The sequence below is a fragment of the Mesorhizobium sp. Primo-A genome, assembly GCF_003997175.1.
Classification (GTDB): domain Bacteria; phylum Pseudomonadota; class Alphaproteobacteria; order Rhizobiales; family Rhizobiaceae; genus Mesorhizobium; species Mesorhizobium ciceri.
Map to the genome: position 1 here is coordinate 54,718 of NZ_RZTG01000016.1, position 54,844 is coordinate 109,561.

59 protein-coding genes and 1 pseudogene (1 of these 60 cut by a window edge) are annotated in these 54,844 nt (G+C 63.2%); 30 read left to right on the forward strand and 30 right to left on the reverse strand.

Annotation, left to right across the window (positions count from 1 at the left end; all coding sequences use genetic code 11):
- The 3 genes from EOC83_RS26890 to EOC83_RS26900 form a co-directional block, all read left to right on the forward strand.
- Positions 1 to 607, forward strand: the 3' portion of a protein-coding gene (locus tag EOC83_RS26890) for a Gfo/Idh/MocA family oxidoreductase (RefSeq protein ID WP_063169021.1). 536 nt of this gene lie to the left of the window's left edge; 607 of the gene's 1,143 nt are visible here — the last part of the coding sequence; the start codon falls outside the window, past its left edge; its stop codon occupies positions 605 to 607.
- 122 nt (positions 608 to 729) lie between these two features.
- Positions 730 to 1,776, forward strand: coding sequence for an L-glyceraldehyde 3-phosphate reductase (gene mgrA / locus EOC83_RS26895; RefSeq protein ID WP_013529545.1), 1,047 nt, complete (start codon positions 730 to 732; stop codon positions 1,774 to 1,776).
- A 194-nt stretch (positions 1,777 to 1,970) separates the two neighbouring features.
- Complete coding sequence (locus EOC83_RS26900) at positions 1,971 to 2,375, forward strand: Fur family transcriptional regulator (RefSeq protein ID WP_013529546.1); 405 nt, start codon at positions 1,971 to 1,973, stop codon at positions 2,373 to 2,375.
- A 152-nt stretch (positions 2,376 to 2,527) separates the two neighbouring features.
- On the opposite strand, the gene polA is transcribed toward EOC83_RS26900, so the two are convergent.
- Entirely contained in the window at positions 2,528 to 5,479 is a 2,952-nt protein-coding gene (gene polA / locus EOC83_RS26910; protein ID WP_063170336.1) for a DNA polymerase I, read from the reverse strand.
- Positions 5,480 to 5,895: 416 nt separating this feature from the next.
- Here polA and EOC83_RS26915 point away from each other — a divergent pair, with 416 nt between their 5' ends.
- The 7 genes and pseudogenes from EOC83_RS26915 to EOC83_RS26945 all read left to right on the forward strand — a co-directional run bounded on the left by EOC83_RS26915 (position 5,896) and on the right by EOC83_RS26945 (position 12,234).
- Positions 5,896 to 7,281 carry a M20/M25/M40 family metallo-hydrolase gene (locus EOC83_RS26915; RefSeq protein WP_063170335.1) on the forward strand — a complete coding sequence of 462 codons (1,386 nt, stop codon included), beginning with the start codon at positions 5,896 to 5,898 and terminating at the stop codon, positions 7,279 to 7,281.
- 124 nt (positions 7,282 to 7,405) lie between these two features.
- Positions 7,406 to 8,026 (forward strand): ribonuclease D, encoded by a 621-nt coding sequence (locus tag EOC83_RS26920; RefSeq protein WP_013529549.1) that lies wholly within the window; start codon positions 7,406 to 7,408, stop codon positions 8,024 to 8,026.
- Between the two features lie 100 nt (positions 8,027 to 8,126).
- Complete coding sequence (locus tag EOC83_RS26925) at positions 8,127 to 8,330, forward strand: hypothetical protein (protein WP_013529550.1); 204 nt, start codon at positions 8,127 to 8,129, stop codon at positions 8,328 to 8,330.
- 108 nt (positions 8,331 to 8,438) lie between these two features.
- Positions 8,439 to 8,692, forward strand: a pseudogene (locus EOC83_RS26930) (GlsB/YeaQ/YmgE family stress response membrane protein).
- 25 nt (positions 8,693 to 8,717) lie between these two features.
- A complete protein-coding gene (locus tag EOC83_RS26935; protein WP_013529552.1) occupies positions 8,718 to 8,864 on the forward strand; it encodes a hypothetical protein in 147 nt (48 codons plus the stop codon).
- An 18-nt stretch (positions 8,865 to 8,882) separates the two neighbouring features.
- Complete coding sequence (locus EOC83_RS26940) at positions 8,883 to 9,797, forward strand: hypothetical protein (RefSeq protein WP_063170334.1); 915 nt, start codon at positions 8,883 to 8,885, stop codon at positions 9,795 to 9,797.
- A gap of 169 nt (positions 9,798 to 9,966) precedes the next feature.
- Complete coding sequence (locus EOC83_RS26945) at positions 9,967 to 12,234, forward strand: transglycosylase domain-containing protein (RefSeq protein ID WP_063169020.1); 2,268 nt, start codon at positions 9,967 to 9,969, stop codon at positions 12,232 to 12,234.
- 9 nt (positions 12,235 to 12,243) lie between these two features.
- Here the strand turns inward: EOC83_RS26945 and EOC83_RS26950 are convergent, their stop codons facing one another.
- Positions 12,244 to 12,609, reverse strand: coding sequence for a nuclear transport factor 2 family protein (locus EOC83_RS26950; protein ID WP_027161316.1), 366 nt, complete (start codon positions 12,607 to 12,609; stop codon positions 12,244 to 12,246).
- A gap of 161 nt (positions 12,610 to 12,770) precedes the next feature.
- Between EOC83_RS26950 and EOC83_RS26955 the strand changes: the two genes are divergently transcribed.
- Positions 12,771 to 13,523, forward strand: coding sequence for an SDR family oxidoreductase (locus EOC83_RS26955; protein ID WP_013529556.1), 753 nt, complete (start codon positions 12,771 to 12,773; stop codon positions 13,521 to 13,523).
- Between the two features lie 13 nt (positions 13,524 to 13,536).
- On the opposite strand, the gene EOC83_RS26960 is transcribed toward EOC83_RS26955, so the two are convergent.
- A complete protein-coding gene (locus EOC83_RS26960) occupies positions 13,537 to 14,457 on the reverse strand; it encodes a zinc-binding dehydrogenase (RefSeq protein WP_013529557.1) in 921 nt (306 codons plus the stop codon).
- Between the two features lie 137 nt (positions 14,458 to 14,594).
- Between EOC83_RS26960 and EOC83_RS26965 the strand changes: the two genes are divergently transcribed.
- A complete protein-coding gene (locus EOC83_RS26965) occupies positions 14,595 to 15,404 on the forward strand; it encodes a helix-turn-helix transcriptional regulator (protein WP_063169019.1) in 810 nt (269 codons plus the stop codon).
- Positions 15,405 to 15,474: 70 nt separating this feature from the next.
- On the opposite strand, the gene ybaL is transcribed toward EOC83_RS26965, so the two are convergent.
- Both ybaL and EOC83_RS26975 read right to left on the reverse strand, forming a co-directional pair.
- A complete protein-coding gene (ybaL, locus tag EOC83_RS26970) occupies positions 15,475 to 17,271 on the reverse strand; it encodes a YbaL family putative K(+) efflux transporter (protein ID WP_063169018.1) in 1,797 nt (598 codons plus the stop codon).
- A gap of 219 nt (positions 17,272 to 17,490) precedes the next feature.
- Positions 17,491 to 17,940, reverse strand: coding sequence for a host attachment family protein (locus EOC83_RS26975; protein ID WP_013529560.1), 450 nt, complete (start codon positions 17,938 to 17,940; stop codon positions 17,491 to 17,493).
- A 421-nt stretch (positions 17,941 to 18,361) separates the two neighbouring features.
- Between EOC83_RS26975 and cysG the strand changes: the two genes are divergently transcribed.
- From cysG to EOC83_RS27005, 6 genes are all read left to right on the forward strand, one after another.
- On the forward strand, positions 18,362 to 19,813 hold the full coding sequence (gene cysG / locus EOC83_RS26980; protein WP_024502841.1) for a siroheme synthase CysG: 1,452 nt from the start codon (positions 18,362 to 18,364) through the stop codon (positions 19,811 to 19,813).
- Positions 19,810 to 20,103, forward strand: a complete 294-nt coding sequence (locus EOC83_RS26985) for a DUF2849 domain-containing protein (RefSeq protein ID WP_013529562.1) — start codon at positions 19,810 to 19,812, stop codon at positions 20,101 to 20,103. The genes cysG and EOC83_RS26985 overlap by 4 nt, the downstream gene beginning before the upstream one ends.
- A 43-nt stretch (positions 20,104 to 20,146) precedes the next feature.
- The gene (locus EOC83_RS26990; RefSeq protein ID WP_063169017.1) at positions 20,147 to 21,817 is read left to right on the forward strand and encodes a nitrite/sulfite reductase; all 1,671 of its coding nucleotides are present in this window, start codon (positions 20,147 to 20,149) and stop codon (positions 21,815 to 21,817) included.
- Positions 21,792 to 22,556 carry a phosphoadenylyl-sulfate reductase gene (locus EOC83_RS26995; RefSeq protein WP_024502838.1) on the forward strand — a complete coding sequence of 255 codons (765 nt, stop codon included), beginning with the start codon at positions 21,792 to 21,794 and terminating at the stop codon, positions 22,554 to 22,556. Before EOC83_RS26990 ends, EOC83_RS26995 begins: the two co-directional genes overlap by 26 nt.
- A 173-nt stretch (positions 22,557 to 22,729) precedes the next feature.
- Complete coding sequence (locus EOC83_RS27000) at positions 22,730 to 23,263, forward strand: DUF934 domain-containing protein (protein WP_063169016.1); 534 nt, start codon at positions 22,730 to 22,732, stop codon at positions 23,261 to 23,263.
- A gap of 96 nt (positions 23,264 to 23,359) precedes the next feature.
- Positions 23,360 to 24,967, forward strand: coding sequence for a GMC family oxidoreductase N-terminal domain-containing protein (locus EOC83_RS27005; protein ID WP_063169015.1), 1,608 nt, complete (start codon positions 23,360 to 23,362; stop codon positions 24,965 to 24,967).
- A 123-nt stretch (positions 24,968 to 25,090) separates the two neighbouring features.
- On the opposite strand, the gene EOC83_RS27010 is transcribed toward EOC83_RS27005, so the two are convergent.
- From EOC83_RS27010 to EOC83_RS27020, 3 genes are all read right to left on the reverse strand, one after another.
- A complete protein-coding gene (locus EOC83_RS27010; protein WP_063169014.1) occupies positions 25,091 to 26,113 on the reverse strand; it encodes a fatty acid desaturase in 1,023 nt (340 codons plus the stop codon).
- Positions 26,114 to 26,265: 152 nt separating this feature from the next.
- On the reverse strand, positions 26,266 to 26,769 hold the full coding sequence (locus tag EOC83_RS27015; protein WP_335916267.1) for a hypothetical protein: 504 nt from the start codon (positions 26,767 to 26,769) through the stop codon (positions 26,266 to 26,268).
- Positions 26,744 to 26,941, reverse strand: coding sequence for a hypothetical protein (locus EOC83_RS27020; RefSeq protein ID WP_024502834.1), 198 nt, complete (start codon positions 26,939 to 26,941; stop codon positions 26,744 to 26,746). Before EOC83_RS27020 ends, EOC83_RS27015 begins: the two co-directional genes overlap by 26 nt.
- Positions 26,942 to 27,183: 242 nt before the next feature.
- On the opposite strand from EOC83_RS27020, the gene grpE reads away from it, so the two are divergent.
- The gene (gene grpE / locus EOC83_RS27025; protein ID WP_027161324.1) at positions 27,184 to 27,819 is read left to right on the forward strand and encodes a nucleotide exchange factor GrpE; all 636 of its coding nucleotides are present in this window, start codon (positions 27,184 to 27,186) and stop codon (positions 27,817 to 27,819) included.
- A 112-nt stretch (positions 27,820 to 27,931) separates the two neighbouring features.
- Complete coding sequence (locus EOC83_RS27030) at positions 27,932 to 28,564, forward strand: trimeric intracellular cation channel family protein (protein WP_013529571.1); 633 nt, start codon at positions 27,932 to 27,934, stop codon at positions 28,562 to 28,564.
- Between the two features lie 64 nt (positions 28,565 to 28,628).
- Here EOC83_RS27030 and EOC83_RS27035 read toward each other — a convergent pair whose 3' ends face one another.
- From EOC83_RS27035 to EOC83_RS27060, 6 genes are all read right to left on the reverse strand, one after another.
- Positions 28,629 to 29,504 carry a GNAT family N-acetyltransferase gene (locus EOC83_RS27035; RefSeq protein WP_023812526.1) on the reverse strand — a complete coding sequence of 292 codons (876 nt, stop codon included), beginning with the start codon at positions 29,502 to 29,504 and terminating at the stop codon, positions 28,629 to 28,631.
- Positions 29,505 to 29,686: 182 nt separating this feature from the next.
- Positions 29,687 to 31,978 (reverse strand): PAS domain-containing hybrid sensor histidine kinase/response regulator, encoded by a 2,292-nt coding sequence (locus tag EOC83_RS27040; protein WP_027161326.1) that lies wholly within the window; start codon positions 31,976 to 31,978, stop codon positions 29,687 to 29,689.
- Between the two features lie 141 nt (positions 31,979 to 32,119).
- Positions 32,120 to 33,109: an MDR family oxidoreductase gene (locus tag EOC83_RS27045; RefSeq protein ID WP_024502831.1), complete on the reverse strand. Its 990-nt coding sequence runs from the start codon at positions 33,107 to 33,109 to the stop codon at positions 32,120 to 32,122.
- Positions 33,110 to 33,162: 53 nt separating this feature from the next.
- Entirely contained in the window at positions 33,163 to 33,651 is a 489-nt protein-coding gene (gene lspA, locus EOC83_RS27050; RefSeq protein WP_063169013.1) for a signal peptidase II, read from the reverse strand.
- 13 nt (positions 33,652 to 33,664) lie between these two features.
- Positions 33,665 to 34,522 (reverse strand): RNA methyltransferase, encoded by an 858-nt coding sequence (locus EOC83_RS27055; RefSeq protein WP_063169012.1) that lies wholly within the window; start codon positions 34,520 to 34,522, stop codon positions 33,665 to 33,667.
- Positions 34,519 to 35,613 carry a class I SAM-dependent rRNA methyltransferase gene (locus tag EOC83_RS27060; RefSeq protein ID WP_063169011.1) on the reverse strand — a complete coding sequence of 365 codons (1,095 nt, stop codon included), beginning with the start codon at positions 35,611 to 35,613 and terminating at the stop codon, positions 34,519 to 34,521. The genes EOC83_RS27055 and EOC83_RS27060 overlap by 4 nt, the downstream gene beginning before the upstream one ends.
- Positions 35,614 to 35,749: 136 nt before the next feature.
- Between EOC83_RS27060 and EOC83_RS27065 the strand changes: the two genes are divergently transcribed.
- The 3 genes from EOC83_RS27065 (at position 35,750) to EOC83_RS27075 (ending at position 37,343) form a co-directional block, all read left to right on the forward strand.
- Entirely contained in the window at positions 35,750 to 36,442 is a 693-nt protein-coding gene (locus EOC83_RS27065) for a YafY family protein (protein WP_063169010.1), read from the forward strand.
- A gap of 71 nt (positions 36,443 to 36,513) precedes the next feature.
- A complete protein-coding gene (locus EOC83_RS27070) occupies positions 36,514 to 36,909 on the forward strand; it encodes a VOC family protein (protein WP_013529579.1) in 396 nt (131 codons plus the stop codon).
- Positions 36,906 to 37,343, forward strand: coding sequence for an EVE domain-containing protein (locus tag EOC83_RS27075; RefSeq protein WP_063169009.1), 438 nt, complete (start codon positions 36,906 to 36,908; stop codon positions 37,341 to 37,343). The genes EOC83_RS27070 and EOC83_RS27075 overlap by 4 nt, the downstream gene beginning before the upstream one ends.
- Here EOC83_RS27075 and EOC83_RS27080 read toward each other — a convergent pair.
- From EOC83_RS27080 to sppA, 4 genes are all read right to left on the reverse strand, one after another.
- Positions 37,340 to 38,305 (reverse strand): ornithine cyclodeaminase family protein, encoded by a 966-nt coding sequence (locus EOC83_RS27080; protein ID WP_063169008.1) that lies wholly within the window; start codon positions 38,303 to 38,305, stop codon positions 37,340 to 37,342. The two genes, EOC83_RS27075 and EOC83_RS27080, sit on opposite strands and share 4 nt — an antisense overlap.
- 37 nt (positions 38,306 to 38,342) lie before the next feature.
- Positions 38,343 to 38,699, reverse strand: a complete 357-nt coding sequence (locus EOC83_RS27085; protein ID WP_024502826.1) for a DUF1049 domain-containing protein — start codon at positions 38,697 to 38,699, stop codon at positions 38,343 to 38,345.
- A 57-nt stretch (positions 38,700 to 38,756) separates the two neighbouring features.
- The gene (locus tag EOC83_RS27090) at positions 38,757 to 39,041 is read right to left on the reverse strand and encodes an integration host factor subunit beta (RefSeq protein WP_006200394.1); all 285 of its coding nucleotides are present in this window, start codon (positions 39,039 to 39,041) and stop codon (positions 38,757 to 38,759) included.
- An 82-nt stretch (positions 39,042 to 39,123) separates the two neighbouring features.
- The gene (gene sppA, locus EOC83_RS27095; RefSeq protein ID WP_027161328.1) at positions 39,124 to 40,080 is read right to left on the reverse strand and encodes a signal peptide peptidase SppA; all 957 of its coding nucleotides are present in this window, start codon (positions 40,078 to 40,080) and stop codon (positions 39,124 to 39,126) included.
- A 404-nt stretch (positions 40,081 to 40,484) separates the two neighbouring features.
- On the opposite strand from sppA, the gene lptC reads away from it, so the two are divergent.
- The 6 genes from lptC (at position 40,485) to ptsN (ending at position 45,746) form a co-directional block, all read left to right on the forward strand.
- Positions 40,485 to 41,198, forward strand: a complete 714-nt coding sequence (gene lptC / locus EOC83_RS27100; protein WP_013529584.1) for an LPS export ABC transporter periplasmic protein LptC — start codon at positions 40,485 to 40,487, stop codon at positions 41,196 to 41,198.
- Positions 41,185 to 41,766 carry an LptA/OstA family protein gene (locus EOC83_RS27105; protein WP_013529585.1) on the forward strand — a complete coding sequence of 194 codons (582 nt, stop codon included), beginning with the start codon at positions 41,185 to 41,187 and terminating at the stop codon, positions 41,764 to 41,766. Before lptC ends, EOC83_RS27105 begins: the two co-directional genes overlap by 14 nt.
- Positions 41,766 to 42,584: an LPS export ABC transporter ATP-binding protein gene (lptB, locus tag EOC83_RS27110; RefSeq protein ID WP_013529586.1), complete on the forward strand. Its 819-nt coding sequence runs from the start codon at positions 41,766 to 41,768 to the stop codon at positions 42,582 to 42,584. The genes EOC83_RS27105 and lptB overlap by 1 nt, the downstream gene beginning before the upstream one ends.
- A 199-nt stretch (positions 42,585 to 42,783) precedes the next feature.
- A complete protein-coding gene (rpoN, locus tag EOC83_RS27115; protein WP_063169007.1) occupies positions 42,784 to 44,310 on the forward strand; it encodes an RNA polymerase factor sigma-54 in 1,527 nt (508 codons plus the stop codon).
- Positions 44,311 to 44,575: 265 nt separating this feature from the next.
- Positions 44,576 to 45,160, forward strand: a complete 585-nt coding sequence (raiA, locus tag EOC83_RS27120; protein WP_013529588.1) for a ribosome-associated translation inhibitor RaiA — start codon at positions 44,576 to 44,578, stop codon at positions 45,158 to 45,160.
- A gap of 121 nt (positions 45,161 to 45,281) precedes the next feature.
- Positions 45,282 to 45,746, forward strand: coding sequence for a PTS IIA-like nitrogen regulatory protein PtsN (gene ptsN / locus EOC83_RS27125; protein WP_013529589.1), 465 nt, complete (start codon positions 45,282 to 45,284; stop codon positions 45,744 to 45,746).
- A 92-nt stretch (positions 45,747 to 45,838) separates the two neighbouring features.
- Here the strand turns inward: ptsN and EOC83_RS27130 are convergent, their stop codons facing one another.
- Together EOC83_RS27130 and EOC83_RS27135 are read right to left on the reverse strand one after the other, a co-directional pair.
- On the reverse strand, positions 45,839 to 46,093 hold the full coding sequence (locus tag EOC83_RS27130) for a DUF1150 family protein (protein WP_013529590.1): 255 nt from the start codon (positions 46,091 to 46,093) through the stop codon (positions 45,839 to 45,841).
- Positions 46,094 to 46,158: 65 nt separating this feature from the next.
- Positions 46,159 to 46,584, reverse strand: a complete 426-nt coding sequence (locus EOC83_RS27135) for an Hsp20 family protein (protein WP_013529591.1) — start codon at positions 46,582 to 46,584, stop codon at positions 46,159 to 46,161.
- A 315-nt stretch (positions 46,585 to 46,899) separates the two neighbouring features.
- Between EOC83_RS27135 and EOC83_RS27140 the strand changes: the two genes are divergently transcribed.
- Complete coding sequence (locus tag EOC83_RS27140; protein WP_063170333.1) at positions 46,900 to 47,844, forward strand: nucleoside hydrolase; 945 nt, start codon at positions 46,900 to 46,902, stop codon at positions 47,842 to 47,844.
- 36 nt (positions 47,845 to 47,880) lie between these two features.
- Here EOC83_RS27140 and EOC83_RS27145 read toward each other — a convergent pair whose 3' ends face one another.
- From EOC83_RS27145 to EOC83_RS27190, 10 genes are all read right to left on the reverse strand, one after another.
- Positions 47,881 to 48,258, reverse strand: coding sequence for a hypothetical protein (locus tag EOC83_RS27145; protein WP_063169006.1), 378 nt, complete (start codon positions 48,256 to 48,258; stop codon positions 47,881 to 47,883).
- A gap of 3 nt (positions 48,259 to 48,261) precedes the next feature.
- On the reverse strand, positions 48,262 to 48,582 hold the full coding sequence (locus tag EOC83_RS27150) for a hypothetical protein (RefSeq protein WP_013529594.1): 321 nt from the start codon (positions 48,580 to 48,582) through the stop codon (positions 48,262 to 48,264).
- A gap of 101 nt (positions 48,583 to 48,683) precedes the next feature.
- Positions 48,684 to 49,298, reverse strand: coding sequence for a LysE family translocator (locus tag EOC83_RS27155; RefSeq protein ID WP_013529595.1), 615 nt, complete (start codon positions 49,296 to 49,298; stop codon positions 48,684 to 48,686).
- A 112-nt stretch (positions 49,299 to 49,410) separates the two neighbouring features.
- On the reverse strand, positions 49,411 to 50,859 hold the full coding sequence (locus tag EOC83_RS27160; RefSeq protein WP_063169005.1) for an amidase: 1,449 nt from the start codon (positions 50,857 to 50,859) through the stop codon (positions 49,411 to 49,413).
- 1 nt (position 50,860) lies between these two features.
- Positions 50,861 to 51,766 (reverse strand): ribokinase, encoded by a 906-nt coding sequence (locus EOC83_RS27165; protein ID WP_063169004.1) that lies wholly within the window; start codon positions 51,764 to 51,766, stop codon positions 50,861 to 50,863.
- A 153-nt stretch (positions 51,767 to 51,919) separates the two neighbouring features.
- Complete coding sequence (locus tag EOC83_RS27170; protein ID WP_027161333.1) at positions 51,920 to 52,402, reverse strand: hypothetical protein; 483 nt, start codon at positions 52,400 to 52,402, stop codon at positions 51,920 to 51,922.
- Positions 52,377 to 52,889, reverse strand: a complete 513-nt coding sequence (locus tag EOC83_RS27175) for a hypothetical protein (RefSeq protein ID WP_027161334.1) — start codon at positions 52,887 to 52,889, stop codon at positions 52,377 to 52,379. Before EOC83_RS27175 ends, EOC83_RS27170 begins: the two co-directional genes overlap by 26 nt.
- The gene (locus EOC83_RS27180; protein WP_027161335.1) at positions 52,856 to 53,248 is read right to left on the reverse strand and encodes a hypothetical protein; all 393 of its coding nucleotides are present in this window, start codon (positions 53,246 to 53,248) and stop codon (positions 52,856 to 52,858) included. The genes EOC83_RS27175 and EOC83_RS27180 overlap by 34 nt, the downstream gene beginning before the upstream one ends.
- A gap of 19 nt (positions 53,249 to 53,267) precedes the next feature.
- Positions 53,268 to 53,738, reverse strand: coding sequence for a hypothetical protein (locus tag EOC83_RS27185; protein ID WP_027161336.1), 471 nt, complete (start codon positions 53,736 to 53,738; stop codon positions 53,268 to 53,270).
- Positions 53,739 to 53,959: 221 nt separating this feature from the next.
- Positions 53,960 to 54,835, reverse strand: coding sequence for a bifunctional helix-turn-helix domain-containing protein/methylated-DNA--[protein]-cysteine S-methyltransferase (locus tag EOC83_RS27190; protein ID WP_024502817.1), 876 nt, complete (start codon positions 54,833 to 54,835; stop codon positions 53,960 to 53,962).
- Between the last annotated feature and the right edge of the window lie 9 nt (positions 54,836 to 54,844).

Here is a 54,844-nt window from a genome sequence, read left to right on the forward strand (position 1 = left end):
ACCATATTACATCACCAATCTGATCCAGCTGATCGGGCCGGTGAAGCAGGTCGCGGCCTTCGCGACGACGCCGGCCAAGGAGCGCACGATCAGTTCAAAGCCGCGCGCGGGTGAAAAGATACCGGTCAACACGCCGACAACCATCCACGGGCTGCTGGAGTTCGAGAACGGCGCCGTTATCACGCTCAACACCAGCTGGGACGTCTGGGCCCACGGCCACGCGCCGATGGAGCTTTATGGCGAGGCGGGTACGGTGTTTGTGCCGGACCCGAACTTCTTCGGTGGTGACGTTCGCTTCACCGTCGCGGCCAAGCCGGTCAAGAAGCTGCCGAACTGGCCGCATCCGTTCGGCGTGCCCAACGAGATGCATTCGCAAGGCATGATGGCCAACTACCGCACGTCAGGCCTTGCCGATATGGCGGTGGCGATCGCGGAAGGTCGGCCGCACCGCTGTTCGATGGAGCTGGCGCTGCACGCCGTCGACGTGATGACCAGCCTGCTGCGTTCCGGCGAAACCGGCAAGTTCGTCGCCATGCAGACCACCTGCGAACGGCCGGCCGCACTTGGCGTCAAGGAAGCCAAGGCGCTTTTGGCGAAGAAGAAATAGGGCAGCACACCTCAACCCTCTCCCCGTTTCGACGGAGAGAGGGTAAGGGTGGGGGGCAGAGCCAACTCGCCGCGTTGTGACGAATGCAGCCGACCGGCTCGTTTCCATTCGAGGATTTTCCGATGCCCTACACGCCCGCCGAAAATCGTTACGAGAAAATGGTCTACAACCGCTGTGGCCGCTCCGGCCTGAAGCTGCCGGCGATCTCGCTGGGCCTGTGGCACAATTTCGGCAACGACACGCCGCACAAGACCAAGCAGGCGATCGCGCGCAAGGCCTTCGACCTCGGCATCACGCATTTCGACCTCGCCAACAATTACGGTCCGCCGCCCGGTTCTGCCGAAACCGCCTTCGGTGAGATCCTGCGCACCGACTTCGCTGCCTACCGCGACGAACTGATCATCTCGACCAAGGCCGGTTACCAGATGTGGGCCGGGCCCTACGGCGAATGGGGTGGGCGCAAATACATTCTGGCCAGCCTCGACCAGAGCCTCAAGCGGATGGGGCTCGACTATGTCGATATCTTCTATTCGCACCGTTTCGATCCCGACACGCCGCTGGAAGAAACGATGGGTGCGCTCGACCATGCCGTGCGCTCGGGCAAGGCGCTCTATGCCGGCATCTCGTCCTACAATTCGCAGCGCACGCGCGAGGCGGCCGATATCTTGAAGCAGCTTGGCACGCCTTGCGTCATCCACCAGCCGAGCTATTCGATGCTGAACCGCTGGGTGGAGGAAGACGGCTTGCTCGACACGCTCGAAGGGCTCGGCGTCGGCTCCATCGTGTTCTCGCCGCTGGCGCAAGGCATGCTGACGGACAAGTATCTCGGCGGCATTCCGGACGGCAGCCGTGCGTCGCAGGGCAAGTCGCTGAAGACAGCCTTCATCAACGACAAGACCATCGCCAACATCAAGGCGCTCGACGCCATCGCCGGCAGGCGCGGACAGACGCTGGCGCAGATGGCGCTGGCCTGGGTGCTGCGCAAGGGGAGGGTGACCTCGGCACTGATCGGCGCCAGCCGGCCGGAGCAGGTCGAGGACTGCGTCGGCGCGCTCAAGGCGCTCGACTTCAGCGATGCCGAACTCGCCGAGATCGACACATACGCGCGCGAATCCGACATCAATCTGTGGGCGGCTTCTGCCGAGCGCAAAGGCCCGCCGAGGAAATAGGTCCGCTCGATAAGCCGGCAAAGCGAAAAACGGCGGGCAACCTGCCTGTTGCCCCGCTCCGATCGATGTTCTCGGCGGCCTTGCGGGCAGAATGCTGGAAACAGTAGCAAAAATGCCTGTTCGTCGCTATCTGGATGGGACATGGATCGTTTGTGCGCGGCGCAAGCGACGCAAGGCGAGTTGGAAACAGGATCATGGCGGCAAGGGATGTGCTGACGAAAAACCAGCTGTGCGTGCTCGAGAAACTCGAGACCGCCAGCGGACCGCTCAGTGCCTACACCTTGCTCGACCAATTGCGCGAGCGCGGTTTTCGCGCACCGCTCCAGGTCTATCGCGCGCTCGACACGCTGGTGAAGTCAGGTTTCGTGCATCGGCTTGAAAGCATCAATTCCTTCGTCGCCTGCGCCGAGCCGCATGACCACAGCCATTCGATGACTGCCTTCGCCATTTGCGACACATGCGGGCAGGTCACCGAAATGTCAGACCACGATGTCGGCCACAGCTTGGACGAATGGGTGCGCTCCACCGGCTTCGCCGCCAAGAAGGCGGTGATCGAGTTTCGCGGGACATGTGCCAAGTGTTTGGCTGAGGCGGCTTGAGGTGAGTTGAGATTCAGATGATGCCGGCCTGCAAATGGCGGCTTCCTGCCGCTTCCGGTGCTCACGTACGAAAAGTACGCTCCGCTCCGGTTCTCGGAATCCACCATTTTCGGCTCGGCCTGATCTGAATCTCAACACAACTTGCGTTGGTGCTAATGCGCCTCGTCCCAGTTGTTGGCGGCTCGCGCGTCGACATGCAGCGGCACCGACATTGAGACCGCCGGCATCGCCGCGTTTTCCATGACATGACGCACGACCGGGATCGTCGCCTCGACTTCCGCCTCGACGGTCTCGAAGATCAGTTCGTCATGCACCTGCAGCAGCATGCGTGCCGAAAGGCCTGCTTTTTCCAGCGCCTCCTCCATGCGGATCATGGCACGGCGGATGATGTCGGCGGCGGTGCCTTGCAGGCGGGCATTGATCGAGGCGCGTTCGTTGAAGGCGCGGAGCGAGGGGTTGGACGATCTTATGTCGGGGTAATGGATGCGGCGGCCGAAGATCGTTTCGACAAAGCCGTGCTCGCGGGCATAGGCCTTGGTCTCCTCGATGTAATCGCGGATGCCGGGGAAGCGCTCGAAATATTTCTTGATGTAGTTGCCGGCTTCCTCGCGCGGGATCGACAGCTGGTTGGCGAGACCGAAGGCCGAAATGCCGTAGATGATGCCGAAATTGATCGCCTTGGCGCGGCGGCGAACCTCCGAGGGCATGCCTTCGACCGGCACGTTGAACATCTCCGACGCGGTGATGGCGTGGATGTCGGCGCCGTCGGCGAAAGCCTGCCGCAGTTGCGGGATCTCGGCGACATGGGCGAGCACCCGCAATTCGATCTGGCTGTAGTCGGCCGAGACCAGCCGATGGCTCTTGTCGGTGATGAAGGCGGTCCTGATCTTGCGGCCCTCGGCGGTGCGCACCGGGATGTTCTGCAGGTTCGGATCGGAGGATGACAGGCGTCCCGTCGTCGTAGCGGCCAACGCGTAGGAGGTGTGGACGCGCTTGGTGTCGGGGTGGATGAAGCCGGGCAGCGCATCGGTATAGGTCGATTTCAGCTTGGTCAGCTGGCGCCAGTCGACGATCTTGCGCGGCAGTTCGTGACCTTCGGCAGCGAGATCTTCGAGAAGCTGCGCCGAGGTCGACCACTGGCCGGTCTTGGTCTTCGAACCGCCGGGCAGGCCCATGCGCCCGAACAGGATGTCGCCGAGCTGCTTTGGCGAACCGATGTTGATGCGTTCGCCGATGAGCTGGTAGATTTCCTCTTCGAGGCGAGCGGCGCCCTGCGCCAATTCGCCGGAGAGCCGCGAGAGGATCTGCCTGTCGACCGAGATGCCGCGCTGTTCCATGCGCGCCAGCACCGGCACCAGCGGCCGCTCCAGCCGCTCATAGACCGACACCAGGCCCTTGGCGGCAAGCCGCGGTTTCAGCACCAGCCAGAGCCGCAGCGTCACATCGGCGTCTTCGGCGGCATGAGCCGTCGCCTTGTCGATGTCGACCTGATCGAAACCGACCGAGCTTTTGCCCGAGCCGGTCACGTCCTTGAGCTGAAGAGGAGTATGACCGAGCCACTTTTCGGCAAGCGCATCCATGCCGTGACCATGGGGCGTACCGGCATCGAGCACGTAGGAGATCAGCATGGTGTCGTCGAACGGTGCGACATCGATGCCGTAGCGGCTCATGATGACAAGATCGTATTTCAGGTTCTGCGCGATCTTGAGAACCGATCTGTCTTCGAGCAGCGGTTTCAGCACCGCCAGCGCCTCGCGCAGCGGAATCTGGTTTTCGAGCGCGCCACCACCGAGCAGGTCGCCATTGCCGCTCATGTGGGCGAAGGGAATGTAGGCGGCGCGTCCGGGAGCCGTGGCGATGGCCATGCCGATCAGTTCCGCCTGCATCGGATCGGCGGATGTCGCCCTGACGTCGAAGGCGGCGATGCCAGCCTCCCGTGCCTCGGCGACCCAGGCTTTCAGGGTCGAGATATCGCGGATGCAGTGATAGGCCGAAATGTCGATCTTGCCGGTGGCCGCGCGCTCCAGCCTTAGTGCCGCGAGCAGGGAGGGGGTATCGCCTTGTTTTGACGTCTCCGCCGTCCCGCCGGCTTCGTCCGGTTCAGTGCCAGGCGCGTTTCGGGCAACCGGCGGCAAACCGGCGCCAACGTCCGGGCCATGGGCATGATCGGCGCGTTCGACGGTGACCGCGACGGCCTGGACGTCGCCGGCCTCGGTGCTGGTCGCTTCCGCGACACGGCGGGTCAGCGAGGTGAATTCCATGGTCTTGAGGAAACCGATCAGCTTCGGGCCGTCGGGCGCGTGCAGGACGAAATCCTCCAGACCCTCGGTCACCGGTACGTCGTTCATCAGCGTCACCAGCTGACGAGAAATGCGCGCCTTGTCGGCGTTGGCGATGATCGATTCCCGGCGCTTGTCCTGCTTGATCTCGCCGGCCCGGGCCAGCAGCGTGTCGAGGTCACCGAACTGTTCGAGCAGTTGCGCCGCCGTCTTCGGCCCGATGCCGGGCACACCAGGCACATTGTCGACCGAATCGCCGGTCAGTGCCTGCAGGTCGACCATCTTCTCCGGCGGCACGCCCCATTTCTCGATGACCTCCGGAATTCCGATCTGGCGGTCCTTCATCGGGTCGTACATGGCGACCGTATCGCCAACCAGTTGCATCAAATCCTTATCGGAGGAGATGATGGTGGTATCGCCGCCGGCTTCGCAGGCGAGCCTCGCATAGGTGGCGATCAGATCGTCAGCCTCGTAGCCTTCGATCTCGACGCAGGGCAGGTTGAACGCCCTGGTCGCCTGGCGGATCAGGCCGAATTGCGGGATCAAATCTTCCGGCGGTGCCGAGCGGTTGGCCTTGTATTCGGGGTAGAGGTCGTTGCGGAAGGTTTTTGACGAATAGTCGAAAATGACGGCGAAATGCGTCGGCACGATGCCTACATCGGTATTGCGGGCGTCGAGCATCAGCTTCCACAGCATGTTGCAGAAGCCGGAAACGGCGCCGACCGGCAGGCCGTCGGATTTGCGGGTCAGCGGCGGCAGCGCGTGATAGGCACGGAAGATGTAGCCGGAGCCGTCGACAAGGAAGAGATGATCGCCTTTTTTCATGCCGGCAGGGATAGCGCGGCGCGGCGGCTTGGTCCATGCCAAAGGCAGCCTCGACTATCGGTTCCGGCAACACCCTGACAGATCGCCGTCACCCTGCTCACGCCCATGTTACAAAACTGTAATTTTCGTGCCCTTGAATCGCCACGTTCAGAGACCCAAATACACGTCATCGGCAGTTTTCGCCGAGTCCGGAGCAAGGCCCGTCCCCCGCCTATCCCGGACACCTGCGGCAGCCTATCCCCCCTCTCCGGGCTGCCGCATCGTTTCGAGTAGAAGGCCGCCGTGGTTCCCCCTCCACCACGGCGGTCTTTTTTTGCCTCGCAGAGACGTTTGCAGCCCGTGGTCCAATGATCGCGGGCTTTTCGTTTTCCCGTCATGCCTTTACGGTTCCGGTTCTGAATCGAAAGGCTTCACATATGTCCGCAGTTTCCCCCGTCCTCGACCGTCTCGACAAGAATCTCGACCAGAGCCTCGAGCGCCTGTTCGGCTTGCTCAGGATCAAGTCCATCTCCACCGATCCAGCCTATGCCGCCGACTGCCGCAAGGCGGCGGAATGGCTGGTGGCCGAACTCGAGCTGATCGGCTTCGACGCCAGCGTTCGCGACACGCCCGGCCACCCGATGGTGGTTGCGCACCATGACGGCCCGGCCGGTTCGCCGCATGTGCTGTTTTACGGCCATTATGACGTTCAGCCGGTCGACCCGATCGAATTGTGGGAAAGCGATCCGTTCGCGCCTGCTGTCAAGGAGGTCGGGCCGGACCACAAGGTGATCGTCGGTCGGGGGTCGGCCGACGACAAGGGCCAGTTGATGACCTTCGTCGAGGCTTGCCGCGCCTGGAAACAGGTGCATGGCAATCTGCCTTGCCGCATCACCATCCTGTTCGAGGGCGAGGAGGAATCCGGTTCGCCTTCGCTGAAGCCGTTCCTCGAGGCCAATGCCGGCGAACTCAAGGCCGATTTCGCGCTGGTCTGCGATACCGGCATGTGGGATCGCGACACGCCGTCGATCTGCGTCGGATTGCGCGGGCTGGTGGGTGAGGAGATCACGGTGAAGGCCGCCGACCGCGACCTGCATTCGGGCCTCTATGGTGGTGCCGCCGCCAACCCGATCCGCGTCCTGGCCAGGGTGCTGGCCGATGTCCACGACAAGGACGGCCACATCACCATTCCCGGCTTCTATGATGGCGTCGAGGAAACGCCGTCGCAGATCCTGAAATCATGGGAGACGCTCGGCGAGACTGCCGAGACGTTCCTGGGACCGGTCGGCCTGTCGATCCCGTCGGGCGAAAAGGGCCGCTCCGTGCTGGAATTGACCTGGGCGCGGCCGACGGCCGAGTTCAACGGCATCATCGGCGGCTATACCGGCAAGGGCTTCAAGACGGTGATCGCGGCCGAAGCCTCGGCGAAGGTCTCGTTTCGCCTTGTCCACAAGCAGGACCCGAAAAAAATCCGGGCCGCGTTCCAGAAGTTCGTCAAGGAGCGCATTCCGGCCGACTGTTCCGTCGAATTCCATCCGCATGGCGGCTCGCCGGCAATCCAGCTTTCCTACGACTCGCCCTTCCTGGCCAAGGCCAAGAATGCGCTGTCCGACGAATGGCCGAAGCCGGCGGTTACGACGGGCAGCGGTGGCTCCATTCCGGTTGTCGGCGATTTCCAGACCTATCTCGGCATGGAATCGCTGCTGGTCGGGTTCGGCCTCGACGACGACCGCATCCACTCGCCCAACGAGAAATACGAGCTCAGCTCCTTCCACAAGGGCCAGCGCTCCTGGGCGCGGATTCTCGATGCCTTGACGCGCTGAGCAGCGGAACCCCTGTTTTCCTGTTGATTTTTCAGCCGATCGCGGCGAGGACGGGCCACAAGATAAAGCGCTGCAGCATCCCCTGCGGGTCAGGGGGCACTGTAGGGCTCGACCGGAGAAGACAATGGCCGATATCCGTTTCCATAAAAACGACCTGCCCGACCTCTCGCACTACAATGTCGGGGCAGTGGCCATCGACACCGAAACGCTCGGGCTCAATCCGCATCGCGACCGGCTGTGCGTGGTGCAGATTTCGCCCGGCGACGGCAGCGCCGACGTCATCCAGATCGCGCCCGGCCAGAAGAAGGCGCCGAACCTCGTCAGCCTGCTGAGGAACCGTGGCGTAACCAAGCTGTTCCACTACGGCCGCTTCGATCTTGCCGTTCTCTACAATGCGTTCGGCGTCATGCCGGAGCCGGTGTTCTGCACCAAGATCGCCTCGCGGCTGACCCGCACCTATACCGACCGCCACGGGCTCAAGGACATCTGCTTCGAGCTTCTCGGCGTCGGGCTGTCCAAGGCGCAGCAATCGTCGGACTGGGCGGCCGAGACGCTGTCGCCCGAACAGCTCGAATATGCGGCTTCCGACGTGCTCTATCTGCACCGGTTGCGCGATGTACTGGCCGGACGGCTGGCGCGCGATGGGCGGACCAAGGAGGCCGATGCCTGCTTCCGCTTCCTGCCGACGCGTGCCAAGCTTGACCTGATGGGCTGGGACGAAGAGGATATCTTCGCCCATAGCTGAGGGCCGTTGGCGCGCTCCGCGGGCCGGTGACCGTTTGGAACCGGATACAGGCCGTCGCGTTCTGTCGGCTCAGTTTGTCGGTGCAATTGGGGATAATGACATGGCGGACAGAAAGCCGATTGCGACCGCGCCGACAGACGGCTCCAAGGTCTCCGTGACCTGGAAGGACAGCGACGGCGTCATCAACGAATCCATCGCGCAATATCGCGACGACGGCTGGTGGGTCTATATCGACAGTCACACGCAAAAGAAGGTCGAGCCGACCAGCTGGCGCCCTGCCGCAAGCGACGACGACGATCAATAAGCGCGCCGCTGGTGAGGCCGGCTGCTTTCGAATAGCCTAAGCTGTTGATGTCGAGGCCGATTCGGGCTTTCCGGTCCGCGGTCGCCCTCTTGCTCGGAGGAAATCGCTATGGGTGTCGAAAGCTTGCTCGTCTTCATCATCATCGGTGCCATCGCCGGCTGGCTCGCCGGTCTCATCGTTTCCGGCTTCGGCTTCGGCCTGATCGGCAACATCATCGTGGGCATCGTCGGTGCGTTCATGCCGGCTGGCTGTTTCCGCGGATCGGCTTTTCCATCGGCCGCGGCACTCTCGCCGCGATCATCCATGCCACGATCGGCGCCATCATCCTGCTGGTACTGGTCAAGGTTCTGAAACGAGCCTGAGGCTCGACAACGCAAAGAGCGCGCCATGAAACAGAATACGCTCTATCTCGTCATCGGCGCGCTCGTCGTCGTGGTCATCGCGCTCGGCATCTATGTCTATCGCGAGCAGACCAAACCCAAGGGCGTCGAGCTCAAGATCGACGACAAGGGCATTTCGATCCAGCAGAACTAAGCCATGCGGGGGCGCGACATGGTTGCTTCTGACGCCCCGGAAGACGTCGATCAGCCCCCGATCACCGTGGCGGAGTGGGAGAGGCTGAACCGGCCGCCAAGGCGCGAGGCGCTGCTGCGCTATCGTTGGCGGGTGTTTCGCTTTCTGAGGACATCCGCACCGGTCAGCGAATTGCAGGGGCAAGAGCAGGTATTCCGCGATGCGGTCGTCGCCACCGTGGCCTTCAACCGGCCCGAAATGATCGAATGGCAGATCCACCTGGTACGCCGATACCTGGCCGAGCACGAAAGCTACATCGTTTTCGACAACAGCAACAAGGGCGAGGCAAGGGAAGCAATCCGCGATCTCTGCCGTCGCCAGCATGTCCCCTATGTCGCATTGCCGAAGAACAGGCTGGTCGTCAGCAGATCGCACGGTCAAGCGCTCAACTGGATCGTGCGGAATTTCTTGCCCAGGTTCGGGCCGAAGCTGTTCGGCTTCATCGATCATGACATCTTTCCGACTGAACCGTTTTCGATCCGCGCCCGGATGGAGGGCAAAAGCCTCTACGGCAGCGTGCGGCGCGATACGCCGACGCCAGGCGGCTGGTTCCTGTGGCCCGGCTTCTGTTTTTTCGACGGAAGCCTTTTGCGGCGACGGCTGGATTTCGCCCCGAGCTACAAGTTTCATATGGATTCCGGCGGCGGCAACTGGCCTGTGCTCTACAGGTCGATCGATCCGGCGCTGGTTCGATTCGCTGAAAACAAATCGCTTCGCTTCGGCGCCGGACATGATCAATCCGAGGATTTTTTCATGATGGTCGAGGGCTGGCTGCACGTCACGAACGCCTCGAACTGGAGGCGACAGCCGGTCGACAGGGGCGAACACATTGTCGCGCTGTTGCGGCAAGCCGGCGGTCCCGACCAGCCGGATGTGAAGTTCGAGCCCATCTGAACGAGACAGCGAACAGCGTGGCGTCAGTAACCTGCAAAGAGCAGACGCTGGCGTTTTTGGCTGCCCAACCCCAAGGCCGGCATTCGAACACGACTTAACCCGCCCTTAAATCGCCGCATCTACTCTTCAACCCGAACGCCATAGGCATCGGGGACATCAAGCACAGCGCATGGCGAACCGCAGAGACAGTCGCATCGAACCCAGTTTCGAGGGGCCGCCGCAGGCGCGGTCCTCGGCGGGTCTTTCGGTGAACGAGGAGGATCGCGTCGTGCCGAGCAATCGCAAAGCCTCCGCAAAACGCAAGCCGGCCAAAGGGAAATCGTCGCGGGTCAAGCGCGGCAGAAGCCGGCGCGGCCTGTTCGGCGTGCTCGGCCGGCTGTTCTACTGGTGCTTCGTGCTCGCCATCTGGGGCGGCATCGCCGTGGCCGGCATCGTCATCTACTACGGCGCCAAGATGCCGGCGGCGACGACCTGGTCGATTCCCGACCGCGCCCCCAACATCAAGATCGTCTCGGCAGATGGCCAATTGCTCGCCAATCGCGGCATGAGCGGCGGCGAGGCGGTCGGCCTGCACGAAATGTCGCCCTATATCCCGGAAGCCGTCATCGCCATCGAAGATCGGCGCTTCTACTCGCATTTCGGCATCGACCCGATCGGGCTTTCCCGCGCCATGGTCACCAATGTGCTTGGCGGGCATTTCTCGCAGGGTGGCTCGACGCTGACCCAGCAATTGGCCAAGAACCTGTTCCTGACACCCGACCGCACGCTGGAGCGCAAGGTGCAGGAAGTGCTGCTGGCGCTATGGCTGGAGCACAAGCACACCAAGGACCAGATCCTCGAAATGTACCTGAACCGGGTGTATTTCGGCTCTGGCGCCTATGGCGTCGAAGCCGCCTCGCGCCGCTATTTCGGCAAGAGCGCGCGCGACGTCACCCTGTCGGAAGCCGCATTGCTTGCCGGCCTGCTGAAGGCGCCGTCGCGGCTGTCCCCGGCACGCGATCCGAAGGCCGCCGAGGAGCGCTCGCAGCTGGTGCTTGCCGCCATGCGCGACGAGGGCAAGATCAGCGCCAAGGAACTGACCTCGGCGATGAGCGCGCCGGCAACGCGTGCGCCGTCCTATTGGACCGGCTCGGAGAATTACGTCGCCGATACCATCATGGAGGAACTGCCCGACCTGATCGGCGACGTACGCGGCGATATCGTCATCGACAGCACCGTCGACCTAAACCTGCAGAAGCTCGCCGAGCAATCGATCCGCAGGCTGATCGACGACAGCGGCAAGAAACTCAACGTCAGCCAGGGCGCCCTGGTGTCGATCGACGATTCCGGTGCGGTGCGCGCCATGGTCGGCGGCTACGACTATTCGACCAGCCAGTTCGACCGTGCTTCGGAGGCACGTCGCCAGCCGGGTTCGGCATTCAAGCCGTTCGTCTATATGGCCGCTCTTGAAGCCGGCCGCACGCCCGACAGCATCCGCAACGATGCGCCGATCAAGATCGGCAACTGGACGCCCGACAATTACGGCGGCAAGTATTTCGGCAAGGTGACGCTGGCCACTGCGCTGGCCAAGTCTCTGAACTCGGTGGCAGCGCAGCTGACCATGGAGGTCGGGCCGAACGCGGTTGTCGAGGCGGCGCACCGCATGGGCATCCAGTCCGACCTGACAGCCAACACCTCGATCGCGCTCGGCACTTCGGAAGTGACGCCGCTGGAGTTGACATCGGCCTATGTCCCCTTTGCCAATGGCGGCTACAAGCCCGACATCCATTTCATCCGGCGCGTGACGACCACCGAGGGCAAAGTGCTTTACGACAGCGGCGGCGGCAGCGCGCCGCGCGTCGTCAAGCCTGAGATCGTCGGCATGATGAACTCGATGATGACGGGCACGGTTGAGATCGGCACTGCCCGGAAAGCGGCTTTCGCCTGGCCATCGGCCGGCAAGACCGGCACCAGTCAGAATTCGCGCGACGCCTGGTTCGTCGGCTACACCGCCAATCTCACCACCGGTGTGTGGTTCGGCAATGATGATGGCAGCCCGATGAAGAAGGTCACCGGCGGCGCACTGCCGGCGCAGGCCTGGCACGAGTTCATGGTTGCGGCCCACGAAGGTGTGCCGGTGCGGCCGCTGCCCGGCACCTGGAAATCGACGCCGGGCGACACAATCGTCCCCGACGAGATACCCTCGGCGAACAACACGGCGCCGGTTCCGTCCACGTCGGTCGGCCAGCAGGCACCAGCGCGGCCAGCAGCGCCGGTTGCCCAAGCGCCAGCGCCGGTCCGCGCGGCTCGTCCCGCCCAAACCGTCGATGCCGATGGCCTTTCCATGCCGGGGGATGACGGCGCCACCGCGTCGATCAAGCACCCGGTGCCGCCAGGCGACGTTGGCGGCCCGCGCAAGAAGCGGCAGACCTCGATCCTCGACCTCCTTGGCGGCTGAGTAGACCTGCTAATTCGCCTTTGGTTTGGCGCTGCCCAGCTTCTTGCTGTCAAAGGTCAGTTTGTCGCTGTGAATTTTGCCGTCGCTGATGGTGAGGTGCTTGGCGCAGGAAAGCGCGCCGGACGACTCTGTCATCAAGTCATACATTAGCAGCGCCTGGTGGTCGTCTCCGAAGGCCGCGATCATGCGCACACCGGTCACATCCTGTGAAAGTTTGGTCAGGCCCTCGAGGTAGGGGGCCTTGCCAGTCGACTGTTGCATCGGCCCATCAAAAACGACGTCGTCGGCGACATAGGATGCTGCCTTTTCGAGGTCGTGTCCTGTCCACGCTTTGGTGAAGGCGGTGGCGATGTCGAGGGGTGCTGTCTGTGTCATGACTTTGTCCTGATAGATTGATTCAGAACCCCGCACCCTTTCCGCATTCAAGGACCAACGGCGAGCCGGCTTCCCGGTTCCTCCTTTGAGGTGAATGGTGACATTTCGGCCTCTCGCCACCTCGGCGGCGTTCGGCTACATCTGCCGGCTGGAGACCTGAAATGACTGAGCTCGACACCCGAAAGACCATCGTGCTGACCGGCGCTAGCCGCGGCATCGGCCACGCCACCGTCAAGCGTTTTTCGCGCGAGGGCTGGCGCGTCATCACCTGCTCCAGGCAGGCTTTCGCCGAGGACTGCCCGTGGCCGGCCGGGCCGGAAGACCACATCAAGGTCGATCTCGCCGATCAGGAGGATGTCGGCATCGCCGTCTCCGAAATTCGCCACCGGCTGGAAGCGCATGGCGGCCAGTTGCATGCGCTGGTCAACAATGCCGGCATTTCGCCGAAGCTCAAGGACGGCAACAGCCGCATGAATTCGATCGACACGCCGATGCATGTCTGGCGCGACGTGTTCCAGGTCAATTTCTTCGCGCCGATCATGCTGGCGCGCGGGCTGTTCAAGGAACTGGCGGCGGCCAAGGGCTCGATCGTCAACGTAACCTCGATCGCCGGAACCCGCGTGCATCCTTTCGCCGGCACGGCCTACGCGACATCGAAGGCGGCACTCGGCTCGCTGACGCGCGAGATGGCGCATGATTTCGGTCCGCACGGCATCCGCGTCAACGCGATTGCGCCGGGCGAAATCGATACCGCGATCCTGTCGCCGGGCACGGACAAGATCGTCGAGACCATTCCTCTCAGGCGCCTTGGCACCACGGCCGAAGTCGCCGACATCATCTTTTTCCTGTGCTCGCAGCAGGCGTCGTATGTGACTGGCTCGGAAATCCACATCAATGGCGGCCAGCACGTGTGACAAAACAGGATGCTCATCCTGTTATGGTGAGAACAGCCTTGCCGCTGAAGCTGCGCTGTCGCAGTGCGTCCAGCGCTTGAGCGACGTCTGTCCACGGCGCCGTCAAGGCCACGCGCGTTTCGAGCCGGCCGGCTGCGACCAGAGCGAGCAGTGAGGCGATGTCCTCGCCGATGCCTGGACCAGACGTGTAGTACGCAAAAGTCTGAAGCCTTGCCCCTTCATGATCCGGAACGAACTGGCGGAATCCGACGGGCGTCAGCTCGCCGCTGCTCGAACCGAACATGACGATGGTCCCGCCAGGTGCGATACGTTCGATCGCGCGTGCGAGGCTTTGGCCGCCGACCGACTCGGTGATCAGCGAGAACGGCCCCTCGGCCAGATCGATCGCTTCGACAACCTGCCGGGCTCCGAGGCCGCGGAGATCGTCGGCGTGCCGGGCCGCGGCGATTGCCGTCACCGAGGCGCCTTGCTCGCGGGCGATCTGGATCTGAAAACGGCCGACCGCTCCGCTTGCACCGGTGATCAAGACCTGCTGGCCGGCGAGGTCGCCGCCATGGCGTAGAGTCCTTAGTGCCGTCGTACCGGCGACAGGAAGTGTGGCTGCGGAAACGAAACTGACGTCATCCGGCAGGACGGCGAGACGGTCGATTGGGACTGCGATGCGTTCGGCCCAACCGGCCTCGTCGACCAAAGCAACAACCCGGGCGCCGACGGCTGGCCCGGAACCATCGGCTGCTCTTCGTTCGACAATCCCCGCGATGTCCTGGCCGGGTATCCAGCCCTCGGGGCGTATGGCAAGCAGGCGCAGTTCGCCCCGGTTCAACGAAGTTGCGTGGACAGAGACAAGCGCTTCGTTCGAAGCCGGTTGAGGCTCGGCGATGTCGGCGAGCCTCAACCCGGTCGCGCTTTCGGGAGAGATGACCAGGGCGAGCATGGCGTACCTTGTTGCTGGCTTGTCGGTGCCAGCTTGCTGTGGAAAGCACGGCAAGCTGAGTACGAGCCGGAGCTTATCGACTTTCGCTGTTAAAGAATTTAGCTATCATGGCGTTTAATCGCTAATAACAGTCAACCATGAGACAACCCCTCAGCTACCCCTGGCTCGATCTCGATGTGGATGACCCTGCCGCGCCGGCGATTGCCGTGCGCGTCGACATCCCCGACACCAGAGCGGAAGTCCCCGCCCATCGGCACCGCAAAGGCCAACTCGTCTTCGCACTCGGCGGCGGCGTCACATGCCGCGTTCCAAGCGGTCTATGGATGGTGCCGCCGCATTGCGGGGTGTGGATCCCCGGCGGCATGGAGCACAGCAATGTCGCAACCGCCAACGCCCGGATTTTTTTCGTCTACATAGAGCCGGGAGCCGCCGATCTGCCGGAGCGGTGCTGCACGTTTTCAATCTCGCCCCTGCTGCGCGAATTGATCATCGAGCTTTCCGATCGGGTGGAGGGTGACGGGGCGAGGGGCGAACTCTTGACCAAGATGCTGCTCACCGAATTGCCACGCATGCCTGTCCAGCAATTGCACCTGCCGATCTCGTCCGAGCCACGCTTGAACAGGATCGCCGAAGCGTTGGCGCAAGACCCTGCCGACCGCAGCACACTGGCGGAATGGGCCAACCGCATCGCGCTCAGCGAGAGCAGCCTCGCCCGCCTTGTGGCAAAGGAGACGGGGCTGAGTTTCGGGCGCTGGCGCCAGCAATTGCACTTGATCGTTGCAATTCGGGAACTGGCTTCCGGCAAGAGTGTCCAGCAGGTCTCGGGCGATCTCGGCTATGGTTCCGTTACGGCCTTCATCACCATGTTCAAGAAGGCGCTTGGGAAGCCGCCGGCCAAATACCTCAGCGGTATCGCGCAAAATGGCGGCTCTGCATTCGTGGCGTGATGCTCGCTTGAAAGGGTGGTCGAGCCGATCACGTTGCCAGCGTGCGAGAGTGCAGCTTGGGCTTTGGGACTCAGGCCACCGACGGCTCGGCGGTTTCGCGCCTCAACTCCGGTTTGGAACCGAGAACTTCTTCCACAATCCCGCGCGCAATCTCGCGCTCGCCCATGATCACCGTATCGGCGCCCAAACCCTTGAGATGTTCGACCTCGGCATCGGAATGGGCACGGGCGATGACGTTGATAGCGGGATTGGCGGCGCGGGCGCGGAGCACGATCTGGCCGGCTTCGAAGGCATTGGGGATCGCAAGGATCAGCCGGCTGGCGCCCTCGGGGTTGGCGGCGGCGAACACTTCGGCATTGGCCGCATTGCCGGCGACGGTCTCGACGCTGTCCGCTTTCAGCTTCGCCAGCGTCTTGTCGGCGTCCTCGATGACCAGGAAGGGCATTGCCGCGCCTTTCAGGGCCGAGCCGACCAGGCCACCGACACGGCCGTAGCCGATCAGGATGGCATGGCCGGTGAGTGCCGTCTTTGGCGGCGGCCCGTCCTCCTTTTTCGCCGCTGCCGCGACAGAGGCCACCTGGCCCGGCTCCGTCGCCGGACCAACCGGTTTTGCCTCGACCGGTGGTGCCGTCCTGGCGGCGCGCCGTTCCAGCCACGGCTTCATCCAGTCGATGGCCAGGAACATCAGCGGGTTGAGGACAATCGACAGGATCGCACCGGCCAGAATGAGGTCGCGGCCCTGTTCCGGCAGCAGCTTCAGCCCGACGCCGAGTTCAGCCAGGATGAAGGAGAACTCGCCGATCTGGGCGAGGCTTGCCGAGATTATCAGCGCCGTGGCGATGGGATAGCCGAAGGCAACAACGATGGCGAACGCGGCCAGTGATTTGCCGATGACGATGATGGCGAGCGTCGCCAGGATTGGCCAACCATTGCTGATCAGGCTGAACGGGTCGAACAGCATGCCGACCGAGACGAAGAACAGCACGGAGAAGGCATCGCGCAGCGGCAGCGATTCTTCCGCCGCGCGGTGGCTGAGTTCGGATTCGCTCATGATCATGCCGGCGAAGAAGGCGCCCAGCGCCAGCGAGACACCGAACAGTTTGGCCGCACCGAAGGCGACGCCGAGCGCGATGGCCAGAACCGCCAGCCGGAACAGTTCGCGCGAGCCGGTATGGGCGACATAGTGCAGGATCCAGGGAATGACCCGGCGGCCGACCACCAGCATGACGATGACGAAGGCGGCGACCTTGGCCAGCGTGATGCCGACGACGCCCCAGATGCCGTAGCTGGCCGGCAGCGACAGCAGGCCGCTGGCATGGGCGTCGGCCTGCTCCTGGCCGCCGAGCACGCCAGCGAGCGCCGGCAGCAGCACCAGCGCCAGCACCATGGCCAGATCCTCGACGATCAGCCAGCCGACGGCGATGCGGCCGCGCTCGGTCTCGATCATCCGCCGTTCCTGCAGGGCACGCAGCAGCACCACGGTCGAGGCGACCGACAACGCCAGGCCGAACACCAGCCCCGCGCCCATCGACCAGCCGAGCATCCAGGCAAGACCAGCGCCAAGCGCGGTGGCAAAGCCGATCTGGACGATGGCGCCCGGCACGGCGATGGCACGCACCGACAGCAGATCCTTGAGCGAGAAGTGCAGCCCGACGCCGAACATCAGCAAGATGACGCCGATTTCGGCCAGTTCGTTGGCAAGCCCGGCATCGGCGACGAAGCCGGGCGTGTTCGGCCCGACCAGCACGCCGGCTATGAGATAACCGACCAGGGGCGGAATGCGGAAGCGGTTGGCGAGAGCCCCGAAGACGAAAGCCAGCCCCAGACCGGCGACGATGGTGGCGATAAGGGGCGTGTCATGCGGCATTGTCTATGGAGCGCCTTTCAAGTCAGCGATGTTGGATGAGCGCCGCCCAAGGCCGCCGCCTGTTTGCAATATGGTGGATGGTATGTCGGCGATGCAACCCGCAAAGCCGTGAAATCGACGGCGCTGCCGCGAAAATTTGACCGGCAGCTGAGAAAGCTGCCGGCCGGATCGGAATTTGTGCGGAGCTATTCGTCTCGATTCGTCAGGGCCGATCGATGATCAGGCTGCCCGCAGCAAGGCCTCGATTTCCGGTATGGCATGGTTGGTCAATGTCTTGGGAATTTCGGCGGTCACCTTGTCCCCGACCTCCTTGTGCAGCTTTTTGCGCATTGTCCCAAGCACCACCGGCGGCGCGACGAGCACGATCTCGCTGAACTCGCCGTCATGCGCGAGCTTGTAGAGCCGGGCGGCGATTTCATCGGCAAAACGCTCCTTGCCGATGCGGTGCCAGTCCGTATCCTCGACTGCGCTGCGGTGTACGGAGGGACCATCACTGTATCGGCCGGGGCTGTCACTGCCTTGCTCGCGGGTGGGCGGGTTGTCCTGCTGCATTTCCTGCACCACCTCGAGATTCGGATATTTGTTGTCACCGGCGTTCCTGAGGAAAAGCGCCTTCTCGCCATCGGCCACGATCACCCAGATACCGTGCTTGAGTATGATTGTGTTCATGATGACAGGGCTCCTTTTTAGCCGCGTGGCGACCTTTAGTTGGCATTCCGCAGCCGGATTTCGATCCGACATGACGGGCCTTTTGAGAACGCACCTCGAGCCGGTAATGTTCCAGTCGGCAGCCACGTCGGCGTTGGACATTCTGGCTATCCCGAGGTCGCGACTTTAATCTACTAACTTGGTAGAATTTAGAAAAAACAGTTTTGCGGCTTTTCTCGCCGGGCGCTAAAAGAGCCACAAATCAAGGCCTGCGACAGAAGCTTGAATCCGCTCTATCTGTAAATGAGAAATATTTTTCTCTTGGCCGGGATGCTTTCAGAAAAGCAATTGCATCCCGATAAGGGATGCGCGAGTGCGTTCCTTCTGGTTTCTCGCGCTCGCGCGTAGAACTGCAAGCTCATTGAGGATTCCGCTCGCGTCCATGTCGCACACTGCTCCCAAGCTCAACGCCTTCCCCGTGTTCATGCGGGTTGAGGGCGAAGCTGTGGCCATCGTCGGGGGCGGCGAAGAGGCGCTGGCCAAGGCGCGGCTGATCGGACAGTCGAGCGCGCTCCTGCGGATCGTCGCGGAACACGCCGAGCCCGACCTGCTCGCCTTCGTCGCCCAGGCCGGCGCGACTCATTTTGCCGCGGCTTACGAGGCGTCGCAGCTCGAAGGCGCGGTCATGGTGTTTGCCGCCAGCGGCGACGAGGAACTCGACCGCCGGGTGGCCGCGGATGCGCGCCGCCTAGGCATTCCGGTCAATGCCGTCGATCGGCCTGAGCTTTGCGATTTCTTCACCCCGGCGCTGGTCAACCGCGCGCCGGTGGCCATCGCCATCGGCACCGAGGGTGCAGGCCCGGTGCTTGCCCAAATGTTGCGCGGCCGCATCGACCGCATGCTGTCGCCGTCGCTCGGGCCGCTGGCAATTCTTGCGGCTTCGTTTCGCGGGGCTGCCGAGAAGCTGCTGCCGAGAGGCAATGCCCGCCGCCGCTTCTGGAATGATTTCTTCGCTGGCGCTCCTGCGCGCGCGGCTGAAGCCGGCCAGCTTTCGCAGGCGCATGACGCCGCCGTCGATCTTCTGCTGTCGAACACGCCCGCTTGCGGTCACATCGCGCTGGTTGGCGCCGGTCCGGGCGCCGAGGATCTATTGACCTTGCGAGCCCATCGTCTGCTGATGGAAGCCGATGTCATCGTCCATGACGCCCTTGTGCCCGAGGCGGTCGTTGCCATGGGTCGCCGCGATGCCGAGCGCCTGCCGGTCGGAAAGCGCAAGGGCTGCCACACCAAGAGCCAGGCTGAGATCAATGCGCTGCTGGTCGAGCTTGGCCGTGAAGGCAAGCGTGTCGTGCGGCTGAAGTCTGGCGATCCGCTGGTGTTCGGCCGGGCCGGCGAAGAGATGGCGGCACTTCGCGACGCCGGCATCGCCTATGAGGTGGTCCCGGGCGTCACCGCGGCCTTTGCCGCCGCCGCCGATTTCGAACTGCCGCTGACCTTGCGCGGTGTCTCCTCGTCGATGGTGTTCACCACCGGCCACGACCTCAAGGGCAATTCGCTGCCCGACTGGGCCAAGCTCGCGATTTCCGGCGCTACCGTCGCCGTCTATATGGGCCGCTCGGTGGCGGCCGAGGTTGCCGGACGGCTGATCGAGGCCGGCCTGTCGCCGGACACTGCGGTGGCCGTGGTCGAGAATGCCAGCCTCGCCAACCGGCGGCGCTTCCACGGCACGCTTGCCGACCTGCCGTCGCTGGAAGCGCGCGCCGATCTTTCCGGCCCAGTCATGACCATCATCGGCGATGCGGTCGCCGGCGCCAACTTTGAACGGTCCGAGCCGCTGGCGGCACACAGGCATGAAGGCGCGTCCAGTTCGGTCGCCGAAGGAGTTCAGCAATGAAGATACTGACCGCCAACCGCCTCACCGACGGCATCGCCGTCTGGTACGCCGATGGCGGCTGGGCCGAGACGGTGGATCATGCCGACCTCGCCCATGACAAGGCAGCCGATGACAGGCTCGAGGCGATCGGCGCCAAGGCCTATGCCGCCAACGAAGTGGTCGACGTCAATTTGATCGACGCCGAAGTCGTCAACGGCGTCGTCCAACCGGTGCGGCTGCGCGAGAAGATCCGCGCCGCCGGCCCGACCATCCGCAACGATCTCGGCAAGCAGGCTGCGCGGGCAGCATAACCAAGACACCAGGCATGGGCGGACGCGCCCTGAAAGACCAAGCATGTACCGTTACGATGAGTTCGACCACGATTTTGTCCAGGCCCGCGTCGCCGAGTTCAGCGACCAGGTGCAGCGCCGTCTTGCCGGCGAGATCACCGAGGACCAGTTCCGGCCATTGAGGCTGATGAACGGCGTCTATCTGCAGCTGCATGCCTACATGCTGCGCATCGCGGTGCCCTATGGCACGCTGAACGGCAAGCAGCTGCGCATGCTCGGCCACATCGCCCGCAAATACGACAAGGGCTACGGCCATTTCACCACGCGCCAGAACATCCAGTTCAACTGGCCGGCGCTGTCGGACATTCCGGCGATCCTGGCCGATCTCGCAAGCGTCGAGATGCACGCCATCCAGACCAGCGGCAATTGCATTCGCAACGTCACCGCCGACCACTTCGCCGGCGCTGCCGCCGACGAGGTCGCCGATCCGCGTCCCTACGCGGAAATCCTGCGCCAGTGGTCATCGGTGCATCCGGAATTCTCGTTCCTGCCGCGCAAATTCAAGATCGCGGTGACGGGGGCCGAGCGCGACCGCGCCGCCATCCAGACCCACGACATCGGCCTGCACCTGAGGAAGAACGCCGCCGGCGAACTCGGTTTCGCCGTCTATATCGGCGGCGGCCAGGGCCGCACGCCAATGGTTGCCCGCAAAATCCGCGACTTCCTGCCGGAAGCCGACCTTTTGTCCTACTGCACGGCGATCCTGCGCGTTTACAACCTCTATGGCCGCCGCGACAACAAGTACAAGGCGCGCATCAAGATCCTCGTCCATGAGACCGGGGTCGAGGAGATCACCCGCCAAATCGAGGCCGAGTGGCAAGAGTTGAAAGACGCCCAGCTGAAGCTGCCGGAAGCCGATATCCGCGCCATCGAGGCCTATTTCGCGCCACCGGCACTCGCTGAGCGGCCGGAAGGCGACCAGGCGGTCAAGCTGGCGCGGCTCGATTCCAAGGGGTTCTCGGAGTGGCTCGACCAGAATGTCGTGACGCACCGCCATCCCGATTATGCGGCTGTGACGATCTCGCTGAAGGGCATCGGCGAGGTGCCTGGCGACGCCTCGGACAGCCAGATGGACGCAATCGCCGGCATCGCCGAGACATATGGCTTTGACGAGCTGCGTGTCAGCCATGAGCAGAACCTGATCCTGCCGCATGTGGCCCGCGCCGACCTCAAGGCGGTCTATGATGCGCTGGTCGGCATCGGCCTGGCGACGGCCAATTCCAACCTGATATCGGACATCATCGCTTGCCCGGGCCTCGACTACTGCGCGCTGGCCACGGCGCGCTCGATCCCAATCGCGCAGGAAATCTCGCGCCGCTTCGCCTCGCTTGAGCGGCAGCGCGAGATCGGCGAACTGAAGCTGAAGATCTCCGGCTGCATCAACGCCTGCGGTCATCACCATGTCGGCCACATCGGCATCCTCGGCGTCGAGAAGAAGGGCTCCGAACTCTATCAGGTGACGCTGGGCGGCTCGGCCGACGAGAACACCTCGGTCGGCGAGATCATCGGCCGCGGCTTCTCTTCGGAAGAGATCACCGACGCCATCGAACAGATCGTCGAGACCTATCTCGGCCTTCGGCTCGACCCACAAGAGAAATTCATCGACGCCTACCGCCGAGTCGGTCCCGCGCCGTTCAAGGAGGCGCTCTATGCTGGCGAAGCCAAGGCCGCTTGACCGTATTGGAGACGTCGATGACGGCATCGCCGCCAAAGCGGCAGGGCTCGACGCGCTCTATGGTCATCTGAAGCCGCTCGAGATCATCGAACGCTCGGCCCGCGAACTGTTCCTCGACGAGATCGCGGCGGTGTCGTCGTTCGGCGCGGATTCGGCTGTGCTGCTGCACATGATCGCCAAGATCGACCGGACGCTGCCGGTCATCTTCCTCGACACCGGCAAGCATTTCGAGGAGACGCTCGGCTATCGCGATGCGCTCGCCGCCGATTTCGGGCTGACCAACATAAGGGTGATCAAACCCGAGGAAGCAGCACTCGAACGGATCGATCCGACGGGCAATCTGCACCAAAGCGATACCGATGCCTGCTGCGACGTGCGCAAGGTGGAGCCGCTGGCGCGCGGTGTCGCGCCATTTCGTGCCTGGCTCACTGGCCGCAAGCGTTTTCAGGCCGCGACGCGGGCAGCGCTGCCGGTGTTCGAGGCGGTCGGTCCGCGCATCCGCATCAATCCGCTGGCGCATTGGACGACATCGGACCAGGCCGACTATATGCGCGCGCATGCGCTGCGCGAAAATCCGCTGGTCGCTTATGGCTATCTGTCGATCGGCTGCTTCCCGTGCACGCAGCCGGTGCAGCCGGGCGAGGACGCGCGCAGCGGCCGCTGGGCCGGTCATGCCAAGACCGAGTGCGGCATTCACCTGTCGGGGCTGGAGAAGTCGCTGACCGACGCATCCCTTTAGGATATGCTGATATTCAGGTAAGGCTGGCCTGCAAACGGCGGCTTCCTGCGCTTCCGGTGCTCACGTACTTCAAGTATGCTCCGCTCCGGTTCTCGGAAGCCGCCATTTTCGGCGCAGCCTGACCTGAATCTCAACACATCCTTGGTTTCGTTTGACTGTTTAGGAACTTTTTGATGACTGAACCGACGACACCGGAGACCCGGCTCTGGACCCCTGCGGGTTTTCAGGAGGATGAGTGGACGCATGCCGAAAGCGCCGATGCGCTGTCCGGCAACGGCCGCTTCATCCTGCCGTTGCAAGTCTTCCTCGATCTCGATCCGGAGGTGCGCCGCTCGGCCAAGGAACGGCTCGGCGTCCTGCTGCAGCCGGGTGATCAGCTCGAGAAGGTCGCCGACCTGCTCGACCAGCTGTCGCTGGTGGCGCTGGCCTTTCCGGCCTTCAGCGACGGCCGCTCCTTCTCCAAGGGAGAGCTGCTGCGCGGCCGCTACCATTTCGAAGGTGCCGTTCGCGCTACCGGCCAGGTGCTGGTCGACCAACTGCCGCATATGCTGCGGCTGGGCTTCGACGAGTTCGAGATATCGAACCCCGTGCTGTTGAAGCGCCTGGAGGAGGGCCGCACCGGCGGATTGGGGCTCTACTACCAGCCAGCCGCCGTGCCGGAACCAAAAGGCCCGAAATACTCCTGGCGGCGCGTTCGCAGCGGCTGACGTTGCGGTAATTCCGCGCGTCTTTACAACGCCCCCTGTTCAAGCCTTCTCTTGAGCTTCCGGATGGAAAATCCGGAATGATCGGGGAGGGTCTTCATGCGTTACGACTATGTCATAGCCGGCGCTGGGTCCGCCGGCTGTGCGCTTGCCGCACGGCTTTCGGAAGACCCCTCGAAAACGGTCTGCCTGATCGAAGCTGGCGGCGAGGGCAGGGATATGCTGATCCGCGCTCCGGCTGGCATTATCGGTATGCTTTCCGGCCGGCCCAGGATCAACAATTGGGCCTTCGAAACCGTGCCGCAGCAAGGTCTTGGCGGCCGCAAGGGCTACCAGCCGCGCGGCAAGGCGCTGGGCGGCTCCAGCGCCATCAATGCGATGCTCTATGTCAGGGGCCATCGCAGCGACTATGACGAATGGGCCGATCTGGGCTGTGAGGGCTGGTCATGGGATGAGGTTCTGCCCTATTTCCGGCGCGCCGAAGGCAATGAGCGCGGCACTGATGCCCTGCATGGCGGGGACGGCCCGTTGAAAGTGTCGAACCAGCGCTCGCCGAGGCCAATCGCCAAGGCCTTCATAGAGGCTTGTGCCGAAAACCAGATTCGCGCCTTGGACGATTTCAACGGACCGGAACAAGAGGGCGCCGGCTATTTCCAGGTGACCCAATTTGCCGGTGGCGCCCGTAATGGCGAGCGCTGTTCGACTGCCGCCGCCTATCTCCATCCGGTGATGCAGCGGACCAATCTGACCGTGATCACGCGGGCGCACGCCACAGGCATCGTCCTTGACGGCAAGCGGGCCACCGGTATCCGCTACCGGACACGCAAAGGCGAGGCAGTGGCGCAGGCGTCGTGCGAGGTGATCCTGTGTGGCGGTGCCTTCGGTTCGCCGCAGTTTCTGTTGCTGTCGGGTATCGGCCCGGCGGCCGAACTTGCCGTGCATGGCGTTCCCGTCGTCCACGAATTGCCGGGCGTCGGCAAGAACCTGCAGGACCACCTCGATTTCATCGTCGGCTGGAGATCGAAGGACACCGATATGCTTGGCATGAGCCCGCGCGGCGCGTTGGGTTTCCTACGGCATATCGCGCAGTGGCGGCGGGATGGGACCGGGCTGATCGCCTCGCCGGCGGCCGAGAGCGGCGCTTTCGTCAAATCCGACCCGGCGCTTGAGCGCCCTGACCTGCAGCTGCAATTCGTCATCGGGCTGGTCGAAAACCATGCGCGCACGCTGCACTACGGCTTCGGCTTCTCCTGTCATGTCTGCATATTGCGGCCGCACTCGCGTGGCGAGGTTGGGCTGGCCAGCGCCGATCCACTTGCCGCGCCGCGCATCGATCCGCGCTTTCTCAGCGACCAGCGCGATGCGGAGCTGCTGTTGAAAGGCGTGAGGATCACCCGGCAGGTGCTGGCTTCACCGGCGCTGACGCGCTACCGGCACAAGGAAATGCACATCGCCGGCGAGCCAAGCGATGCCGATCTGATGACCCATATCCGTACCCGCGCCGACACGGTCTATCACCCGGTCGGCTCCTGTCGGATGGGCGTCGACGAGATGGCGGTGGTCGATCCGCAACTCAAGGTGCGCGGGCTTGAAGCCTTGCGTGTCGTGGACGCCTCGGTGATGCCGACACTGATTGGTGGCAACACCAATGCGCCAACCATCATGATCGCCGAAAAGGCCGCCGACATGATCAGGGCTGCCTGGTAGGAGCTCCAGGCGCGGTGCCTATAGACTGGCGGTCGTTTTACTTTTCTTGGTTTGACGCAATTGCCCCAGGGAAAACGCTACGCGCTTTCCCTGGAAACCGTTCACCACTTCTGCTGGAATTGCTTAAGCCGCCGCCCGTGCCTCGCGGAACGACACCAGCTTGCGGCGGTTCTCGTCCCACAACGCCAGTTTAACGCAGCGCAGGCTTTCCAGCAGCGTGACACGGCCGATGTCGCGCAGCTCGGGATAATCCCGCAGCACTTCCTGCAACCGGTAGCACGGCACCTTGGCGGAGAGGTGATGGACGTGATGGACACCGATGTTGCCGGTGAACCAGTTCAGCACCGGCGGGAGGTCGTAATAGGACGATCCGTGCAAGGCGGCGTGCTGGAATTCCCAGTCGACATCCTTCGCCCATTCCGTTTCCTCGAACTGGTGCTGGACATAGAACAGCCAGATGCCGGCCGAACCGGCGAGGATGACGATCGGCAGGTGGACCACCAGGAACGCGCCGGGACCGACGAACCAAATGAGGATGGCTGCTGCGACCGCGATGCCAAGATTGGTGGTCATCGACGACACCCAAGGGGTCAGGCCGCCGCGCATCATGCCGACGGGCAGCCTTTGCTCGAAGATGAACAGCCAGATCGGACCGAGCCCGAACATCACCAGCGGGTGGCGATAGAGACGATAGGCAAGGCGGCCTCGCCACGACATCTGCCGGTATTCTGCAACGGTCAGCGTCCGGATGTCGCCCATGCCGCGTTCGTCAAGATTGCCGGCGCTGGCGTGGTGGGTCGCGTGGGCGCGCCGCCAGCAATCGTAGGGCGTCAGCGTCAGGATGCCGAGCGCGCGGCCGATCCAGTCGTCCGCGTAGCGATTGGCGAAGAAGGAGCCGTGGCCGCAATCGTGCTGGATCATGAAGATGCGCACCAGAAACCCGGCCGCGGGAAGGATGAGGATCAGTCCCCACCAATGGCCATAGGCATAGGCCGCCGAGGACAGGCCCCAGAGCATGGCGAATGGAATGAGAGTGATGGCGAGTTCGACGGTGCTGCGCCGCCTGTCAGGCTTCTTGTAGCGGGCGAGAATCTTCAGCCAGGCGCGCTTGCTGTTGGCGACCGTCTCAGGGGAAATCATGTTCATCAGGAAGCATAGGCGGGGTGCCTCGCCGCCGCAAGGCGACATCACGCAAAATTACTGTGCGTAATTGTCGCGTGGCCCGGCGGTCGAGCCAGCCAACCGCCGGTTCGACCTGCTGATGATTCTGAGCGTCGGTTTTCCGCTGAGGTCGATCGCTATTCGCGATCGAGGATGGGACAGCCGCGCTCGGTGCCAAAAGTCACGCGCACGCGGTCGCCACCCTGTCTGCCGCGGACTGTGATCTCCCGGCGGCCGACGGACTCTATCCTTGCGCGGCGGATGCCCATTCGGTCTGCCTTGTCGAGGGCCCGGTCCTCCGTGCAGCCTCGTTGACGGCGGTCGCGCCGGTCGTCGCGACGGGGGCCTTCGCAATCGTCATAGGCGGGGTCGCAATCTTCCATGAGCTTCAGCCGCGGGCCATGTTTGCCCAATTGCAGCTGCAGATTGTCTGCTTGTGCCGGAAAAGCCGCCAAGGTGATGGCGCCGAGGCCGACAAGCGCCATCAGCGATGAGGTGATCGAAACCTTGCGCACTACGTCCTCCATTTTGAACCACAACACATCTATCCTTAGATGGTTCGGCTCTCCCCGGCTATTGCCGATAGGAGGTTTGCTGCCAAGATTGATTGTTGCGTTACCGCCGGCGCCAGCCGATGTCACCGCGCTCCGCCCCATCGAGGCGGTCGAGCAGTTCTCGGAGCCGGTCGGGAATGTCGGCCTCGGTGCGGAAGGCCGGCAAGGTGCGTAGAAAGCGGGTCACCGCCTCGGCACCCAACTGGCGCCTGACCTCGATGGCCAGCCCTTCTGCCTTTTCGCCCGTGTTGCGGGTCATCGTCTCAAAATCCTGTGTCGGCTTCGAAACTCCTCCAGCAAGGGAATGGTTCCCCCATCCTGCCTGTGGGGCAAGCAAAGCCGGCAGTTAAGGTAAAATTTGAATTAAAATCGAAATGCCTTGCCTGCCATTGTCCGGCCTTGGCCGGTGGCTTCCATAATCGCTTACCCCTTGATTTTTGGCTGCCAAACATCGATATCGGGCACAAAATCCACATCATTCGAGATTGACGGGAAACGGCGATGAGCGACCAGGCAAAAGACGAACGCGCGCCCGATGAAGTCGAGGCGACCGAGCCCGCAGCCGAGCGCACGGAAGGCAGCACCGACGGCGACTATGAAGCCCTTGTCCGGCTGCTGAAGGAAAATGAAGAGCTGAAGGACCGCGCGCTGCGCGTGGCGGCCGAAATGGAAAACCTGCGTCGCCGCACGGCGCGCGATGTTCACGATGCGCGCACCTACGCGGTCGCGAATTTCGCCCGCGACATGCTTTCGGTGTCGGACAATCTGCGCCGCGCGCTGGATGCGATTCCCGCCGAGGCCAAGGCATCGGGTGACGCCGGCTTCAAGGCGCTGATCGAAGGCGTCGACCTCACCGAGCGCGCCATGCTGTCGGCGCTGGAACGGCATGGGGTCAAGAAGCTCGCGCCGGAAGGCGAGAAGTTCGATCCCAATTTCCACCAGGCGATGTTCGAAGTGCCCAATCCGGACGTCCCGGCCAACACCGTGGTCCAGGTCGTGCAGCCGGGCTATTCGATCGGCGACCGCGTGCTGCGCCCGGCTATGGTCGGCGTCGCCAAAGGCGGTCCGAAGTTTGCCGCCGCTGAAGCGCCGGTCGAGCCGGGGCCGGTAAACGAGCAGGCTGAGAAAGATGCATAGTTAAGGGAGTAGGGCAGTAGGGCAGTAGGGAAAAGGGCAATCGCACCTTCCGTGCGGCTTCGTGCTAAACATACTGCCCTACTGCCCTATTCCCTTACTCCCCTGGCCTGCCATGAACCCCATCGCGCTTCTCGACTATGCCGGTGTCGCCGTCTTCGCGGCGACGGGGGCGCTTGCGGCTTCGCGCAAGCAGCTCGACATTATCGGCTTCCTGTTCCTGGCCAGCGTCACCGGGATAGGTGGCGGCACGCTTCGCGACGTCATCCTCAACCTGCCGGTTTTCTGGGTCGCCAACTCCGGCTATGTGCTGGTCTGCGCCGCGGTTGCGGTGCTGGTCTTCTTCAGCGCGCATCGTGTCGAATCGCGCTGGAAATGGCTGCTCTGGCTCGACGCCATCGGGCTCGCCGCTTTTTCGGTGATGGGCGCGGCCAAGGGGCTTGCGATTACCGGTTCGCCGGTCGTCTCCGTCATCACCGGCGTGCTCACCGCCACTTTCGGCGGCATTCTGCGCGATCTTCTTGCCGGCGAGCCATCGGTGCTGCTCAGGCCCGAAATCTATGTCACGGCGGCCCTTGCAGGTGCCGGCCTTTACACGCTTGGCGATCTTGCCGGACTGCCGCCGCTCGCCTCGGACCTTGCCGGTTTTGCTGCGGCGTTCCTTGTGCGTGGCGGCGCGCTCAAATTCGGCTGGTCGTTTCCGTCCTACAAGAGCCGGCCCGGCAGGCGGCCGGAAGATATTTTGTGAAAAGGAAGCGAATAGCGAATAGGGGTTGAACGAGATAGCTCCCGCTACTTTCTATTCGCTAGCCTCACGCAGCGAAGCGCTGGGCTTCCCCGCCATAATAGTTGACGTAGCGTGCGCCGATCTCCTTGACCGGCATCACGACGAACACATCGACCGTCGAGAATTCGCGATCGATGACGCAGCCGTCGCCGATGCGGGCGCCGACGCGCAGATAGCCCTTGACCAGAGGCGGCATCGCGGCGATCGCCGCCTTGGCATTGACCGCCTCGATCGGCATCAGGTCCATCGAGCAGTAGCGCCCGGAGACCGCGCGCACGTCCCAGGCCGAATTTGTGCGGCAGTGGTGGGCGAGGTAGGTGAGCGCCTCGGCATGCGCCGCCGGCACGGTGCCGTGAAAAGAAGCGCAACCGGTCATCACACCGATTTCGTAATGGTTGATGTAGGCCCAGATGCCTTGCCACAACGCCTCGATGGTGCGTTTCGAGCGGTATTCCGGCAAGACGCAGGAGCGGCCGAGTTCCAGGAAACGCTGGCCGGGGTGACGGGCAATGAGCTTGGTCAGCTCGAATTCACCTTCGGAATAGAAACCGCCGGCCGTGGCCGCGATTTCTTGCCGCAGCAGCCTATATGTACCGACGATACGGCGATGTTCGGGACCGGAAAGCGTGGTGTCCAAAACCAGCAGATGGTCGCAGAGTGGATCGAACCGGTCGGCGTCACGGCGGTCATGGGCCTGGAACAGGTCCTTCCTGGCGCCAAGTTCGTCGTAGAACACCCGGTAGCGCACTTCCTGCGCGGCCGCGATCTCGGCCTCGTTGCGAGCGAGCCGCACTTCAAGATTGCCTATACGGCCCAGTGCCGCGCCCTTTATGACGGAATCGACGTTACGTCCGGCAAGCAAGGCGCTGCTGGCGTTCGGCCGAGTGTCACATTCCGGCATAACTGTATGCACGAGTGATTCTCCTTCGAGCCATCCCTCTTGGCACGGGGATACGGTGTAGGTGCAACAGGATTGTGACAGTACCGTGATACGACGTCGTGGGCAATACTTCGTCGGCTGGCGAATACGATCAACCGGCTACGTTTAAGTGATCGCCCGGTGCGGAACGGGCGGTGGAAAGCTCAGGCCGCGACGACCTGGCCCTCGACGGCATTGACCAGCGCCTCGGGGTCGAGCGGCTTGGTGACAAAGCCGCTGGCGCCATGGGCCAACACCGCATGGCGGGTCTTTTCCTGGCTGTCGGCCGACAGCACCATGATCGGCACCGGCCGCACGGCACTTTCTTCCTCATGGCGGCGGATGGCGGCAATCGCGTCCAGCCCGTCCATGACCGGCATGTGCAGATCCATCAAGACCACGTCGAAGCGGTCCTTGTGCGCGGCGCCGGTGACAGCCTCGACGGCCGCCTTGCCGTTGCCGACCACCCTGACGCGATGCCCGGCCTTCAGCAGCGTGGCGCGGGCCAGCATGGCATTGATGTCATTGTCCTCGGCGATCAGCACCGACAGGCCGCGCTGGCGGTTGCCGACGGCGCGCAGTGTCGGCGCGCCGCGCTTTTCCGGCTGCGGCGGGCCGAGGCTCGGAGCATGGCTGCTCAACAGTACACGCAAAAGTGTTCCGCCGCGCACCGGCCTGGCCAGGAAGGTTGCGTAGCCGCTGGCGCGGAACTCGCCAAGCATGCCGCGATCTGTCGGCGCGATCAGCGTGATCGCCTCACAGTCGGAGAAACCGCTCTGGCGCAGGCGCTTGAGCAGCCTTCCGTCGCCTTCCTCCATCGCTGCATCGACCAGGATCGCGTCGCAGCCGGCGGCGAAAGGCGCGGCCTGTGCGGCGGTGGTGGCGATGTCGACCGCGCCACCGTTGGCACGGATGGTGCGGGCGATGGCGTCGGCCTCGACGGCGTTCTTCGACAGGATCACCACGCGTCTGCCCGAGAGAGCATTCTGGCGGCCCTGCGGCGCTTCGGTGGCCGCTGTCGCAGGGACTTCGAAGACGAACTCGGATCCCTGGCCGAGCCGGCTGGATACCGAGATCGTGCCACCCATGGCGGCCACCAGGCGCCTGGAGATGGCAAGGCCGAGGCCGGCCCCGCCATGTGTGCGTGTCGACGTGCCGTCGGCCTGCTCGAACTCCTCGAAAATGCGCTCCAGGTCGGCATCATGCAGGCCCGGACCGGTATCGGCGATGGTAAAGCATATGCGGTCGCTGGTTTCGGTGCGTGCGCGTGCAATGCTCACCAGCACGCCGCCGCTGTCGGTGAACTTGATGGCGTTGCCGATGAGGTTGAGAAGCACCTGCCTGACCTTGCCTGGATCGGCGGTGATCAATTGCGGCACGTCGGGTTCGACATGACAACCCAGCCCGATATCCTTGGCGAAGGCGCGCGCCGCCAGCAATTCGATGATGTTGTCGGCGATCTCGCGCACCGACATCGGCTGCGGCTCCGGGTCGAAACGCCCGGCTTCGATCTTGGAATAGTCGAGAAGATCCTCGATCAGGGCAAGCAATGCGCTGGCTGAGGTCGAGACGGCGCCGACATAGGTCTGCTGCTCCGGCGACAGGCTGGTGTCGGCGAGCAACCTGGCCATGCCCATGATGCCGTTCATCGGGGTGCGGATTTCATGGCTGACGGTGGCGAGGAAACGCGATTTGGCCTGGCTGGCATATTCGGCCCGTTCGCGTGCGGTGATCAGCGAGGACTCGGCGCGTTTGCGGGCGGTGATGTCGCGGGCGATGGCGCGGTGCGAAACCGCGCCACTGTCCTTGTCGCGCACCGACAGTTCGATCCAGGAGAACCAGCGCTGCCCGCTCGGCGTGCTGATAGAGACATCGGTGGAACTCAGGCACTCATGGTCGGAAAAGGCGGCATCGGGAACCATGCCGACCTCGATGCCGAGTTCCGCCAGGGTCTTGCCGGCAAGATCGCGCTGGTCGATCTCGACGAGATCGGCGAAGACCTTGTTGGCATAGACGATGTAGCCGTCGCGGTCGCGATGGATGACGAGATCTCCAAGCGCGTCGATCAGGCCACGAAAGCGCTCATCGCTCTCCTGCATCTCCCACATGCGGTCGGCCAGCGTCTCGATCTCGGCGCGGCTGCGGGCCGTGGTTTCGTCAAGAAGGGCGGCGGTGCGATGTTCGCTCCGCCTGGCGCGCAGATGCATGGCAAGGCCGGCTAGGCCGGTTGCGAGCAATGCAACGCTGATGAACATCGGTGCCCCGGTCAGGTGCGCCAGCCCGGCCATCACCACGATGGCGACGAATGTCAGAAAGGACAGGCCTTCGCGCCTGGAGAATTCCGGCTCGGGCACCAGCGGCGGCGCGGCGACGAAGCGCCGCGTCGACGCCGGCGGGAGCACCGCATCGACATCGTCGCCAGTGTCCGCCTGTTGGCTGCCGGATTGCGCGATCATGCGAAATTCTTGCCAGACAGAGCTTATGGAAAATTGCGGCGGATCGTTCCAATTTTAGCGGATGAGCGCTTTTTGCCGAGGCGCGGCGGGTTTGCCACCAGATCTGGCGATTGCATCCGCCCTTCCGGCAGTTGGGCGGAGTCACATATCCACGACGACGCGGCCGCGGATCTTGCCCTCGACGATATCGCGCGCGGCATCGACGATGCCGTCGAACCCGATGGTGCTGGACAGGCTGGCGAGCTTCTGCAGATCGAGGTCGGTGCCGATGCGGCGCCATGCCTCGAGGCGGACTGCTTTCGGCGCCATCACTGAATCGATGCCGAGCAATGAGACACCGCGCAGGATGAAGGGCGCGACGCTGGCCGGCAGGTCCATGCCGCCGGCCAGGCCGCAGGCGGCGACCGCGCCGCCATAGGAGGTCATCGAGAGCACATTGGCCAGCGTGTGGCTGCCGACAGCGTCAATACCGCCGGCCCAGCGCTCCTTGGCCAGCGGCTTGGCCGGCTGGGCAAGCTCCTCGCGCGAGATCACCTCGGCGGCGCCAAGGTCCATCAGAAAGGGGCTTTCGGCATTGCGGCCGGTGGAAGCAATGACATGGTAGCCGAGGCTGGACAGGATGGAGACCGCGACCGAGCCGACGCCGCCGGCTGCCCCCGTCACCACCACCGGGCCGCGATCGGGCAGGATGCCGTGCCGCTCCAGTGCCATGACACAGAGCATGGCGGTATATCCTGCGGTGCCGACGGCCATCGCGTCATGCGGGCTGATGCCTTGCGGCAGCGGCACCAGCCAGTCGCCCTTGACGCGGGCACGGCCTGCATAGGCACCGAAATGGGTTTCGCCGACGCCCCAGCCATTCAGCACGACCTTGTCTCCGGCGCGCCAGTCGGGATGCGAGGACGAAATGACGGTGCCGGCGAAATCGATGCCCGGCACCAGCGGCCAGCGGCGGATCACCGGCGCCTTGCCTGTGATCGCCAAGCCATCCTTGTAGTTCACCGTCGTTGCCTCGACCGCGACGGTGACATCGCCTTCCATCAGGTCGGCCTCGGTGAGATCGGTCACGGCGACCGACTGCTTTTTCTCGGCGTCACGCGAAACGAGGATGGCTTTGAAGGTTTCGGACATGTCTTTCTCCGCGATCTTGACGACATGAACTGTGCGGCGATGGCCGCACGGGGTCAATCCTTGGAAGGACTGGCTTTGGGTTCGCGCCGCCAGCCGAACAGCTCGTCGAAGACGACCAGTGCCGCACCAACCGAAATGAAGGCGTCGGCAAGGTTGAAGACGGCGAAGGACCAGACCGGCGTGTGGAACAGGATGTAGTCGATGACGTGGCCGTAGACGGCGCGGTCGATCAGATTGCCGAGCGCGCCGCCGACGATCAGCGCAAAGCCGGTGCGGGCAAGGATCTGGGACGGCGCGATCCGCGTCGCCAGGAACAGCACGAAGGCAACGACGGCGAGCGAAATGACGATCAGCCCGGTGTCGCCGAAGGACGAGAACATCGAGAAGGCGATGCCGGTATTGTAGGTGCGAAACAGCGCCAGGAAGGGCAGCAGATCAACCTTCTCCTGAAAAGGCAGATCGGCCTCGACCAGGTATTTTATCCACTGGTCGAGCGCGATGGCCGCGACGACGAGCAATGCGTAGGGAGACCATGATCTCACGGGCAGGCAACCTTCATTGCTGGTCCAGGATTGACTCGAGCTTCAGCGCGCCGCGCCGGATCTCGAACAGCATGATGCCGGTGGCAACGGCCAGATTGAGCGAATCGGCACGGCCCGCTTGCGGAATCCTGAGCAGCCTGTCGCAACTCGCAGCCAGGCTTTCGGGCAGTCCCTGCTGCTCGTTGCCCATCATCAGCAGCACGGGCCCGCGGGAAAAATCGACCGAGCGGTAGTCGACGGCGCCTTTCAGGTGGGTTCCGGCGACGAGGCCTGAAAACCCGCCTCGCCAGGCGAGGAAAGCCTCGGTTGTCGCCTTCGCCACCGGCACGGCAAAGATCGAACCCATGGTGGCACGCACCGTCTCCACGGAGAATGGATCAGTGGTATCGCCGACCAGGATGACGCCTTTGGCGCCGACGGCATCGACGGTGCGGATGACGGTGCCGAGATTGCCGGGGTCGCGCACCCGGTCGAGCGCCACCCAGACGTCGCCATTGTCAGCGCGGACATCTTTCAGGGCGAGGAATTTTTGCGAAAAGACGCCGACCACCATTTGCGGGTTGTCGCGACGGGTGATGGCGACCAGCACCTTCTCCGACACTTCGAGCACCATGCCGCCTGCCGCAACCGTGCGTGCGGCCACCTTCTCCACGGCAGCGTTGCCGCGCCCGGCCTTGGCGAAAACCAATGTCCTGATCTGCCAGCCGAGATCGAGCGCATCGATGACCAGCTTCAATCCCTCGGCCATGAAGGCGTTCTGCTGGTCGCGGAATTTCTTCTGAGCGAGCGCCTTGATGTCCTTGACCAGCGGATTGGCGAGGCTGGTGACCTCCTTCACCTGGCCGGGTGCGCCTGCATGCCGCTCGTTCATTCAGCCACCCAACGCGAAAACAATGAGGTCGATAGCGCCCGGCCGGCGGACTTTTCGCGGATGATCAGCTCACCCGATTCAACCTTGCCGCCCATACCGGCAAAGGTATCGCGCATCAGGGCGTGGATGGCGAAGAAGGAGGCGCGGATCGAGTAGGCGGTCAGCACCACGGCGAGCGGCTTCGGCGTCAGGATCGCCCGGCAGAGGTCGGTCAAATCCGGCAGGTCCTCGAACAATTGCCAGACCTCGCCCTTGGGGCCACGGCCATAGGCCGGCGGGTCGAACAGAATGATATCGTAGCGGCTGCCGCGGCGCTCCTCGCGCTCGGCGAATTTCACCGCGTCGTCGACGATCCAGCGGATCGGCTTGCTGCCGAGGCCGGCCATCTCCTGGTTTTCGCGGGCCCAGCCGATCGCCTTCTTCGAGGCATCGACATGGGTGACCTCGGCACCGGCGCGAGCCGCCACCAAGGAAGCGAGACCGGTATAGCCGAACAGGTTCAGAACCTTGACCGGCCGCTTCGCCGCCGCGATCAGCCCGGCCATGTGGTCCCAGTGGGAGGCCTGCTCGGGAAAGACGCCGACATGACGAAACGAGGTGAAACGGCCGAGATAGTCGATGCCGTCATGCTTCATCGGCCAGGTCTCGCCGAGCGGCAGCTTCGGGAAACGCCAGCGGCCGATCCCCTCCTCGTCGGTGTCTCCGGTGAAGACGGCGTCGGCGCGCTCCCATTCCTTTGCCGGCAATGCCTTTTGCCAGATCGCCTGACCCTCTGGCCGCACGATCCGGTAGGGGCCATATTGTTCGAGCTTCTGGCCGGTGCCGCTGTCGAGCAGCGCATAATCGGCATTGGGCGCCACTTCCAGGATCACGGGAAGATGTTCGGCGGGCAGAGCGCCTTCGCGGCGGGCCAGGATGCGCGGCGCCGAGTTCGGTTCGGAACGATTTTCCGTCTTCGCCTCATGGCGCTCGCGCGGTGGCGCTTCCGGTCTGGCAGGAGCCTGGCCGGGACGCGGGCGTGACACGTCCGCCGCACTCTTGGCGGATGGATGTGGACGGTTGTCGCGGCGTTTGTCGCGAAAAGACTTCAAGCGGGGGCAACTCCGAACGGCGTGGCCGCTTTTGACATAGGGCAACCGGCTTCGCAACCAAGTCCGACAGGTCGGCCTCTCCGGTTTATGTCTGCCGGCGATGGACCAATGTCAAAGAAACAGGCAAATCTGCTCGATGTCCCGCTCCGAACGCCTGCTCGACCTCATACAGTGCTTGCGCCGGCATCGCCGGCCGGTGAGCGGGCACATGCTTGCCGACGAGACGGGCGTTTCGATCCGCACGCTCTACCGCGACATCGCCACGCTGCAGGGCCAGGGCGCGCCGATCGAAGGTGAGGCGGGGTTGGGTTATGTGCTCAAGCCCGGCTTCATGCTGCCGCCGCTGATGTTCAGCGACGAGGAGATCGAAGCCATTGTGCTCGGCTCGCGCTGGGTCGCCAGGCAGCCGGACCAGCGTCTCTCGGCCGCCGCCGCCAACGCGTTGGCCAAGATCGCAGCCGTGCTGCCCGACGATCTGCGCGAGGATCTTGACGCGAGCACACTGCTGGTCGGGCCTCCTGCCGCGGCCACCGAGGGCATCGATCTTGGTCTGGTGCGGCAGGCCATCCGCAACGAGCGCAAGCTCGGCTTTCTCTACCGCGATGCCGGCGGGGCCGTGTCCCAGCGCGTCGTCTGGCCATTTGCGCTGGGCTTCTTCGACAAGGTGCGGGTGGTGGTGGCGTGGTGCGAGATGCGGCAGGATTTCCGGCATTTTCGCGCCGATCGCATCGCCGAACTCCAAGCAATGGACACGCGCTATCCGCGTCGTCGCCAGGCGCTGCTCAAGGAATGGCGAACGACGCTCGACAAGCCGCGTGGTTCGCGATGACTGCTGCCATATTCTGACAGTAGCCTATCGTATGTTCGTCAAGTCGAAACACCGAACCTTGGAGAGCAGATATGGCCACCCCGAATTTCGTCATCCTCTATGTCGACCAGCCGCAGCAGAGCGGTGCCTTCTACAGCGCGCTGCTCGGTCGTGAGCCGGTCGAAAGTTCGCCGACCTTCGTGCTGTTCGTGCTCGATGCCGGCTTCAAGCTCGGCCTGTGGTCGCGCCATACGGTGGAGCCGGCAGCCGCCACGTCAGGCGGTGGCGCCGAAATCGTGTTTGCGCTGGATACGCCCGATGCGGTCGATGCCGCCCATGCCGACTGGTCCGGGCGCGGGCTGAAGATCCTGCAGACGCCGACCGACATGGATTTCGGTCGTACTTTTGTCGCGCTCGATCCCGATAATCATCGCCTGCGCGTCTACTGGCTGTCCGACGGGGAACAGGCCAATGGGGAACAGAAATGAGCGCGTATTGGATAGCGGTGGCGTCGGCCGAGCATGTCCGGCGTGGTCGCACAGCCGGCTTCATGCAGGTCAACCACGGCAAGGCGGCACCGCTGCGTCGCGTCAAGCCGGGTGATGGCGTCGTCTACTATTCGCCGACCACTGTTTTGGGCGACAAAGACGGCCTGCAGGCTTTCACGGCGATAGGCATCGTGCGGGAAGGCGAGCCTTATCAGGGCGATATGGGCGCCGGCTTCACGCCGTTCCGCCGCGATGTGGCATGGGCCAAGGCCGAGGAAGCGCCGATCAAGCCGCTGCTCGACAGGCTGGACTTCACCGCGGCCAAGTCGAACTGGGGTTATCAGCTTCGCTTTGGCCTTTTTGAAATCGGGGATCACGATTTTCGTGTGATCGCCGAGGCGATGGGCGCCGAAATGGGTGCAACGGTAAACTAGGCCGTGAGCGCCTTGTAGACGGCAATGCCGGCGGCAAGATCCTCGAGTGCCGCTCCGACCGACTTGAACAGCGTGATCTCACCGGCGCTCTCGCGGCCCTTCTTCCGGCCGCGCGCCAATTCGTGCAGATCGGCGACGATGGCTTCCGGTTTCAGCACGCCGGAGGCCAGCGGTTGGACGATGTCGCCGGCTTCCTTGGTGGCGCCGGCGCGGGTGTCGACATAGACGCGGGCAAGCCTGATCGCATCGTCATCGCTCTCGCGCATCGTCGGCGTAAAGCCGCCGACCAGGTCGACATGGGTTCCCGGCCGCAACAATGCGCCCTTGATCAACGGCGTGGTCGTGATCGTCGCCGAGGAGACGATGTCGGCCTGCCCAAGCTCCGTATCGAGATCGCTTGCCGCACTGGCCGCGAAGCCCTGGGCGCACAGATCGGCCGCGACTTTCTCGGCATTGGCCGGGGTGCGGTTCCAGATGCGGATGGTCTTGATGGGCCGCACGGCCGAGTGCGCCTTGGCGAGGAAGGGCGACAGCGCGCCGGCGCCGACCACAAGCAGCCGCGAGGCATCGTCGCGGGCGAGATAGGAGGCCGCAAGCGCCGAAGCACAGGCGGTGCGCCATTGTGTCAGCCGCTGGCCGTCGATCAGGGCCTCGGGTTCGCCGGTGGCGCCGTTGAGCAGAAGATAGAGCCCCATCACCGCGGGCTTGCCGATGGCATTGTTGTCGGGCGACACGGTGACGATCTTGACGCCGACGTGACCGCCGGCCGACGTGCCGGCCGCGTTGAGATCGGTCCAGGCCGGCATCAAAAGCAGTGTGGAGGCGGCACCATCGGGCCGCTCGATCGTATGATGATGCCTGACCGGCTGCACCGCACCGTCGCGAAACGCCATGCGCAGCGTCTCGACCAGTCCGGGAAAGGTCAGCGCATGGTCGACCTCTGCGGCCGAAATGGTCAGCATGAAAAACTCCGTGAGGACAAAACCGCCGATTGGCGGCTCAAGCGGTCGGCTTCGGCAATGCTGCCCCTTGGGCGGACCCCGGTGCCTGGCTTTGTGATACCGCCGGCGCACGGCTGACCGCCTGGCGCAGGTTCTCGGCTTCGACGCCGCGCTGGCGCGCCAGCTTGCGATAGCGACCCTGTTTGACCCACGTAGCCAGACTGCCGACGATCATGCCGATGGCGAGCGCCAGGAACAGGAAGATGAACAGCGGCAAAGTCAGGGTCAGCTTCGGATTGCCGGGGTTGAACGGGTCCAGCGTGAAGGCGACCAGTTCGCGGTTGGCGACAGCGAGTGCGATCAGGATGATCGCCAGGGGCACGAAGATCGCGATGAGGATGAAGCGATTGAACATGATGTTTTCCGTCGGAAGCTGGCCTGTCCGAAAGGCCGTCAGGCGCTGACGTCGCGCCTACTTGCCGCCGTTCAGCCTTTCACGCAGTTCCTTGCCGGTCTTGAAGAACGGCACCCATTTCTCCTCGACCTCGACGGATTCGCCGGTGCGCGGATTGCGTCCGGTGCGCGCGGGACGATTTTTCACCGAAAAAGCGCCGAAGCCACGCAACTCGACCCGGTTGCCTTCGGCAAGGGCGTCGGTGATTTCATCAAAGATCGCGCCGACGATGTTTTCGACGTCGCGCAGGAAAAGATGCGGATTGCGCGTGGCAATAATCTGCACAAGTTCGGACTTGATCATGAGACGGGTCCCCGTGAAAGCAGTGCGGTCAAAATTATGAGGATGATTTTATTTGCTTTTTTCACTTGCCCCAAACGGCTTCTCAAGGGTGCCAGACGGAAACGAGACCGTCAAGAAACAAGCGGTCGGCTCCGAGTTCATGGATGACGTCGCTGCTGTAGGCGGGCAGGCCGAGCGCACTGCCGATCGTTTGCGCCATCGCTTTCGAGAACAGGAAGCCGCTGCGCCGTTCGGTATCCTTCCACTCGACGACCTTGAGCTTGGCATCGACGCCCTTGGTCGCCAGCCAGTCGACCGCCACGGTCTCGCCACCGACGGCGTCGATCAGCCCGTTGGCAACGCCCTGGCGACCGGTGAATATCGAGCCGTCGGCAAGCACCAGCGCTTGTTCGCGGCTCATCTTGCGGCGTTCGGCGACGATGTCGACGAACCAGTTGTAACTGTCGAGGATGAGCTTGCGAACCATGGCGCGCTCGTCGTCATTGGTCGGCTTGAAGGGAGAGGGCGCGGCTTTCAGCGGCGAGGATTTCACCTCCTCCAGCTTGACGCCGAGTTTGTCCATCAGGCCGCTGACGTCGGGATACTGGATCAGCACGCCGATCGAGCCGACGATCGAGGTCTTGCGGGCAACGATGTGATCTGCGGCACTGGCGATCATATAGCCCGCCGATGCGGCGAGCGTGCCGACTTCCGCCACCACCGGCTTGTCGGCGGCCAGCTTGCGCACTTCTTCATAGATCGATTCACCGCCAACGGTGGTGCCGCCAGGCGAATCGATCGACAGGATCACGCCTTTCACCTTCGATGAAAGACGGATGGTTTCCAGCCGCTTGATCAGTTCCTCGTCCTCGGTGATCGTGCCTTCGATCTTGACCTTGGCAATATGGTCGACCGTCGAGCCGCCGAAATCGTCGCCATAGAACCAGGTTGAAAGCGCAATCACCCCAAGGGCTATGATGCCTATGGCGACGACGCGCCAGAATGTCAGCTTGCGCCGCAAACGGCGGCGGTCGATCAGGTCGTCGGCTCTCAGTGCCATGGTCAGCCTTTCAGTCGGCGGGAGGAGACGCTTTTAGACCATGATCCTCCCATCTGGAAGCAGTTCTCTTTTGCGCATGGCGAGACAAGTCGGCGCCTGGACGTGAGGTGGCTATCCGCGTCGGCAGTCGACGGGGCCGGGTCGGGCCCTCTCCAGGCGTCGGTCTGCTCACATATTCGTGCAATCGCCACCAGGTCGGGCGACGAGACCGATGGCTGATAAATTTTACGCCGCGTGTCTGTTTCTGCTATGGAGAACACGCAGTTGTGCGGACTTCGTTTTCGTCTGTACAAAGGCGGCTGTCACATTTTTGCAGTTTTCGTGGGCTTGTGCTTGCTTGAAAGCGCCGGCGTCCCACCTATAGGCGGTGCCCAAGGGCGGGCAGGGTTAGAAGAAAGCAGTGAATGTTAGCGCGACCGATTGAACCGACCGACGCCGAGGCGGTGTTGGCTCCCCCGGCGGACGGCCGGACGCGCGGCGATGCTTTCGACCGTGCACAGCGTCATTCGCGCCGCGTGCGCGTTCTCAAATTTGCCGTGCCGGTGGCCGCAGCACTGATAGCGGTCGCTTTCCCGGTCTATTCCTATCTCGCCGCACCCGTCTCGGTGAAGATTCAGGCGGAAGGCACTGCCTTTTCCAACGGCAAGCTGGTGATGGCCAATCCCAAGCTCAACGGTTTCACCAAGCAGAAGCAGCCTTATTCGATGACGGCGCTGCGTGCCATTCAGGATGTCAGCACGCAAGGTATCATCGAGCTGGAAGGCATCGACGCCAAGGTGCCGATCGCGTCCGACAATGTGGCGGCGGTCAAGGCCTCGCACGGCACCTACGATCGCGACGGCAATACGATGAACCTGACCAGCGACGTGACGATCACCACGACCGACGGCATGCAGGCCAAGTTCAAATCGGTCTTCCTCGACATGGGCAAAGGCACTATGAAGACAGGAGATCCCGTCGATGTCAGCCGTGGCGGGTCGCGGATCACGGCGGATACGATGTCGGTCCAGGACAATGGCAAGATTCTGGTTTTCGAGAACAAAGTGCGCGTCAACATCGATTCCGCCGCCCTGAAGGCGGCACAGGGAAACAGCGGAGAAACCAATGCGGCTCAGTAGTTCGACGCGGCTCGCGGCTGCAACTTCAGCGTTGCTGCTGCTCGGACTCGTGCCGTCATGGGCGCAGACGACCAGTCAATCAGGCCTCAAACTGTCCGGCGACAAGCCGATCCAGATCGAGAGCGACAAGCTGGAAGTCCGCCAGGCCGACAGTGTCGCCATCTTCACGGGCAATGTCAGCGTCGTCCAGGGGCCGACATTGATGAAGGCCGGCAAGATGACGGTCTACTACGTCAAGGACCCCAACGCCGCTGCCAAGGGCACGGAGGCCGCGGGTGCGGCGATGACGGGCTCGGCCAACATCGACCACCTGGAGATCTCCGACAAGGTCTATATCAAGTCGGATGCGCAGATCGCGACCGGCGATCAAGGCAGCTTCGATATGAAGAGCCAGGTGCTGGTGCTTTCGGGCAAAAAGGTCGTTCTGTCGCAAAACGACAACGTTCTGGTGGGCTGCAAACTTACCGTGCAGATGAAAAGCGGGCTGGCTCAGGTGGATCCATGCGCTGGGCAACGTGTCCAGATGTCGATCACGCCGCCGCCGAAATCGGGAGCGACGAACCCCTGATGGCCAGCCTGTCGTCGCTGACGGCGCGTCTTCCGGGACGGGCCGCCGGCAAGCTTTCGGCGCCGGCCACGGTGACCGTCGATGCGGGAAAGTTCAAGGGAACCCTGATCGCCAAGGGGCTGACCAAGAGCTACAAGGGCCGCAAGGTCGTCAGCGGCGTCACCATCGGCGTGCGCGCCGGAGAGGCAGTTGGACTGCTCGGCCCCAACGGCGCCGGCAAAACGACCTGTTTCTATATGGTTACCGGCCTGGTGCCGGTGGATGAAGGCACGATCGAGATCGACGGCTTCGATGTCACGTCGATGCCGATGTACCGTCGTGCACGCCTCGGCATCGGCTATCTGCCGCAGGAAGCATCGATCTTCCGCGGCCTCAATGTCGAGCAGAATATCCGCGCCGTGCTGGAAGTGGTCGAAAAGGACCGCAAGGTGCGCGAGCGCAATCTCGACGAACTGCTCGAGGAATTCCACATCAGCCATCTGCGCAAGGCGCCATCCATGTCGCTTTCGGGCGGCGAGCGGCGACGCTTGGAAATCGCGCGAGCGCTGGCGACGCGTCCGGCCTACATGCTGCTCGACGAGCCTTTCGCCGGCATCGATCCGATCGCCGTCGCGGATATTCAACAACTGGTGCGCCACCTCACGGCGCGCGGCATCGGCGTCCTCATCACCGATCACAATGTGCGCGAAACGCTCGGCCTCATCGACCGCGCCTACATCATCCATGCCGGCCAGGTGCTGACCCATGGAAGGGCCGACGAAGTGGTGGCAAACCCGGATGTGCGGCGACTTTACCTCGGCGAGGGTTTCACCCTCTGAGCGTGAAATTTGTTTCCTGACACGATTTTTGCGGTTCGCGCGGCGCTTTTTCCTCGATTTTGCTCCGAGATAACGCTCCGGTAAGCGAGTTTTGCTACCAATTGCCTTGACAAGCAAAAGCCGGGCCAGTTTCTATGGCCGGCTGCAAAATTCCTTTCCGGAAGTCCGGATGCGTAGACGAGGCGTTTGAAACCGAACCATGGCGTTGGCGGCCAAACTACAGCTACGACAATCGCAGTCGCTGGTGATGACGCCGCAACTGATGCAGTCGATTCGGCTGCTGCAGTTCACCCATGTCGAACTCGAGCATTTCATCGACGAGGAAATCGAGCGCAATCCGCTGCTGGAGCGCGCCGAGCCGCAGGACGATGCCGCCAGCGACCAGGCGCAGAAGATCGAGGCGGAGCCGCAAGCCGCCCGCGAAGGCGACTGGTTCGAAAACGAGACGCAGTGGAGCGCGGAGGCGATCTCGGACAAGCTCGACACGTCGCTGGAAAACCTGTTTCCCGACGACCCGGGCACCAGCGAGCGGCTCGGTCCCGACCTGACGGCGCAATGGAAATCGGCTTCCGGCAATGGCGCGGGTTCCTCATCCGAGTGGTTTGACGCCGGCGACATGGCGACTGCTGCGATCACGCTGCGCGACCATGTCGGTGAACAGGTAGCGCTAGCCTTCGCCGATCCGGCTGCACGTCTGATCGCCGCCGACCTCGCCGACGGCCTTGACGAGACCGGCTATCTGCGTGCCGATCTGGCCGAGATCGCCGCTCGTCTCGGTGCGGATGCCGCCGCCGTGGCGAAGGTGCTGGCGGTGTGTCAGACCTTCGAGCCGGCCGGCCTGTTTGCCCGCGACCTGGCCGAATGCCTGTCGCTGCAGCTTGCCGTGCGGAGCCGGCTCGATCCGGCGATGAAGGCGCTGGTCGCCAATCTCGAACTCCTGGCACGGCGCGATTTTCACGCATTGAAACGGATCTGCGGTGTCGACGAGGAGGATCTGCTCGACATGCTGGCCGAAATCCGGGCGCTCGATCCCCGGCCGGGCATGGCGTTTTCGGGCGGCGCCAGCGACGCGATCGTCGCCGATGTGGAGGTGCGCGCGGCCAATGACGGCAGCTGGACGGTCGAACTCAATGCCGAAACGCTGCCGCGGGTGTTGGTCGACCATATCTATTTCGCCCAGGTCTCTCCGCAGGCCAAGAACCAGGCGGAAAGGGATTTTCTGGCCGAATGCCTGCAGAACGCCAACTGGCTGACGCGCAGCCTCGACCAGCGGGCAAAGACCATCCTCAAGGTCGCCTCGGAAATCGTTCGCCAGCAGGACGCCTTCCTCGTCCATGGCGTGCGGCAGCTGAAGCCGCTCAATCTGCGCACTGTGGCCGACGCCATCGGCATGCACGAATCGACCGTCAGCCGGGTCACAGCCAATAAATACATGCTGACGCCGCGCGGCGTGTTCGAGCTTCGCTACTTCTTCACCGCCTCGATCGCCGCATCGGGCGGCGGCGATGCGCACTCCTCGGAAGCCGTGCGTGACCGCATCAAGCAGTTGATCGACGAGGAGAAGCCCGTCGACGTGCTTTCCGACGATGCAATCGTCGACATGTTGCGCGAAAGTGGCGTCGACATTGCAAGGCGTACGGTCGCCAAGTACCGGGAAGGCATGAATATCCCCTCCTCGGTGCAGCGCCGGCGCGAGAAACGTGCGATGGCCAGCGCCGGGCGCTGAGGCGGGTCGATTTTCCACAAGCCAGCACTTCATTGACAAGCCGCGGTGAACTGGCTAGAAGCCCGCCCGCATGAGACGGGCTAGATGCCCGCATGCGGATGGTCCGTCACGACGTTGGCCTCGGGACGGTCAAAGGGCGGCTTGTGATCAACCGGAAAGTCTGGATTTAAAATCGGCGCAAGTGACGCCGCAAAGCTTGTGCGCACGGATCACGAGTATAAACTCGGGCCAGTTTGAAGCCTGAGCAAGGAAGGTCAGTTTTCAGATGAATCTGCGCATATCGGGAAAACACATGGACATCGGCGATGCGTTTCGGACACGCATCAACGATCGTGTCGGCGAAGCGATCGGCAAATATTTCGATCGCGGCTTTGCCGGACATGTCACGGTCATCAAATCGGGTTCGCGCTATTCGGCGGATTGCATGATCCGGCTGGATTCCGGCGCTTCGCTGCAGGCCACCGGCGATGCCCAGGATCCGACGCTTGCCTTCGAGGCGGCGGCGGACCGTCTGGAAACCCGCCTGAGGCGCTACAAGCGCCGGCTGAAATCGCACAATTCGGGCGCCGCCAACGGCCAACCGACCGACATAGCCTACACGGTGATGGCGCCGCTTGCCGATGACGACGAGGACATTCCGGAGAATTTCGCGCCGGCCATCGTCGCCGAATCAACCATGACGCTGAAGACCATGTCGGTGGCGTCGGCGGTCATCGAGCTCGACACCAAGGACAGCCCGGTCTTCGTCTTCCGCAACGCGGGAACCGACCATCTCAACATCGTCTATCGCCGACCCGATGGAAATATCGGTTGGATCGACCCGTCGACGACCAAGGTCGCACAAGCGTGACGACAACGGTCGCACGGTGACGACAAGGGTCGCACGGTGACGACGAGGTCGCACTGGGATAAGAGCCGGCCGCACGAGGGGTGAGGACTGGTGACGGCAGGCGAACAAGGGATTTTCAAGCATGGATCTGAGCGATCTTATCAACGTTCCGGCGATATTGCCGGCGTTGAAGGCGAACTCCAAGAAGCAGCTGCTGCAATTGCTGTCCGAACGGGCGGCGGCGATTTCCGGCATTCCGGAGCGGGAGGTGTTCGACACCATCCTGCAGCGTGAGCGGCTGGGTTCGACCGGCGTCGGCAACGGCATCGCCATCCCGCACGGCAAGCTGGCCGGCGTGAAGCGCATCGCAGGTGTTTTCGCCCGGCTGGAGACGCCTGTCGATTTCGAATCGCTGGACGATCAGCCCGTCGATCTGGTGTTTCTGCTGCTGGCGCCGGAAGGGGCGGGTGCCGATCACCTCAAGGCACTGTCGCGCATCGCGCGAGTGCTGCGTGACGCCGACACGGTGGCCAAGATCAGGGGTACGCGCGACGCCGCGGCTATCCACGCGCTTTTATCGGACACCCAGGCCTCGCACGCGGCCTGATTTTTCTGGTGAGACGAACTTCAAGGGCCGCCACGGGCGGCCCTATGCGTTTGAGCCTGCTGGTCGCGCCTAACAGGGCGGCGCGCTGGGTCTTAGTGGATGGCGACCGTGGTCAGGTCGTTTTCCATGGCACCGGCCAGTGCGCGGTCACGCGCGTCGGAAAGCAGGATCGGCTGGCCATTGGCTGCAAACAGCGCCCACAGTTCCATGCCGGGAGCGATTTCGCCGAGATTGGGGAAACGGCCGAGCAATTCGTCGCTCGAGACCTTTCTGAGATAAGCGACCGAGCCCTCGCCGAGATGAGCGAATTCGCCATTGGTCATGGTGATAGTTTCAGTTCTGGTCATTTCAAAGCCTCCTTGGCGCGAGGACGCCGCTCAAGGCCATCCCGCATGAGAGCCATCGGTAAAGATCAGTCTTTCACCGATATGTTTATTTTCCGTACCAGCCGTTCGGACTCCGGCCGATCGAGGTCGATCGCCAAAAGGCCGTTCTTCAACTCCGCTGCGATCACCCGCATGCCGTCGGCCAGCACGAAACAGCGCTGGAACTGGCGCGCGGCGATGCCGCGATGAAGAAATTCGCGCTCGGTGTCGTCGGTCTGACGGCCGCGCACGACCAACTGGTTTTCCTCCGTGGTGACATCGAGATCGCTTTCGGCGAAACCGGCGACCGCCAATGTGATGCGCAACCTTTCGGTTTTGCCGTCGGCGCCGCTGAGGCGTTCGATGTTGTAGGGAGGGTAGCTGTCACCGGACTTCGCCAGGCGTTCCAGGGTCTTTTCCATGGCGTCGAAACCAAGCAGAAGCGGGCTGGAAAAGGGCGTCATTCGGCTCATGTTACACTGTCCTCTCAAGAGCGACATAAAGTGGAAAAACCCAGATGGCATTTTTCCCGATGGCCTTGATATGGTCCGCCCCGCGACCAAGTTCAAGCCGTCAACAGACCCGCCCAAAAAGACCAGGCCGTGGACTCACAGGAATGACAGACATGGCGCTTGAAACGGCGAGCAGATGCAAGGAAAAGCGCGCGGGTCGGGATTGTCTTCCCCGGTCGAGCGGTTCGGCCTGGCAGCTCGCGGCCGCTTCGGCGTCATTTGGATGTTCCGATCGGATCGATGCAAGTCCACGACCTCGCCAAACAAGGAATTGAAATGCCCCAGTCACGCAAGATCATCATCGACACGGATCCCGGCCAGGATGATGCCGTCGCCATATTGCTGGCGCTCGGCAGCTCCGAACTGGAGATCGTCGGCATATCAGCCGTTGCCGGCAACGTGCCGCTGAAGCTTACCGAAAAGAATGCCCGCAAGATCTGCGAGCTGGCCGGCCGCCCGGACATCAAGGTCTATGCCGGTGCCATCCGGCCCCTGACGCGCGAACTGGTCACCGCCGAGGAAGTGCATGGCAAGACCGGCCTCAACGGTCCGCAATTGCCCGAACCGACGATGAAGCTGCAGGACCAGTACGCGGTCGATTTCATCGTCGAGACGCTGATGAGCGAAGAAAGCGGCACGATCACGCTTTGCGCGCTCGGCCCGCTCACCAACATTGCGCTGGCGCTGATCCGCGAGCCGCGCATCGCACCGCGCATCAAGGAAATCGTGCTGATGGGCGGCGGCTTCTTCGAAGGCGGCAATGTCACACCGACCGCCGAATTCAACATCTATGTCGACCCGCAGGCCGCAGATGTCGTGCTCAAATCCGGCATTCCGATCGTCATGATGCCTCTCGACGTCACCCACAAGGCGCTGACCACCGCCAAGCGCACGCAGGCCTTCCGCGCGCTGGGCACCAGGGTCGGCACCGCCACCGCGGAGATGTTGGAGTTCTTCGAGCGCTTCGATGAAGAGAAATACGGCACCGACGGTGGCCCGCTGCACGATCCTTGCGTCATCGCCTATCTGTTGAAGCCGGACCTGTTCAAGGGCCGCAACTGCAACGTCAGCGTGGAAACCGCCTCGGAACTGACCATGGGCATGACCGTGATCGACTGGTGGGGCGTCACCAAACGGCCGAAGAACGCCATGGTGATGCGCGACATCGACCATGATGCGTTTTTCGCCTTGCTGGTGGAGAGGCTGGGGCGGCTTAACTGACCGTCAGAACAGAACTGAACTTGTGAGCACGCGTCTTCACTCATTGAGAAACCGATAGGTGTCTCCGCCGCGCTTATGATGTTGCCGCTCGATGGGGATGACCGAACCGACAAGGTGCGGCATCCCCACTTCATCATCGATGGATGTCACCGCGCTGTTGCCATCAAGGCGGACATCGTATGTGTAATACAGCCCGCGCCCGGCAGCCATCTTCGGATTGATGGGCATTAACCTCACATACTCGATAGTGCCCATCACACTCTGAGTTGCCACAACCGGATTGTCCTGGTTCATCGCAATCGGGATCAGCGCCGCCAGGGGCAGTGCGCAGAAGAATACGACACCAATGACTGCGTCTCGGTATTCTGCCTGAAACAGAAGCAGGCGGTTTCTGAGAGAAGATACTGTTGCCATGATTCAATTCACGAATCGGTAGAAGACGAAGCCATTGTCGCGCGTGACGCGTTCGATGTTTGTGCGCGAGCCGATCAGATGCGGGTGATCGTCATCGATAAGGACAGACGAACCGTTCTCGATAGAAACCAGATATATGCCGCGGCCATGGTCCAACCGGACACTTTCGACGTTTGCCTCGACTGTGTCGACCGATCGGATCGGGCTGGCGTCGTTGATCCATTTGTTTGCCGCCAACATGATCATAACCGCAAACGCACCAATAAAGAGGATCACGCCAGGCGCGTTCCTCTTCAAACCATCCCAAGTCCAAAAGACAGACATGAATCCCTCAAGCCAGATTCATGTGGTGGTGGGACAGCACACTTTCAATCTGTTGCCATTCCAGGGTGCTGCAACTCCTTGCGGCGCCGGCTCGGCCGCCTTTACTTCGACCGCGAAAACGCCAGCCACAGGCCGCCGCCGACCATGAAGCTGCCGCTGATCCTCGACAGGAGTTTGATGCGGCCGGCCGACAGCAGGCGCCCGGCGCGGCCGGCGGCCAGCGCGTAAGTCGAATCCGAGAAGGCGGCGAAGATCATGGCGGTCAGACCCATGACGGCGATCTGCAGCGAGTAGTTGCCTTGCGGCGAAATGAACTGCGGAAAGAAGGCGCCGAAGAAAATCAGCGTCTTGGGGTTGCTCAGCGCCACCAGCAGGCCCTGCAGGAAGAAGCCGCCGCGCGGCTTTCTCGCTGTTCCATCGGCATTCAACGTGCCCTTGGAGCGGAACATCTGCACACCCATCCAGATCAGATAGGCCGCGCCGATCAGTCGTACCCACTCGAACCAGTGGCCCATGCCTGCGATCAGCGTGTTGAGGCCGATGCCGACGATGGCGATCATCACGGCAAGCCCGGCCTGCGTGCCGGCGACGTTGGCGAGGCCGGCGCGCGAGCCATGGCGGATGCTGTTGGCAATGATCAGCGTGACCGTCGGACCGGGCACCAGGATAATGACGATGCAAGCGAGGACATAGGCGGCGTAGAGTTCGAGCGACATGCTTTTTCCCCAGGAATACCGCCGAGGCGGCGCGGCTGAGGATAATCAATGCATGGCGGCGATAGCGATGCAAGCCGGTGCGCGAAGCGCCGCGGCCGCCAACGCGTGCGATTCAGGCGCCGGCCGGCCAGGGCAGTGTTGCCTCATAGGCGGCCGCCGCCTTGAGCACGGCAAGGTCGCCGCGTGGCCGGCCGATCAGCTGCATGCCCATCGGCCGCCCTCTATCGTCGAAGCCGACCGGCACATTGGCCGCCGGGCAGCCGCCCAAGGTCGCGAAGGCGGAAACCTGCATCCAGCGGTGATAGCTGTCCATTGTGCGTCCGGCGACCTCACGCGGCCAATGCGTATCGATGTCGAAGGGGAAGACCTGCGCTGTCGGCAGCGCAATCAGATCATAGCGGTCGAAGATCGACAGCAGCGTGCGATGCCAGGACGTGCGGATGACCGAAGCGGCGCGGATCTGCGGCGCCGTCAGCCGCGTTGCGTTCTCCACTTCCCAGATGGCTTCCGGCTTGAGCAGGCGGCGCTTCGCGGGATCGTCATAGTGGGTTTTGAGCGCGCAGCCGCTGCTGGCCTGGCGCAGCGTCACGAAGGCCTGCCACAGCGCTTCGAAATCGAAATCCGGCAGCAGGGGCTCGGTCGCGAAGGACGCTTCCGCAAAGCGGCCAAGTGCCGCCTCGCACAGGCCGAGAACGCCTGTTTCAACCGGCAGATGACCGCCGAGATCACCGAGCCAGGCGATGCGGCCACCAGTTGCGGGTATTCCAAGCCCTTCGAGGAACGAGCCGGGTTTCTCGTAGGACAATGGCGCGTGCGGGTGGTAACCGGCCTGCACATCGAGCAGCAGTGCCATGTCACGGACGTTGCGGCCCATCGGCCCGTCGACGCCCATCTGCGCATGGAAGACTTCGAAATCGGGTCCGCCGGGAACAAGTCCTTGCGACGGGCGGAAGCCAAAAACATTGTTCCAGGCGGCCGGGTTGCGCAGCGAGCCGCCAAAGTCGCTGCCATCGGCGACGGGCACCATGTCGAGCGCCAGGGCAACGGCCGCGCCGCCGCTCGAGCCTCCGGCGGTCAGGGCCGGATCGAAGGCGTTCAGCGTCGGCCCGAACACGGCGTTGTAGGTGTTGGAACCAAGCCCGAATTCGGGGACGTTGGTCTTGCCGATGATAATGGCGCCGGCATTGCGGATGCGCTCGACGAAGAAATCGTCCTCCTGCGGCACGAAATCGGCGAAGATCGGCGAGCCGAAAGAGGTCCTGAGGCCCGTGGTCGAGGCGAGGTCCTTGATGGCCATCGGCAGGCCGAAGAGCGGGTTGGTTTTGGCTCGCGTTGGGCTGGCATCGGCCGCATCGGCTTCGCGCAGGATATCGGCGCGATCGCGCAAGGAGACGATGGCGTTGACCAGCGGATTGACCGCCTCGATGCGGTCGAGGAATGCCGCCACCACCTCGCGCACGCAAAGCTCCCTCTCCCGGATCGCGCCGGCGAGTTCGACTGCGGACAGGCGGCAGATGTCGCCTGCCGGTGGCACGGCATGTTTTGTTTGAGGACGCAGCATTTTAATGGGTTTCCTGCAGCGCCTGATCGACGTCTTTGGCGAGCGGGATCGCCGGTTGGGCGCCAGGTTTCAGGCAGGCCAGCGAGCCGGCCGCGCCGGCGCGCGCCAGCGCCTGTTCGAGCGTGAGGCCCGACGACAGGCTGGCGGCGAAATAGCCGCAGAACGTATCGCCGGCGCCGACCGTGTCGACGGGGACGATCTTGCGCGCAGCAACGGCCAGGAACTCGGTCGGTGTCGCCGCCATCACGCCATCGCCGCCGAGCGTGACGACGACGGTGCGGCCGGTCTTTCCGGCAAAGTCGCGCATGCGCACCGCCCGATCGCGGCCTTGCAGCGACAGCGCTTCGCCATACAGGTCGAACTCGGTTTCGTTGGCGACGACATAGTCGGCCTTGCCGAGAAAGCCGGCTGCTTGCGCCTGGAAAGGTGCTGTGTTGAGCACCGTGATGGCGCCGGCCGCCCTTGCCTGGTCGAGGGCGGCATCGACGGTGGCCAGCGGAATCTCATTTTGCAGCAGCACGACGTCGCCTTTTTTCAGAAAGGCCTTGGAGAGATCGCCGGGCACCACGGAAGCGTTGGCGCCCGGCACCACGGCGATGATGTTCTCGCCGTCGTCGGCGACCATGATCAGTGCCGTGCCGGTCGAGGCGTGAGTCTCGGCAACGCCGGACAGGTCGACCTTGCCGTCGCGCAGCAATGCCAGTGCCTCGGCGGCGAAGCTGTCCCTGCCGACGGCGCCGACCATGCGCACCGAGGCGCCGGCGCGTGCGGCGGCCAGGGCCTGGTTGGCGCCCTTGCCCCCGGGCGCGGTGGTGAAGGCCGAGCCGCCCACCGTCTCGCCGGGGCTCGGCAAGCGGTCGACCTTGGCGATAAGGTCGAGGTTGATCGAGCCGATGACGATAATCAAGCAGGGCCTCCTGGCAACGCAAATTCAAAATGCCGGAGCGTCTTCGTGCGTCCGGGCGAACGCAGATCGTTCCGATTGCGTGGAAGCTAACCTGTAAGGCCGCAGCTTGCCAGACCACGCGCATGGTCCAGCCCGATTTGAGTTGTCGCGGCCTTATTCGCAGCGCACGGTGACCGTGCCCTGATAGTTGCCGGCGGGAAAGATACCGCTCGACTTGGTGGCGGTGAGGTCGACCTGCATCGCGTGGGTGCCGTTGGCAACCCTCTGCGGCACACTTCCGTTGACATCGGCCCCCGAGCCATCGAGGCGGAAGACCGAAGCGAACGTCACGTTGGTGCCACCGCCGCTCGGCGCGGACGAGAATGCGGCAGGCGCCGGCGCCGAAACCGAATAGCAGTCAAGCAGGTTGAGTATTGAGCATAACAGGGAGCTTGCCACCACGGTGGCGCTGGCGCTCGATCCGCCTGCCTGTTTGGAGCCCAGTATGCTGATGGCGGGACTGGCCTTCATCGTTCCGGACGCCCCGACCATGATGGTGCAGGTGCCGATGATCGCCGCCTGCATCGGAAGGCAGGAACCGGCAAGTGCCGCCATCGCAAACAGCGCGCGGCTACTGCTTCTTCTTTTTCTTGCCATCGCCATTTCCGGTTCTGATGCTCCAGCCTTCGTTGGCCCACCCCGGTGATGCGGTCGCGGGAGCGGTGGCGGCAATACTCGCCGTCTGGCCGTCGGTGCCGAGGCCCATTTTGAGGAGCTTCAGCTCCAGCTGAAGGCGCTCGACCTCAAGCTCGTAGAGACGGCTGCAATCGACGCGCTTGGGCGTACGCCCGATGGGGATCACCACGCGGCCGTAAGTGGCGACATCATTGTCGGACTGGCTGTTGCCTCTGATGACGCCGAGATCGACATAGGCGCCGGAGCCGGAGACGGCGGAACGGCAAGTGGTGCCATCCGCGGCATGGACCTCGTCCTGGCCCTGGGGCAAGGTGACGCCGGGCAGGTTGAAGCCGCTTTCGTTCTGGTTGAGGTTGTAGACGTCCTCGGCCCCGGCCGGCGAGGCACCCGCCCAAACAGCCGCGAGCGCCAGTGTCAGGACTTGCGGCGCCCAAAAAACTTTCCGCATATCTGTGCCCTTATCTGCGTCTGTTGATTGGGAAAGGGGATGCTTTCGGTACAGATACGCACTTTACGCTCGGCAGCGCCGCCGAAAGGCACAACCACAAGGACAGAACGGGAGGCCTGGGAGGCCAGTTGGAAGACATTTGGAGAGACCCTGGCATCTACCGGCTGGAAATCCTGATCGTAGACGTGAATTTCGACCCGGATGTTGCGGTCGTAGGGATTGGCGGGGAAGACGCGAACCGCAAAGACGTCGGTGAAGCTGTTGATCTCGCCACGCATCGGCGACATCGACTGAGCCTTGGCGGCAACGGGCGCCAATCCGACGGCCAACGCCGTCGCCAGGATTCGAGCATGTTTCACGACCCCTCCTTCGCTCGCGTCATTCGCAGCGCAGCGTTACCGTTGCCTGATAATTGCCGTTGGCGAAGCGATTGCTGCCGCCCTTGGTTCCGGCAAGGTGAACCGAGACGAGATCTGCGCCGGGGGTGGTGATGCTGGTTGTCGAGCCGGTCTCGACGATGGAATGCGCGCCGGCGGCGGAGTAGGTGGGTGTCCAGGTCGTCGACGTGCTGTCGGCGGATGGCACCGTCATGGTGGTGACCGGGTCGACGCTCAGCGACACACCTCCGGTCGTCGTCAGCGTCACGGTTCCAGCCGAGCCGCCGCTGTTGTGGGAGCTCAGGGACTGGAGATCGGGACTGGCCGTCATCGTACCGTTGGTGGCAACGACCAGCGTGCAGGTGGGCGCGATCGTGCCGTTGAAGATGACATTCTGCGTCGTGGCCAACGCGGCCTCGTCGACGCTGGCAACCAGCAGAGCTGCGCCGCAGGCGGCGCGAAACAATGTCATCGAGACCTCCTATCAAGCCGGATCGTCCGGATTAATATGAGAGCATCATCACTTTATCGTGGTTAATTTAGAGTTACCTAAAATAACGCCTCAAAAATAACAACTACAGGAACCGGAGGTTGCCCTCGGTTGCAAAAGCGGAACCACAGCGTAAATAGCGCTTATACTTGATAGCGCCGATAGAACCATGTTTTTCTTCGCAATATCGAGAAAAATCGATATTACGATACCTGCCCGGCTTCCCAACCCAGAATGGCGCGCTTGCGGGTCAGGCCCCAATGATAACCGGTGAGGTCGCCTGATTTGCCGATGGCGCGGTGACAAGGCACCACGAAAGAGAGCGGATTGGCGCCGTTGGCCGCACCGACCGCACGGCTGGCGGACGGTGCGCCGATGCTGGCCGCAATCGAGGAATAGGTGCGGGCCTTGCCCATCGGGATCTTGAGCAGCGCCTCCCAGACGCGAACCTGGAAGTCGGTGCCGATCATGACGACATGCAGCGGCTGGTCGGGGCGCCACAGCGTCGGGTCGAAGATACGGGCGGCATAGGGGCCGGTGGCAGTCATGTCCTCGACGTAGATGGCGTTCGGCCAGCGGCTGGACATGTCGGCGAAGGCGGCGCGTTCCTCGCCGGGGTCGCTGAAGGCGAGGCCGGCGAGCCCGCGCTCGGTGGCCATGATCAGGGCGGTGCCGAACGGCGAGGAATGGAAGCCGTAGCGAATGGTGAGCCCGGCGCCGCGTGTCTTGTAGTCGCCCGGCGACATCGCCTCGTGCGTGACGAACAGGTCATGCAGCCGGCCGGGGCCGGACATGCCCAGTTCGAATGAGGTCTCGAGCAGAGGCATGCCGGAATCGAGCAGCCTGCGCGCATGGTCCAGTGTCACCGCCTGCAGGAAGGCCTTGGGCGACAGGCCGGCCCAGCGGGTGAAGAGTTTTTGCAGGCCGGTCGGCGTCTCGCCGACCTCCTCGGCCAGCTCTTCGAGGGAAGGCTGATCGCGATAGTCGAGACTGATCTTCTCGATGGCACGGCGCACGATCTCATAATCGCTGCCCTCAGGCGTGATGTCCTTTTTGAGGACTGCGGTGTGTGTGCTCATGGAACTGTC

Coding starts and splice junctions, on each gene's coding strand:
- mgrA (WP_013529545.1), top strand. CDS start 730: ATGCCCTACACGCCCGCCGAAAATCGTTACGAGAAAATGGTCTACAAC.
- EOC83_RS26900 (WP_013529546.1), top strand. CDS start 1,971: ATGGCGGCAAGGGATGTGCTGACGAAAAACCAGCTGTGCGTGCTCGAG.
- polA (WP_063170336.1), bottom strand. CDS start 5,479: ATGAAAAAAGGCGATCATCTCTTCCTTGTCGACGGCTCCGGCTACATC.
- EOC83_RS26915 (WP_063170335.1), top strand. CDS start 5,896: ATGTCCGCAGTTTCCCCCGTCCTCGACCGTCTCGACAAGAATCTCGAC.
- EOC83_RS26920 (WP_013529549.1), top strand. CDS start 7,406: ATGGCCGATATCCGTTTCCATAAAAACGACCTGCCCGACCTCTCGCAC.
- EOC83_RS26925 (WP_013529550.1), top strand. CDS start 8,127: ATGGCGGACAGAAAGCCGATTGCGACCGCGCCGACAGACGGCTCCAAG.
- EOC83_RS26935 (WP_013529552.1), top strand. CDS start 8,718: ATGAAACAGAATACGCTCTATCTCGTCATCGGCGCGCTCGTCGTCGTG.
- EOC83_RS26940 (WP_063170334.1), top strand. CDS start 8,883: ATGGTTGCTTCTGACGCCCCGGAAGACGTCGATCAGCCCCCGATCACC.
- EOC83_RS26945 (WP_063169020.1), top strand. CDS start 9,967: ATGGCGAACCGCAGAGACAGTCGCATCGAACCCAGTTTCGAGGGGCCG.
- EOC83_RS26950 (WP_027161316.1), bottom strand. CDS start 12,609: ATGACACAGACAGCACCCCTCGACATCGCCACCGCCTTCACCAAAGCG.
- EOC83_RS26955 (WP_013529556.1), top strand. CDS start 12,771: ATGACTGAGCTCGACACCCGAAAGACCATCGTGCTGACCGGCGCTAGC.
- EOC83_RS26960 (WP_013529557.1), bottom strand. CDS start 14,457: ATGCTCGCCCTGGTCATCTCTCCCGAAAGCGCGACCGGGTTGAGGCTC.
- EOC83_RS26965 (WP_063169019.1), top strand. CDS start 14,595: ATGAGACAACCCCTCAGCTACCCCTGGCTCGATCTCGATGTGGATGAC.
- ybaL (WP_063169018.1), bottom strand. CDS start 17,271: ATGCCGCATGACACGCCCCTTATCGCCACCATCGTCGCCGGTCTGGGG.
- EOC83_RS26975 (WP_013529560.1), bottom strand. CDS start 17,940: ATGAACACAATCATACTCAAGCACGGTATCTGGGTGATCGTGGCCGAT.
- cysG (WP_024502841.1), top strand. CDS start 18,362: ATGTCGCACACTGCTCCCAAGCTCAACGCCTTCCCCGTGTTCATGCGG.
- EOC83_RS26985 (WP_013529562.1), top strand. CDS start 19,810: ATGAAGATACTGACCGCCAACCGCCTCACCGACGGCATCGCCGTCTGG.
- EOC83_RS26990 (WP_063169017.1), top strand. CDS start 20,147: ATGTACCGTTACGATGAGTTCGACCACGATTTTGTCCAGGCCCGCGTC.
- EOC83_RS26995 (WP_024502838.1), top strand. CDS start 21,792: ATGCTGGCGAAGCCAAGGCCGCTTGACCGTATTGGAGACGTCGATGAC.
- EOC83_RS27000 (WP_063169016.1), top strand. CDS start 22,730: ATGACTGAACCGACGACACCGGAGACCCGGCTCTGGACCCCTGCGGGT.
- EOC83_RS27005 (WP_063169015.1), top strand. CDS start 23,360: ATGCGTTACGACTATGTCATAGCCGGCGCTGGGTCCGCCGGCTGTGCG.
- EOC83_RS27010 (WP_063169014.1), bottom strand. CDS start 26,113: ATGAACATGATTTCCCCTGAGACGGTCGCCAACAGCAAGCGCGCCTGG.
- EOC83_RS27020 (WP_024502834.1), bottom strand. CDS start 26,941: ATGACCCGCAACACGGGCGAAAAGGCAGAAGGGCTGGCCATCGAGGTC.
- grpE (WP_027161324.1), top strand. CDS start 27,184: ATGAGCGACCAGGCAAAAGACGAACGCGCGCCCGATGAAGTCGAGGCG.
- EOC83_RS27030 (WP_013529571.1), top strand. CDS start 27,932: ATGAACCCCATCGCGCTTCTCGACTATGCCGGTGTCGCCGTCTTCGCG.
- EOC83_RS27035 (WP_023812526.1), bottom strand. CDS start 29,504: ATGCCGGAATGTGACACTCGGCCGAACGCCAGCAGCGCCTTGCTTGCC.
- EOC83_RS27040 (WP_027161326.1), bottom strand. CDS start 31,978: ATGATCGCGCAATCCGGCAGCCAACAGGCGGACACTGGCGACGATGTC.
- EOC83_RS27045 (WP_024502831.1), bottom strand. CDS start 33,109: ATGTCCGAAACCTTCAAAGCCATCCTCGTTTCGCGTGACGCCGAGAAA.
- EOC83_RS27055 (WP_063169012.1), bottom strand. CDS start 34,522: ATGAACGAGCGGCATGCAGGCGCACCCGGCCAGGTGAAGGAGGTCACC.
- EOC83_RS27065 (WP_063169010.1), top strand. CDS start 35,750: ATGTCCCGCTCCGAACGCCTGCTCGACCTCATACAGTGCTTGCGCCGG.
- EOC83_RS27070 (WP_013529579.1), top strand. CDS start 36,514: ATGGCCACCCCGAATTTCGTCATCCTCTATGTCGACCAGCCGCAGCAG.
- EOC83_RS27075 (WP_063169009.1), top strand. CDS start 36,906: ATGAGCGCGTATTGGATAGCGGTGGCGTCGGCCGAGCATGTCCGGCGT.
- EOC83_RS27080 (WP_063169008.1), bottom strand. CDS start 38,305: ATGCTGACCATTTCGGCCGCAGAGGTCGACCATGCGCTGACCTTTCCC.
- EOC83_RS27085 (WP_024502826.1), bottom strand. CDS start 38,699: ATGTTCAATCGCTTCATCCTCATCGCGATCTTCGTGCCCCTGGCGATC.
- EOC83_RS27090 (WP_006200394.1), bottom strand. CDS start 39,041: ATGATCAAGTCCGAACTTGTGCAGATTATTGCCACGCGCAATCCGCAT.
- sppA (WP_027161328.1), bottom strand. CDS start 40,080: ATGGCACTGAGAGCCGACGACCTGATCGACCGCCGCCGTTTGCGGCGC.
- lptC (WP_013529584.1), top strand. CDS start 40,485: ATGTTAGCGCGACCGATTGAACCGACCGACGCCGAGGCGGTGTTGGCT.
- EOC83_RS27105 (WP_013529585.1), top strand. CDS start 41,185: ATGCGGCTCAGTAGTTCGACGCGGCTCGCGGCTGCAACTTCAGCGTTG.
- lptB (WP_013529586.1), top strand. CDS start 41,766: ATGGCCAGCCTGTCGTCGCTGACGGCGCGTCTTCCGGGACGGGCCGCC.
- rpoN (WP_063169007.1), top strand. CDS start 42,784: ATGGCGTTGGCGGCCAAACTACAGCTACGACAATCGCAGTCGCTGGTG.
- raiA (WP_013529588.1), top strand. CDS start 44,576: ATGAATCTGCGCATATCGGGAAAACACATGGACATCGGCGATGCGTTT.
- ptsN (WP_013529589.1), top strand. CDS start 45,282: ATGGATCTGAGCGATCTTATCAACGTTCCGGCGATATTGCCGGCGTTG.
- EOC83_RS27130 (WP_013529590.1), bottom strand. CDS start 46,093: ATGACCAGAACTGAAACTATCACCATGACCAATGGCGAATTCGCTCAT.
- EOC83_RS27135 (WP_013529591.1), bottom strand. CDS start 46,584: ATGAGCCGAATGACGCCCTTTTCCAGCCCGCTTCTGCTTGGTTTCGAC.
- EOC83_RS27140 (WP_063170333.1), top strand. CDS start 46,900: ATGCCCCAGTCACGCAAGATCATCATCGACACGGATCCCGGCCAGGAT.
- EOC83_RS27145 (WP_063169006.1), bottom strand. CDS start 48,258: ATGGCAACAGTATCTTCTCTCAGAAACCGCCTGCTTCTGTTTCAGGCA.
- EOC83_RS27150 (WP_013529594.1), bottom strand. CDS start 48,582: ATGTCTGTCTTTTGGACTTGGGATGGTTTGAAGAGGAACGCGCCTGGC.
- EOC83_RS27155 (WP_013529595.1), bottom strand. CDS start 49,298: ATGTCGCTCGAACTCTACGCCGCCTATGTCCTCGCTTGCATCGTCATT.
- EOC83_RS27160 (WP_063169005.1), bottom strand. CDS start 50,859: ATGCTGCGTCCTCAAACAAAACATGCCGTGCCACCGGCAGGCGACATC.
- EOC83_RS27170 (WP_027161333.1), bottom strand. CDS start 52,402: ATGGCAAGAAAAAGAAGAAGCAGTAGCCGCGCGCTGTTTGCGATGGCG.
- EOC83_RS27175 (WP_027161334.1), bottom strand. CDS start 52,889: ATGCGGAAAGTTTTTTGGGCGCCGCAAGTCCTGACACTGGCGCTCGCG.
- EOC83_RS27185 (WP_027161336.1), bottom strand. CDS start 53,738: ATGACATTGTTTCGCGCCGCCTGCGGCGCAGCTCTGCTGGTTGCCAGC.
- EOC83_RS27190 (WP_024502817.1), bottom strand. CDS start 54,835: ATGAGCACACACACCGCAGTCCTCAAAAAGGACATCACGCCTGAGGGC.